The organism is Halobacillus litoralis (assembly GCF_020524025.1).
Lineage (GTDB): Bacteria > Bacillota > Bacilli > Bacillales > Halobacillaceae > Halobacillus > Halobacillus litoralis_D.
In genome coordinates, this window is the sequence record NZ_JAIVKN010000002.1 from 980,415 (window position 1) to 1,038,085 (window position 57,671).

The window sequence follows — 57,671 nt, forward strand, 5'->3', positions numbered from 1 at the left end:
GATACGTGCTCCGAGGCCATTTAATAGTGTCCCGGCAACGCTTCGTTTCTCCTGATCCGTTTCGATCTCGACGGTAATGAGGTTGGTAAACCCTTTGGTACGTGTCGACTTTTGTTCATTAATCGTGATTCCCTTGTCAGAAGCTGTTTTAAATGCGTTGACGTCGTTAACACGGCTGCCAAGGTGACGGCTTAAGATCCCTTTTACAGAAATCCTGGTCAAAGGCATCGTATCCACGTCAAGCAGCTCCCCGCTGTAATAAACATTTACTCGTTCCAATGTCCCTTCCGTTATACGGGAAAGGAAAGTGCCAAGGCGTTCAGAAAGTTTGAAGTATGGAGACAGCTTCTCCATCATTTCAGAAGACACAGACGGCAGATTGACAGGATTCTTCACCGTTCCGCCTCTCAGCATTTCCAACACATCAAAGCTGACATCTGTCGCAACATTCTCCTGTGCTTCAATCGTGCTTGCTCCCAGGTGAGGCGTAGCAATGACTTCTGAAAGAGAAAGCAGCGGGTGCTCTGTAGCCGGTTCTTCTTCAAACACATCTAAAGCCGCTCCAGCTATTTTTCCAGATTGGATCGCTTCGTAAAGCGCATTTTCTTCAACGATTCCTCCGCGGGCACAGTTTAAAATGCGGGCTCCCGTTTTCATCATGGCTATAGCATCTTCATTAATTAAATGCTTCGTTTTTTCTATAAGCGGGGTATGAACCGTTAGAAAGTCTGCCTGCTGAAGCACTTCTTCCAAGGAACCATGGGTCACGCCGGCTTTTTTCGCTTTTTCTTCATTTAAGAAAGGGTCAAAAGCGACTACTTTCATCCGGTGGCCCTGAGCTCGCTGGGCTACTTCACGACCGATCCGGCCAAAGCCGACAATTCCTAAGACTTTATCCTTCAGCTCCACCCCTACAAATTTCTTACGCTCCCACTTTTTCTGCTTCAACTGATGGTAGGCCTGCGGGATGTTCCGGGCAAGGGACATCAGCATCGCCATCGTATGTTCCGCTGTAGAAATGGTATTCCCATCCGGTGCATTGACAACAACAATTCCGTTCTCTGTTGCTGCATCCAGGTCGATATTGTCGACACCCACTCCCGCACGTCCGATGATCTTCAGATGAGGGGCGTGTTCAATGACTTCTCTCGTCACCTGCGTCTGACTCCTTACAATTAAGGCTTCCGCAGAACCAACCGCTTCCAAAAGCTGTTCATGAGAAAGAGACGAATCTTGAATCGTTTCGATATCTTCTGCTTCTAATAACGGTCGAATCCCATCTTCACTTAATGGATCACTAATTAATACACGATGCATCGTTAATCCTCCCTCGTATGTTTCAAGTACGCAGCCTGAGCAGCAGCCACCCCGGCTCCCGGTGTGAACTCATGCCCCAGGCGCTTTAAGACAATTTCAATAATGCTGATGTACTGCAGTACATTCGCCGGTCGACAGTACCCCATGTGACCAATTCTGAAAATCTGACCTTTCATATGTTTCTGTCCACCCGCTAAAATCAGACCGAATTCTTCCTTGGCCACTTTCCTGAACTGCTCCGCTTCAAACGTCTCCGGTTTAATGGATGTAACGGTGGAAGAAGCATCTTCATCAGATACAAGCAGGGGCAGATTGAGTGCGCGTGCTGCCTCTCTCGTCATCTCTTTCATTACCAGGTGGCGGTGATAGACGTTCTCCAGACCTTCCTCTTCGACGAGATGAAGCATCTGCTGTAAGCCAAACAATAAGGACAAAGCAGGTGTGAAAGGGGTCTGGCCTGCCTGCAGCTGTTTTCTATATACGTTCAGATCCAAATAAAAGCGGGGCCTTGGATTTTGTTCAATGACAGGCCATACCTCTTCTCGAACCGCTACGAATGCAAGTCCTGGAGGAAGCATCATCGCTTTTTGAGATCCTGTTACTAAGATATCGATTCCAGAGCCATCCATGTCCAATTCCGCTCCTCCAATGGAGGATACGCCGTCAACGATGACTAAAGCAGAACTCATTTCCTTCACACGCTCCGCTGCCTTTTCTATCGGGTGCATGACCCCTGTAGATGTTTCGCAATGAGTCAAAAAGACGGCCTTCACATTGGAGTTTTCCCGTAAAGCTCGTTCTACCTGATCGACTTCAACAGCTTCTCCCCAAGGGACATCTATACGTGTAACGTTCAATTCGTACGTTTCACATATCTGGGCAAAACGGTCTCCAAAAGCACCGGCTACAACAACGAGAACGTCATCTCCTGGCTGCGTGACGTTAACAACCGCGGACTCCAATGCAGATGTACCGCTTCCTGTAACAACAAGAACGTCTCCGGATGTTCCGAAAACAGGTTTTAACCGTGGAGCAATATCATTCATCAATTCTTTACATTTCTCACCGCGGTGGCCGATCATCGGTTGATTCATACTTCTTTCAACACTTGGTGGTATCGGAGTGGGCCCCGGGGTGTGAAGTAAATCCCATTCACGCTTCATATCGACTAGAACCTCCTCTAAATGGCTATCTTTTCATCTCATCGACGCTTTCATACGTTAGATTAAGAAATGATATTCTATAATCCTATCAAAAGCACATCCAATGTCAATCTAATTAGAATATTCTATTTATCGCCTGCTGTCTCATATATGCCGGGGACTTTGTCCTATTTTATCGAAAAAATTATTTTGATTTTTCTCATATTTATCTGTATAATTCGGAAATGTAATTATTTTTAGAAAATTTGGAATAGGGGGAATCAATTTGAAGAAACAACTAGTATTGCTTCTAACTTTGATGTTTGTTCTCGTTCTTGCTGCCTGCAGCGGAGGAGGAGACAGTGAAACAACAAACACAGAAGGAGAAAGCTCCGATGAAAATACATCAGAAGACAGCGGTGCTTCTGGAGATCAGGAAATTACCGTAACAGCTAAAAGTGAAATTCCAAGTATGGACCCTTCTTTAATCACAGACTCTGTAGGGTTCCAGTGGGCTGGAGAAACACATGAGGGCCTTTACCGACTGGATGAAAACGGACAGTTGGTCGATGGAATGGCTGAAAGCTCTGAGGTAAGTGATGATGGACTTACATGGACATTTAAACTACGTGATGCAGAATGGTCCAATGGCGATCCTGTAACTGCAAACGACTTCGTTTATGCATGGAGAAGAGCGGTTGATCCGGAAGTAGGTTCTGAATACGGACCTTATTTCCTTGGCGGCATCATTAAAAATGCCCAGGCAATCAGTAACGGGGAAGCAGAGCTTGAGGAATTAGGCGCGAAAGCTGAAGACGATAAGACGTTAGTCGTTAACTTGGAAAAACCGGTTCCTTATTTTGAATCCATGACGGTATTCATTACCTTCATGCCTTTGAACCAGGACTTTGTTGAAGAGCATGGCGATAAGCACGCAACAGAAGCTGAGTACACACTGGCGAACGGTCCGTTTAAAATGACGGAATGGAACCACGGCGAAGGCTGGACAATTGAAAAGAATGAATCGTATTGGGATGCCGATACCGTTCAACTTGATAAAGTCAACGCTAAAGTAATCAAAGAAGTATCCACCGGCGTAAACTTGTATGACTCTGGTGAAATTGATCAAACCGAACTAAACGCAGAATTCGTGGATAAATATCGTACGGATAACGCGTTTGAAATTGTTGAAAAACCATACTTATATTTCTTCAAATTCAACCAGGAAGCTAATGACGCCCTGGCTAACGTAAATGTACGTAAAGCTATTTCTTACGGAATCGACCGTCAAGGATTAGTTGATACAATTCTTAATGACGGATCCGTTGCAGCGGAAGGTTATGTACCTTCAAACTTCGTATCTATGCCTGATAGCGGGGAAGGATTCCGGGAAGCTCAAGGCGCATTGGTTGAATCCAATGCAGAAAAAGCACAGGAACACTGGCAGAAAGCTTTGGAAGAACTAGGAACAGATTCCGTTGAGATTGAGCTTTTAGGTGACGATACAGGCACATCTAAAGATGCTCTTGCTTATTACAAGAACCAACTGGAAGAAAACCTTGAAGGTCTAACGATCAAACTTCTTGAAGTTCCTTTCAAAGAACGTGTTCGTCGCGACAGTGCTTCTGAATTTGAAATGGAAGCTGCTACATGGGGACCTGACTATGTGGACCCGAATACTTACTTGAACATGTACGTCACAGATGGACAAAACAATAACATGAACTACTCAAGCGAAGAGTATGATTCTTTAATTGAAAAAGCCAATGGCGAGTACGCTCAGCAGCCGGAGAAACGTTACGAAACGTTCCTGGAAGCTGAAAGACTCCTTCTTGAAGAAGATGCAGCTGTCGCACCTATTTATCAGGATGCGAAAGCCCAGCTTTTCCGCCCATCCATTAAAGGTGTCTATTCAACAGCAACCGGCCCTGAATTTGAATTCAAATGGGCTTCAGTAGAAGAGTAATAAAATAACTCAGGGGACAGAAGAGAAATCTTCTGTCTCTTTTTTTATGTCCGATTTATTCCTTGAAAGGGGAGGGGGTTTCACGATATAGTCTCCTAAGATGTAGAAAAAGGGGCGATCCTATGAAGCTTGTATATCGTAGAGTGTTTTATTATACTCTCGGGATTCTCGTTATGACGCTTGGGATTGCACTTACCATTCAATCCAAGCTGGGAACTTCTCCGTTCGATGCTCTCCTCGTCGGTCTGTACCGGACATTCGGACTGACGATCGGCAGCTGGGAGATTGTTGTAGGTTTTAGTATGATTGTCTTTAATGCAATAGCTGAAAAGAGGCGGCCGGAATTACTGGCTGTAGCCACCTCGTTATTTACCGGAGTAGGAATCGACTTCTGGGTGTTTGCCATCAGAGGTTGGATGCATCCCGATCAATTCCTTCCACAATTCCTCTGTCTAACGGTGGGCATGATGATTGCAGGGATTGGTATTGCCGTAAACTTACAGGCCGATTTTGCCCCCAACCCCTTTGACAGAATGATGCTCGTGGTGAGCAGCCTGACCGGCTGGAACGTTACGGTATCAAGAGCACTTATCAGCATATTCCTCGTTCTGTTAGCCGCATTATTTGGTGGAGCCATTGGACTTGGAACCGTACTGATTACCTTATTCAGTGGAGCTATCATTCATAAATGCATGGGCTGGATAGACAAGCTGGACCGTCATTTTGTACCAGATCCACGGAAGACCGGGCAAACGATCAACGACCGCTATTAATATTCTCTGTTCCATGAAAACAAAAGCGTCACTATAAAAAAAGAAGGAGAGCTATAGGCTCTCCTTCTTTTAATTTTGTAACTTTTCTTTCGGTCCAAAGAACTCATAGTGAATGTATTCCTCTGGCACATTCCAGTCCTGTAAAGCTTTATACACGCTCTCCATAAATCCCTCCGGGCCGCAGATATAAAACTCTGAGTCATGCGGAACAATGGTTTGGAGCCACTGTAAATCAATATGCCCTTCTTTTTGGAACAAGACGCGCCTTCGATCTTCTTCTGTGGGACGGACATAAATGATGTGTGTGAAAGCAGAGGGATCATCCACCATCTCACCCTTGAGGGCATGATGATTTCCATTTCGCGCGGCATGAATAAAATACACACTGCGTTCCTGCTGCTTTTCACGCGCATACTTTTTCATACTCATTAATGGAGTTACGCCACCCCCTCCACTAATCAACACAAGAGGGCGGTCTGTTTTGTCATCAAGATGAAAATCACCCGCAGGGGCACTAACGGGGATGATATCTCCTCGATTCACAGAATCATGAAGCCAATTGGAAACCACCCCGCCTGAATGATCTCCTTCACCTGTTTCACGTTTTACACTAATGCGGTAATGGTTGTTACCTGGAGAATCCGATAGACTGTACTGACGTAAATGGTTGTAGGACTGTTCGGGAATGACCGCTTTAACCGTAATGTATTGTCCGGGTTTGAAAGATAAGAGGGGCTCACCATCTTCAGGTTCTAAATAAAAAGAGGTAATCCCATCCGTTTCTTTTACTTTATCGACTACTCTAAAGTCACGGTATCCTGTCCATCCACCTTTTTTAGTGCGTATGTCTTGATATAATTCTTCTTCGACATCGATAAATACTTGAGCAAGAACCCCATAGGCTTTAGCCCAGGATTTTATAATGTCATCGGTTGCCGCATCTCCAAGCACGTCTTTAATCGCTTTTAACAAATACTCTCCAACAATAGGATAATGCTCAGGCTGTACATTCAAGCTTCTATGTTTTTCAGCGATCTGCCTTACGGTTGGCAGAATTAAACTTAATTGGTCTATATGTTCAGCCGCTGCATAAACCGCATTTGCCAAGGCCTTAGGCTGTTCTCCTGACTGCTGGTGTGTCTGATTAAATAGATGCCTCAACTCCGGGTGGTCCTCAAATAGCTGCTTATAAAAATGACTGGTGATTGCTTCTCCATGTTCAGCCATGACAGGGACGGTCGATTTAATGGTCTGAATGGTATGGTCATCAAGCTGATGCTGCACATGTACGGACATTTTTAAAACCCCTTTACAGATGGATTTAACCTTATAATATTATTATAAAATACTAGAAGGAGGGAACAAGGGTTTATTTATCCTATATTTTTACAGAACTGTGTCTAAAGAGAAGGCTTTGTTAACGTCTGTTTGATTTTTATTTTCTTCCAGGGCCTATCCGTGTGTTAAACGAGGGGGTGAGACGGAAACATTCCTTCGAGCTCAAGTCTTCCGTAAAAAAGACATAAAAAAACCGTGAAGTCTATAGAGACTCCACGGTTTTTAGCGACGCTACTCTTACTCCGTAGTGTAAGGAAGTAGGGCCATTGTACGAGCGCGTTTGATCGCTTTCGTCAATTTACGCTGATATTTTGCAGAAGTTCCAGTTACTCGACGAGGAAGAATTTTTCCACGGTCAGAGACGAAACGTTTTAGCAAATCAACATCTTTAAAGTCGATGTGTGTGATTCCGTTAGCTGTGAAGAAACACACCTTTTTACGTTTTCCGCGTCCACGACGTGCCATGTAGCATTCACTCCTTTCTATTTAGAATGGTAAATCATCATCGGATATATCGATTGGCTCCCCATTATCTGCGAATGGGTCGTCATTTCGTTGGTTGTTATTATTAGAACCGAAGTTGTTTCCTGATGGTTGTTGATTCTGATTTGGCTGGTATCCTGAACCTCCACGGTTTCCTCCACCTTGGGAAGCACCTTTGGATTCTAGGAACTGTACGCTGTCTGCAACAACTTCTGTTACAAACACACGCTTACCTTCCTGGTTATCAAAGCTGCGGGACTGTAAACGTCCATCAACTCCAACTAAGCTTCCTTTACTCATAAAGTTAGCCAGGTTCTCAGCTGCACGTCTCCAGACCACACAATTAATGAAATCGGCATCGCGATCTCCGGAATTGTTGGAAAAAGGACGGTTCACTGCGATTGTAAAGTTGGCAACAGCTACTCCGTTTGGTGTATAGCGTAAATCAGGATCCTTCGTCAATCTGCCGGCTAATACGACACGATTTAACATCAGAACCACTCCTTATTTGTCATCTTCGCGTACAGCGATGTGGCGGATAATATCATCCGTGAACTTCGCTTGACGGTCGAATTCGTTGATTGCTTCACGTGTACCAGTGAAGTCAACCGTTACATAGATTCCATCACGGTAGTCGTTAATTTCGTAAGCAAGACGACGCTTGCCAACTTCTTTAACTTCTTCGATCTCCGCTCCGTTATCAGTTAGGATTTTGCTGAAACGATCTTTGACAGATGTTTTCGCTTCCTCCTCGATGTCTGGGCGGATGATATACATGATTTCGTATTTTCTACTCATCCGTTTTCACCTCCTTATGGACTTGACGGCTCCTTTTCTATCAAAGGAGCAAGGAGTAATTCGTTTAATTACTCACAATAAAGTATTGTACCAAACTTGTCCGTGATTGACAACCTTTCAAAGGAAGGATCCTCGCTTATACGTTGAAACGGAAGTGAATAACATCACCATCGCGCACCAAATACTCTTTTCCTTCTAAACGGACACGGCCGCGGTCACGTGCGACAGCCATCGTACCAGCATCAACTAAATCATCATAAGAAACCGTCTCCGCACGGATAAACCCACGCTCGAAATCGGTATGAATGATGCCGGCTGCCTGTGGAGCGGTCATGCCTTCTTTAAATGTCCACGCACGTACCTCTTGTTCACCGGCAGTGAAATAAGTTGCCAGACCCAATAGGTTGTACGTAGCTTTAATGAGCTGATCAAGTCCTGATTCCTCAATACCAAGATCTTCAAGGAATTCATCTTTCTCTTCGCCGTCAAGCTCAGCAATTTCTGATTCAATCTTCGCACAAACCACAATAACTTCAGCATTTTCCTTCGCTGCAAATTCCCGGATCTGCTTCACTTTATCGTTGTCTGCTTCGCCGATTTCATCCTCACTGACGTTTGCTACATAAAGAATCGGCTTGGAAGTTAATAAATGAAGGCCTTTCACGATCTTCTGCTGATCACTGCTGAATTCAACCGCGCGGGCAGGTGTTTCTGCTTCCAACGCTTCTTTCAGCTTCTCAAGTACAGCGTACTCAGCAACCGCTTCTTTATCTTTCTGACGAGCCATCTTAGCGACACGGTCCATACGCTTCGATACGGTCTCCAAGTCGGCAAGGATAAGCTCAAGGTTAATCGTTTCAATATCGGTAATCGGATCCACTTGTCCAGATACGTGTGTGATGTTTTCATCTTCAAACGCACGGACAACGTGACAGATCGCGTCAACCTGGCGGATGTGGGATAGGAATTGGTTCCCCAGTCCTTCCCCTTTACTTGCGCCCTTAACAATTCCTGCGATATCTGTGAATTCAAAAGCTGTCGGAACGGTTTTTTTCGGGTTTACAAGCTCGGTCAGCTTATCCAGACGACTATCCGGAACTTCCACGATCCCAACGTTCGGATCTATTGTGGCGAACGGGTAGTTCGCAGACAAAGCGCCCGCTTGTGTAATTGCGTTAAATAGCGTAGATTTTCCTACGTTCGGTAAACCTACGATTCCTGCTGTTAGTGCCATATGAGACTTTCACTCCTTAAGGATTTACATACATGCATGTTCGTCCATTTAATTATAGATTCTGTACTTTAAAATAACAACCTATGCAAAATGCAGCAATAGGGTCGAAAACTTTCCTAAAATTCCTTTTTTCACAATAACAAATGAAAAGTCAGCTGCCAAAGGAATACAGTAAAAGAAGTTTCATGGAATATTTCTTCCTCACTCATAACTTTAAGCCCCCAGAAAAAAGGGGAAAAACCAAAAAGAAACCTTCCGAATGATCGGAAGGAGAGTGGTTGTTATTCGCTTGTTTCTAATACCTTCTTCATTTTCGTTTCAAATTTGCGGCGTGGAACGAGAACGCTGTGTCCGCAGCCTTCACATTTAATTCGAATATCGGCCCCCATTCGAATAATCTTCCAGCGGTTTTCTCCACATGGATGGGGTTTTTTCATTTGCACGATATCATTAAGTTCATAAGTTTTTTCAGCCATCGGGCAGGCCCTCCTTATTCATCTGGATTTTGTGGGAGATTGTTTTGATCTTCACGTGAATACAGAACCATTCGTGGGAATGGAATCTCAATTCCTTCCTGGTCTAAACGATTTTTCACTTCTTTCCGGATCATACGGGCAATGACCCAGTGCTCCATAGGATTCACTTCGGACATGATCCTCATAACAACATCAGATGCCCCAAGGCTTTGTACTCCTAATAGTTCCGGTACATTGATCATAGATTCATAACGGCTCGGAAGTTCTTTTAATAGTTCTGAAATAACTTTTTCAGCTTTTTCAATATCCTCTTCATAAGCAATGCTTACATCGACGACAGCGATACTGTTATGCATAGAGAAGTTTGTTACTTGTGTCACATTTCCATTAGGGAGGATATGTACTTCTCCTGTCCAGGCTTTGACTTTACATGTCCTGAGTCCGACTTCTTCCACAAATCCTTCTACACCTGAGGTGCGGATATAATCCCCGACAGAGAACTGGTCTTCAAAAATGATGAAAAATCCAGAAATCACATCCCGAACAAGGTTCTGCGCACCGAAACCGATGGCCAGACCGGCCACCCCGGCACCAGCGAGAAGAGCGGCAATATCCAAGGTGAATGTATCCAGGATCATAATAAACGCAACAAAATAGACGACATACGATAAGGTGTTGATGACGAGCTTGTTCAGTGTCGCTTCACGACGTTGTGAAATTTGAAAAGGACCCCTCCGCTTATTGGCGAAGAAACGGGTGATGACTCCTCTTCCAATCCGAATCACTAAAAACGCAATCAACAAAATTAAAATGATTTTAACTGCACCTATTGTGATATTGAACCATAATTCCGGTCCAGTTACATATTCGACGATCTCATCCCATTTCGTCTTTGCATCATTTACTGTTTTTTCAACATCTTCCACCGCTTTCCCTCCTGCTTTTCTATGAATATGACATTCATTTTAACAGGTTTCTAGCGAATTTTGAATCTGGAAGTAACGGGGTATATAAGTAGGGCAACCAGCACATATAGATTCAGGATTCCATATAGAGGATACAAATATTCAATAAGCGTCGAGAACCCGAAGGATGTAAAGGGAAGCATGACAGCAATCACCGCCATAGCCAGGATCCAAAGGGGCTGCCTGACATATTCTCTAAACCTTGTAACAAGTCCGAGCGTTCCTGAAGCAGCGGTTGTAAAAATAGCAATCCATAAAATAATCGACATAAAAATCATCATTTCATAAGGATAGTGTTTAAGAATAGCGAAAAGGGGGATTTCATAGAGAATAATATCTTCTGAAATTTGAATCAGACTGTTGTTGTAAAGATAGGAAACCGCACCGAGGATGACGCCACTTCCGACACTCGCAATCCAAATTTCTCCTTTATGGCGGACCTGGTTGCCGATCGCGCCGAGCACTGCAATCAGCGGAAGAATGTTCAGCGCTGTAAATGGGAAGGCAGCCATCCAATTACTCATTTCATGCACATGGCCAAAAAGAGACAGCTCCTGATCTTTTATGAAGAGAATGAGGACAAACAAGAGTCCTGAAATCAACAAAGGTAAAACGAAACTATTTACAACCACAATCCCTTTGACATCCCATACAAAAAGCAGAATCAGTGGAATGACAATGGCAAGGACGCCAATGCGGTAGGAAAAATTAAAGGCCTGCCATGTAGCACCGCTTCCTGCGAGCATAACGACGGTTGTTGTAAAGAGGTAGACGATAATCATCCAATCGTACACTCCCGTTAAATGCCTGCCGACAATAGCCCGGAGAACAGGTAAATAATGACCGGTTTGTTTTTTATAGCTGATATCCAAAATAACTTTACAGCAGCAGATAAACATAAGGGCAAATAATAAGATGGCCACACCACTGTTATCTCCAAAGAACTGCCATAATTCCCTCCCGGAAGCATATCCTGCGCCGATGATTGTCCCTATGATTAAAAACATCCACTTGCATCCTGCTTTTAGCATGCCTGTTCCTCCACATCTATGTATTTGTCACGTATAGAAAGACGGACAACCTTATATACTGTTACTACTATGTGTCTGGAGGAGAAGCTATGAATTTCAAGGACAAGTTTTCGAAAGAAGAGCGGCGCGTCAGCACGGATGATCCAGTCATGAGTGACCTGCTGAGCACTTATTTACAAGAATGGCTTCCGCCTTCAAAGGAAATCATCATTGCCTGTATTGGGACGGACCGATCTACGGGGGATTCCTTTGGGCCTCTTGTAGGTTCTATGCTTTATGAACAGTCTATTGAAACCTTTAAAATTTATGGAACCTTAGAAGATCCTCTGCACGCTTTAAATTTAAAGGAACGGCTGATGGACATCCGCAGGAATCATTCCAATCCCTATATCCTGGCCGTTGACGCCTGCTTAGGAAAATCATCATCTGTCGGTTCCGTTATATTAGGAAAAGGTTCACTCAGCCCGGGATCGGCATTAAAAAAAGACCTTCCGCCTGTAGGTCAGATGCACATCAGCGGAATGGTCAATGTTAGTGGTTTTATGGAACATGTGGTATTACAGAATACGAGACTGCACGTCGTGATGCAGATGGCTGCTAAAGTAGCAGCAGCCATTCAGCTGACAGAGGCGAAACGCCGGCAGGTCCGCAGAGACACGGCCGCTTTTCGAACGTTTACCACCTCAAGTTACCCGTTTAAGAAAATCATCCGGTAAAACTAAAACAGCTGCGCTGCGGCTAACACAAATCCGACCACCAAGAGGGAAGGAAGCAGGTTGGCCACTCTGATTTTCGTCAACTTCAACAAGTTCAATCCGATGGCTACAATCAACAGACCACCTGTAGCCGTCATTTCTACGATGAATAAATCAAGCATCTGCTGAGGGATCCAGTGATTAATCTGAGTGGCAAGCAAAGCGATCGACCCTTCATAAAGGACGACTGGAATGATAGAAAAGATCACCCCGATGCCAAGGGTCGTGGTCAGCACAAGCGAAATAAAACCATCAATGATGGCTTTTGTAATTAATACTTCATGGTCATTTCTCAAGCCACTGTCGAGGGCTCCAATGACAGCTAGCGCGCCAATCACAAAGATGAGAGAAGCAGTAATAAACCCCTGGGCGAGACTTGAGGTCTGATCAGGCTTTGTAAATTTGCGCTCCATCCATCTTCCTATGTACTCAAGCTTGCTTTCTAAACGCGCCGCCTCGCCAAGAATAGCCCCGATAAGTAAGCTGAGGAGGACAATGACGATATTTTCTGTTTCAAAGGCCATCTGGAGTCCGATTAATAAAACGGCAAGGCCGACCCCGCTCATCACCGTTTCTTTATACCTTTCAGGGATCTTTGTAAAAAACAGACCTAACAGCGTCCCCACACCTATACATAAGCCGTTTACAAGTGTACCTAATAAAACCATACCATTCTCTCCAGTACCAAGTTATCCCATGACATAGAATAAACCAGAGACTAGGCAGCCTCTGATTTTTTACTTTTCATTATGGAAGAACTGTAAAATTCGTTCTAAATCCTCTTCGTTTGTAAACTCGATTTCTATTTTGCCTTTACGTTTACCTTTATGAATTTTCACACCTGTACCCAGGCTGCTCCGCAGGTTTTCTTCCCGTTCCTTAAGGAAGATATCCTTTGGAGATGATTTATCTTTTTTCTTTTCTTTCTTCTGATTCATTTCATTAATGAGACGTTCAACCTGGCGTACATTCAAGGATTCCTTCTCAATGCGTTCGACAAGCTTCAGCTGTTCTTCGCGGCTTTTCACGCCTAGAAGAGCACGTCCATGTCCCATAGACAGTTTCCCTTCATTAATCTTTCGAGTCACTTCCACAGGCAGGGCGAGCAGCCGGATCAGATTGGCAATATGGGACCGGCTTTTCCCGAGCCGGTGAGATAAGATTTCCTGGGTGATGTTTAATTCCTTCATCAACTGCTCGTAGGAACGTGCTTCTTCAATAGGGGACAGGTCTTCTCTTTGAAGGTTCTCAAGCAGACCGATTTCCATCATCTGTTCATCCGTCAACTCTTTGACAAGAGCAGGGACTTGTTCAAGTTTGGCTTTTTGGGCAGCACGGAAACGTCGTTCTCCTGCGACAATTTCATACCCTTTAATACTTTTACGCACAATTAAAGGCTGAAGAATTCCGTGTTCTTCAATTGATTGCTGCAACCCAAGGAGGGCCTCCTCATCAAATTGCTTCCGAGGCTGGTAGGGATTGGGACGGCAGTCTTTAACTGCGATCTCCTGGAGCTGATCTTCTTCGATGGAACCGGTGAAAAGAGAATCCAGACCTTTACCTAACCTTCTCACCATTCTCAATCACTTCCTTTGCTAATTCTAGATACACCTCAGCACCACGGGACTTGGCATCGTAAAGAATAGCAGGTCTCCCATGACTTGGGGCTTCACTCAAACGCACATTACGGGGAATGATGGATTGATAAACTTTATCTTGAAAATATTTCTTTACTTCTTCGATGACTTGAATTCCTAGATTGGTTCTTGCATCAAGCATAGTTAACAGAACACCTTCCACCATCAAATGTTTATTGAGATGCTTTTGAACGAGGCGGACCGTATTCAAAAGTTGACTGAGGCCCTCAAGCGCATAATACTCGCACTGAACAGGAATCAGAACAGAATCAGACGCTGTCAACGCGTTCAGCGTAAGCAGACCTAAAGAAGGCGGACAGTCAATGATGACATAATCGTAATCCTGCTTGATTTGGTCCATTGATTTTTTCAAACGGACTTCTCTTGATATCGTCGGTACAAGCTCTATTTCCGCTCCCGCCAGCTGTATAGTAGCCGGAAGGGCATCTAAATTGGGAACCAGCGTGGAGGTTTTTACCTGTTCAGCCTTCCTGTCGTCAACAAGGACGTCATAAATACACTGATCCAAGTCTCCTTTTTCAACGCCCACACCACTGGTCGCATTTCCTTGTGGATCAATATCGACTAAAAGCACCTTATAATCCAGATAGGCTAAACAAGCACTTAAATTAACGGCGGTTGTTGTCTTGCCCACCCCGCCTTTTTGATTCGCAATGGAAATTACTTTCCCCATGATGTCACCTGCCCTGTGTTTTTTATCATTTTACCATTTATTTCAAAACCATAGGCGTTATGACTTAAAAAAAGCCCCATCTCCACATAAGTCAAGATGGGTGGTTCGGGCTATGATTTTTTCTTCGGAATTTTAATTGTGATCTGGTAATAGTCATCATGATCTTCTTCGTCTGTTTCTAAATTAATTCCGGTGTCCGTCACCATATTCAAAGACTGGCGGATGGTATTCATCGCAATCCGCATATCTTTATTGACACCTTTGAGTGTCGGCTTCTTTTTCTTTGGCTTAGGATCACTGAGTTTAGCAATGCGTTCTTCCGTCTGCTTTACGTTCAGCTGCTTCTCGATGATCTCTGCTAAAACTTTCTCCTGCAATTCTGCATCTTTCAATCCGATAAGCGCCCGTGCATGCCTTTCGGTAATCTTTTTATCCATAATCGCCTGCTGAACGGTTTCTGGCAGCTTTAACAATCGAATCTTGTTGGCAATGGTAGATTGGCTCTTTCCAAGCCGCTGAGCAAGTGCTTCCTGCGTCAATTGTTGCAGTTCAATCAATTTTGCATAAGCTAACGCCTCTTCTATGACGGTCAATTCTTCCCGCTGCAGGTTTTCAATCAGGGCGACCGAAGCGGTCTGGGAGTCACTCATATCGCGGATAATGGCGGGAACGCTCTCCCACCCCAGAGACTGGACGGCACGCCATCTGCGTTCACCAGCTATCAATTCATAATCTTCTTCATTTAACCGACGGAGAACGATCGGCTGAATCATCCCATGTGTATGTATCGTCTGGGCAAGTTCGCTGATCTTCTCATGATTAAATATCGCTCGAGGTTGGTAACGGTTGGGCTGTACATGGTCAACGGGAACTTGTACAACTTCGTCGGGGCTGTAGCCTTCTTCTTCATTGTTGTCATTATCGGAATCCGGTTTGTCCCCTAGCCCGAATAAACGACCAAAAGGATGTAACACGATCAGACACCACCTTTATACGATCGAGCATACGCTTATTCATATCAATAAGTCTTTTTTGGAACATAAAAAGCGCCGCAGGCTTAGTAGCTGCTGCGCATACGTATGCCGTTTTTTCATTTCTATTTTTATTTTATCATATTTAATCTATGAAAAGTATCTTCATGATTGAAGAAATATAGAGGGCATTTGTCGAAAGTGCGCCTATTTTCCACGATCCTCACCCCTGTTATGCGGTTTATCCCTCATCCATCTATGACTTTTTTGACAAATCCAGTCGATAGATTTTGCTATCGGCTTTCTTTTTTCCTTTTGGCAGAAACTTTTTTCGTACATGTGTAAACAAAACCATCATGTTAATTGGTGTAGTAAGTTCTGTTCTTCTACGGGAAATTGAAGGGCTCTCAAATAGTGAAGAGGAAACGAAGAAATCCCAGGGAGGATTCTTAAGGGGAAGGACGGGTTTTTGAGGCGTGGACACTAAAGGGTCCATTCATGTATCCAGAAGGAGAGGAAGGGAAGGGAGGACGGTCGATAAACAGGAAGCCGGAATGCGAACATTCTCCCCGCTTCCGTCACCACTCTCAAATGTCTCAGCTCCCGTACTCCCATCTATACAAAAAAACTCATATATAAATCCAACCGCTCTGCTTAACGTTTATGTTCCACATGAAACATAGATCCTTAATCTTGTTTCACTAAACCATAGACATCGATATCCTTATATTCTCCCCAATGAAAAACATCGTGTTTCAGTGTTCCTTCATAACTCAGCCCGGCTTTTTGCATGACTTTTGTGGAAGCGGGGTTCGTCGTAATGGCCGCCGACCAGATCCTGTGCAGGTTCATTTCTTCCAGTCCAAAGGCCGTCAGCTTTATCGCCGCTTCAGAAGCGTAGCCTTTATTCCAGTAAGGTCTCCCTATCCAGTAGGCGAGTTCGCCTTTTTGATGCTTTTGGTCAACTCTTAAAGTCATTGTGCCAATCAATTCACCGGTCTCCTTTAAGGTTATAGCGAAAGGAAAGGCGATTTTATTTTCAATCCATTCCCCGTGACTGGAGATCCATTCTTCGGCCATCTCTAACGTGTACGGATGAGGGACAAAAGTTGTTGAAGCTACTGCTTTGTCTCCAGCCAGTTCGGCAACTCTGTCTGCTGATTTCAGTGTGAACGGCTGTAAGGATAAACGATCGGTATGTAAGTTCAGATTCATACAAACTCTCCTTTTTCATTATTCTTTCTCTATTCCCTTCTATACTTGTTTTCCTATCCCTTTTATTGACAGTGATCATTTTAAATAAAAGCTGGATTTTGTGGAAGAATGAGCACAAATGAACAGATTGAGTATGTTTACAGTTAAAACAAAATTCTTGAGAGCAGGTGAACGGATGAATTATGAATCCAATTACAAAGCAGGCGATATTGTTTATGTGGTCTATCGCAATCCCCATACGTATGATGTTGCCAACGTACAAGAAGCTGCTGTAGTAAATAGTCCTGACCGTCCCGGTGAACTGGACCTATTTTTGTATGAAACTTACTTCCCGTTAGACGATTCGATTGCCGTATATGCTTCAGAAGGAGAAGCAGAACGCGCCTATAATGATGCATTCGGCGGTGGGGCAGAGTCGGAGGGAGAGCTGTGGTAAAACCTTTCATCCCTGAACTTGTTTATATTGAACCAAGAGCTCTGGAATACCCCTTAGGCCGGGAATTAAAAGCGAAGTTTGAGGATATGGGAATTGAAATAAGGGAAACGACTTCTCATAACCAGGTCCGGAATCTCCCTGGAGAAAATGATTTCCAAAAGTATCGGATGGCGAAGTCAACGCTTGTTGTCGGTGTAAGAAAAACATTAAAATTTGATACATCCAAACCATCTGCGGAGTACGCCATTCCACTCGCCACAGGCTGTATGGGCCACTGTCATTACTGTTATCTACAAACGACAATGGGAAGTAAACCGTATATCCGGACTTATGTAAATGTAGAAGAAGTATTTGAATCTGCCGAACAGTATATGAAAGAACGTGCACCTGAAATAACAAGATTTGAAGCCTCCTGTACGTCTGATATTGTCGGCGTTGATCATTTAACCCATTCGCTTAAGCGGGCGATTGAATATTTTGGGCAGTCGGAATATGGAAAACTGAGGTTTGTAACCAAGTTTGCCCACGTCGATCATCTGCTGGATGCTAAACACAATGGCCGTACAAGATTCCGGTTTAGTATGAATGCCGACTACGTCATTAAATATCTGGAACCCGGGACATCCCGGTTGAATGAACGGATTGAAGCAGCAGCGAAAGTGGCAAAAGCAGGCTACCCATTAGGATTTATTATTGCGCCGATCTATTTATATGAAGATTGGAAAGAAGGATATAAAGAACTCTTTGAACAGCTGCAGGATAAGCTTCCTGACTATGCGACCAAAGATTTAACGTTTGAACTGATCCAGCACCGCTTCACAAAACCGGCTAAACGCGTCATTCAAAAGAATTACCCCATGACAAAGCTCGAGATGGACGAAGAGAAACGTAAATACAAATGGGGCAAGTACGGTATTGGCAAATACGTCTACCAGAAAGAGGAACAAGAAGAAATGAAGAGTGTCTTAGGGGGATACATCGAACAATACTTCCCTGAAGCCAGTCTTGAATATTTCACATGAAACAAAGAGGCGCAGACTGCGCCTCTTTTAGTTTTGTAATGAAACGATAGCGGGAACACTTTACTCTCAAGAAAAAATGCCGTACTCCGTAATATCCACTTCTATTTTCACATTAATGCTCAGTTCCGAATAATTGTCATGCCACTTGTCTAAATCAAAATCCCTCTTTCTGGTCTTTGCAAAGTTTCCTAAGCCCAATGGATCTACGTCATTTTCTTTAAACATTTTTATCATTTCATCGGCATGGTCTGTAAAGTATTTTACAAACGCCTCTTCCATTTCCCCTGCTAATGCCGGTGTTGCTTTCTCTTCTACCCCCACCATTTCATTGACTTCTGCTTTCACCTTTATCCTGATATTAAATTCAGGATTGTCTACTGTTCCAGTCATCTTATAATCAACCACAGACCCAATGTTGTCCATCATGATGGTCCCCCCTTTAAAAGGAACATCCTGCATGCCTCTTTTGAAGTTTTCTTTTAACATCTTAAACGTAAAGACCTCTGAGTCCGGTATGGTCGCAACGGCTGTGCCTTGTTTAAAAAAAGCAATTCCTGAAAGTTCGACAAATGTTTCCTGCTGGGAGAGGACAGGTAGAAATGGGTCCATCCCGTGACCATAATAGGCATATAAGAACTTGTGGAGACTGGTATCAGGAAAGTTGTGCCGGGTATTGTTTTCAATTAACCCTTGAATATGCTTGGATGTCGTTTCGTCCTGTGAATACCCGCTTTCGATCAGTTTCTTTGCACTGCCATCCACAAGTCCAAGAAACATATTTCGACTAAGCCGTGCATCTCTGCTTAAGACGTCAATAATGTCAGAAATACCTGCTTCGGCAAGCTCCTTGCTGTATAAAGTAACGGCAAGTTTCCCTGTTGATATCGGTTTTGAGGAATGCTTTTGTATTTCTTTTTCTACATCTTTAATGGAATCCGCATTTACCGTTAAATACATTTCTGAAGCCGCTGTTTTCTTTTCACTTTTTCCATACTGAGGAATGGCAACCGTGCCCTGGATTCGTTTTTCCTCTCCCTTATCATATCCTGCAATCTGTACAATGGCATTCTCCTCCACACTCTTACTTGGCAGGCAGCCTGTGAGTAATCCGGCAGCAGCGATTAAAGATAATATCAGCCTACTTTTCATGTCGATTCCTCACTTTATCAGAAATAGTTTTGAGGATAAGTAAAACCGGGATATAAAGAAGCACATAAAAACCCACCTGTCCCGAAAAGGAGTTAATCGAGTTGATAAGCGGTCTGCCCGTCACAAAAGGCGTTGCTAAAAACAGCAGCAGACAAAAAACAATCAATACCGGTTTTTGTTTCATATGAAACACACGCTTCGGAATACGCGTGGCCCCCCATAATCCAAGACATATATTAGGCAGGACAACATACAGCCACATGGCAATCCCTACATACTCAAATCGTTCGATAAAAGGAAATTCGACAATCTTCCAGGTAGCAATCGTTCCCCATACCACCTGCTTTAATTGTTCCTCACTGAAATAAACGAACGTAACCAGCACGCTGATTAAGTAGAGCATCGTCGTATAAAACACCGCAAAATGGGCCCACTTCTTGGATTTTTCTGGATTTTTTATGAATGGGTAATAGATCAAAAGAAATTCCAGTCCAATAAAGCTCAACATACTTTGTTTCGACGCAGCCAGAATATCACCTGCGCTGTGACTGATGACAGGATAGATATTGATCGTATGACCGGCTTCAACTGGAAAGTATTTGAGCAGTATAATGGGCAGGCCGATTACAACACTGATCAGGCAGATCCCGGTAATAACACGGAATCCGCCAGAAACTAGATAGTAGACAAGACATATGAGAACGAAAGCAAACGCCCACAAATTCAAACCTGGGAACACCCATACTTGAATGACTTCTATAAACGTAATAATGACCGTAAAAGCTAACATAAGAAAATAGGCAGAGAACAACAGGCTTAAGAATCCTCCTACGTATTTTCCGAATATCTTTTTATGAATATGAACAATATCACCGCCCCCATTTTGAAGGAGACGGTAAATCGTCCAAAGGATAATGTGAAGAACAACACCGGCAATTAAAATGGAAATCCATGCATCGAATCCTGCCTTCTCTACTAAATACCTTTCAAAGCCCAATATCCCGACACCCACCTGCATACTATGGACAAGGAAAAAAACATAGGTCGGGGTCACTAAATAATTTTCGGGTATGCTGATACCAGAACTATTGTTTAATTTATTCATCAATATCCCTCTTTGCATTAACACGTGATTGATTCATGCGTTTAGGATCTTCTGTACGCATTAAAACAGGACGTTCGGTCTGTTTGTTAAAAGGCATTCGGATAAACGCATCTTTTAAATCATTAATACGCATAGGGTACAAGGGTTCAAAAAATGGACGTCCGATTGACTGCAGCTTAATTAAATGGCCGATGAAATATACCATACACATCGATACTCCAATCAGTCCCCACAGCTGCGCACCAAGAAGAAAAGGAAAACGAATCAGCCTTATTGTGTTACCGATCTGGTAAACAGGCGTCGTAAAGGAAGCCAGCGCACCAAGGGCTACGATGATTAATAACACATTACTCGTAAGCCCGGCATCTACAGCCGCTGTTCCAATGACGATACCACCAACAATACCGATTGTTTGACCGATCTTCGTTGGTAAACGGGCTCCCGCTTCCCGTAAAAGCTCAATAGCAAGCTCCAAAACAATGACTTCTAAAATAGGCGGAAAAGGGATATCTGATCTTGAGGAAACAATCGTCGGCATCAAATCCGCAGGGATCATTTCATGATGATAGGTGAGAACAGCTACATAGAGCGGTGTACTTAAAACAGAGAAGATAACGGCAAATAAACGAATCAAACGAAAGACGCTGGCTAAGTGCCAGGGAAGAAAGTAATCGTCTGAAGCTCCAAAAAACTCAACAACCGTCGTTGGACAGGTTAAGGCATGGGGAGATCCATCAACCAAAATCGCAATCTTTCCTTCAACAAGCGTAGAAACGACCCTGTCCGGTCTCTCTGTATCAAGCAGCTGCGGAAAGGGAGAGTTCGAGTTATCCGCAATCATCTGGGTAACAAATGAGCTGTCAATCATCTGATCATACTCAATATCCTTCAAGCGCTGGGTTACCGTTTCCACGTTGTCCTGGTCGACAATCCCATCGACATAAATAACAGCCACCCGTGTATTTGTTATCTTGCCGACGTTGTATTCTTTCACTGTTAATTGAGGCAGGGGCATCCGCTTACGAATCAGGTTTATATTCGTATTGAGAGTTTCTACAAACGCTTCCTTCGGTCCTACGACGCTGAATTCAACCTCAGGAATACTCACCGCTCTTGATTGTAAAGATACAGCTGGAATAAGAAGGACTTCTTTATCTTTTTCATTCAATTGAATCAGGATGTAACCGAACATGACTTTTTCCTGAATTAAATCCAATTTATCCGTTATTAAAATATGTTCAACGGGAATTTTCTGCTGCATTTCTTCCAATGTGTAAAAAGATATATCATTTAAAACCGGCAGCACATGGCGGGTCAGAGTTTCCAAATCACTGATCGTTTTAATATAGGAAACTGTACAATGGGTCGTTCCACTAAGAGAGTAGTGGACAAAATCTTCAGAATTTCCAAGGGCTTTAATAAAATCAGACAGCGTATCACTCTTTTTCGCTGTTTGTTCCTGCTTTTTGGACGGCTTCTTTTCCTTCCGCTTCCAATTCCACATGACGCACTCCTTACTCTAAGTCTGACTTCTTTTTATTATCATCCTCAGCCCGTAATAATTTATACCTGTCTGGAAAGGATAAAACAGACAAGGAGGCAGCCCATGATCTACGCCTACATTTCTCCCTTATTGATCGTTGTTTTTATCTTTACAGCTACTGTATTTGTTGTTGACTGGTTAGCCAAATTGCTGATTTATGTGTTTATTTTAAATTTATTATTCCTTCCGGGTTTTCTTCTATTTAAAGAAGAATTGAAGGAAAAGCAAGCGGAGCAATCATCCATACAGGAGGGAAAACAGAATGCCCAAAAAGATGCTGACAGCCAGTGAAATTGGAATTCTCTGGACGCAATATGTACAAAACAGTATGGCGTTACCCATACTGGAGTATTTCCAGCAGACAACTGAAGATAAAGATATCAAACCATTAATCACATTAGCCAAGGAAATTGCCGAAAAAGGACTGGAAAACTGCAAACATTTTTTTGAAGAAGCTGACTTACCCGTCCCTCATGGATACAGCTTAGATGATTTAAACCCAAACGCACCTAAACTTTTCACTGATTCTTTTATGCTGGTCTTTCTTGAGCATATGGGGCAGGTCGGTCTGACTTCTGATGGTGTATCCCTCAGTGTTTCAGCACGGGAGGATATTAGAGAATTCTTCACGGCCAAAGTAAAACAGCAGTCTCAGCTCTATAATGGGTGCGTAAATACAGCGTTAAATAAAGGACTGTACACGCGGTCTCCACAGGTTGCAATCCAGCAGCCCTTGGAATATGTACAAGGGAAAAGTTATTTACACCCTTTTAATAAGCGTTCTTTAAACACCATAGAGATTACACATCTGTTCGAGAATGTGAAGAACAATGCATTAGGGGAAATCGTCTGCCAGGCTTTTGGGCAGACAACAAAGAACAAGACCGTTAAAAACTTTATGCAGAAGGGCAAAAAACTGTCGATTAAACACCGAAAGTTATTTGCAAATATCTTAGATCAATCCGGTATTACTGTTCCCATGACCTCTGCGAGTTGGGTGACAACGAAAACAGATCCGGTTTTCTCAGATCGGTTAATGTTGTACATCATCAGTGTCCTAAGCTCATCAGGACAGGGAAATTATGCAGGAGGAGCATCTTCCAGTTTACGATATGATATCGTGTTCACTTACCAACGTTTAGCCATCGAAATTGCCATCTACGCTAAAGACGGAATGGATATCATGATTAATAACGGCTGGTTTGAAGAACCACCTCAAGCACCAGACCTGCAAAAACTCATCCAATAACCTTTAGCGGAAGAGGAATCGATATGAAAGAAAAACGTTTGGAAATTCTATTATGGAGCATTGCCTTCCCAGGGTTCGGGCAGATTCTCAACAATCACCTGATCAAAGGGTTATCCTTTATTCTGTTAGAAGTCATCATCAACTTCTACAGCTCTTTCAACCTGGCTATTATTCACAGCTTCCACGGGGATATTATGAAAGCTATTGAAGTTACGAACTATCAATGGCTCATGTTCTACCCTTGTGTGTACATGTTTGCCGTCTGGGATGCATACTCTCATGCTGATGGGCCGTGCCCGAAGTATGCCTTCTTACCCTTTGCTTTTTCTGCCTACTCCGTAACCATCGGTCTTATCTATTCTTCCCGTATAGAATTATTTGGTTACATCATTGGTCCGGTATGGCTGCCCATCCTGTTTTTAATCCCGGGAATTGCCTGTGGTTTAATCCTCAGGGCCATCCTGCTCCAATTCCAAAAAAATAAGAAATAGACATCCTCCTTTATTCCTTTGTTTAACTTTTCCATAAAAGTGGAAAGAGTTTTTAAACATACATAAAGGAGGAATTTTCATGGAACGAAACTCCATGCAGCAAGACGGTCAGCCCGCACAGGAACAGTCCAGACAACCGGGTGTGGAAGGAGAAATGACTCCAAGACCTCTTCAAGCAGATGAAGACTATAGAAGTGGAAATAAATTATCCGGAAAAGTAGCACTCATTACAGGAGGCGACAGTGGTATTGGAAGATCGGTCGCTATCGGTTATGCCAAAGAAGGCGCCGATGTCGCTATCTCTTACTTAGAAGAACACGAAGATGCCGAGTATACAAAGAAGAAGGTGGAAGCAGAAGGCCGCCGTGCTATTCTTATAGCGGGAGACGTTGGGGATGAATCAGTCTGCAAAGATGCGGTCCAACAAACCATAAATAAGCTTGGACGGTTGGATATCCTCGTAAACAATGCAGCAGAACAGCACCCGACCGATGATTTATTAAACGTTTCTACGGAGCAGTTGGAGCGTACGTTTAAAACGAATGTTTATTCGATGTTCCATCTCACAAAAGCTGCCATACCTCATTTAAGCCACGGAAGTTCCATTATTAATACAGCTTCCATCAATCCTTATACAGGAAACCCTGACCTGGTTGACTATACAGCTACAAAAGGAGCCGTCGTAGCGTTCACCCGTTCCATGGCGAAGCAGTTGATTAATAAGGGAATCCGCGTCAATGGCGTAGCACCAGGACCGATTTGGACGCCGCTGATTCCTTCCACTTTTCCAGAAGAGGACGTAAAAGAATTCGGCACCAATACACCGATGGGACGTCCCGGACAGCCGGTTGAACATGTGGGAAGTTATGTCCTGCTCGCTTCTGAGGATTCAACTTATATAACTGGACAATTTATTCATATTAATGGTGGTCTATACACATCCAGCTGAGGAAGAAGGAGAAGCAATGCCAGAAGGACCGGAAATACGGCGTGCAGCCGATAGTGTAGAAAAAGCTCTCATAGGTCGAACGATCCTTGACCTCTCCTTTGCATTTGAACACCTTGAAGGCTATGAAAACACACTGAAAGGAACAAAAGTCGAGCGCGTAGATACAAAAGGAAAAGCGATGCTGATCCGGCTGGATAACGGGTTTACAATCTATTCCCATAATCAGTTGTATGGAAAATGGTATATCCGTAACGCCTACAATTACCCTAAAACAAATCGACAACTCCGCCTTGCCATTCATAACGAGAAAAAATCTGCCTTATTGTACAGTGCATCTGATATTGAGGTTTTAAGAAACGAAGAGGTGGAGGACCATCCTTTTATTAGAAAAACAGGGCCTGACCTGCTCAGTGAAACCGTCACAGCCCGGGATTTATACCACCGGTTTCAGAACCAGCGGTTTCGAAAGCGCAAGTGGACAACGCTTCTGCTCGACCAATCATTTATCGCCGGTATCGGAAATTATTTAAGAAGCGAAATTTTATTCGTGTCAGGTATTTCACCTTTTTCAAGACCGGCAGACTGTACAGATCAGCAGTTACAAAAAGCCGCAGAAGCATGCATGGAGCTGGTATGGAGATCCTATCACCATAAAGGAATTACCACAGACCTTGAACTAGCCGGGCGGTTAAAGGAGCAGGGTAAAAAACGCTCTGAGTACCGCCACTGGGTTTTCAACAGAGAAGGAAGCCCCTGCCGGATCGATGGCACCGAAATCCTCAAATTCCGCGCCGCCTCCCGAAGATGTTACTACTGTCCAACATGCCAAAAAGATCCAGATGGCCGCTAACCCCCTGGATCTTTTTTGTTTCTTTATGTTGAGAGTACATTCAACGGACAATTGACAATCGGCAGACCATTGTTTTGAGAGCCTTTTTTCGTAATGGGGGCCTGGAAACTGCGAGACTCCTGCGGGAATGGATAGGCTGGCAAGACCCCTGAGAGCGAAGCTCGAAGAGGCTTGCCGCCTTCCCCGCGGAAAGCGAGTAGTTTTCAGGCCCCCATAATACTCGACCAAAATTTCAAAACTAATCGTCCAAAATAAGAAAAATTCTACTTAAAGAAAATATGTTCACTATGGATGCCTTCCTCTTCCAGCGTCAAGATTCCGAACGAGTAGAAAGGCGTCCTTCTTTTATCTGTCGGGGAACCCGGGTTAAACAACAGCGTTTTCTTAAAGTAGCGGAGAACAGGGATATGGGAGTGACCATAAATTAAAATATCTAAAGAGTCATCACCAAACGTCTCGAGCGCCCGTTTTTCTGTCGTTTTCTTATCCCCGTGCCCATGGACAATCCCAATCCGATACCCGTGCCATTCCACAATTTGTTGAGCAGGAAAAACAGCCTGAATCTCCTCTCCATCTACATTGCCATAAACCCCTGTCACCGGTGCATAACCCTCCAGCTCCCGGTAGACCTCAACCGTCTGCCAATCACCGGCATGAATGACAGCATCGGCAGAAGGAAGCTCCTGAAGCAGACGGTCCGGCAGTGTCTTTCCTTTTTTCGGCATATGCGTATCCGCAACAACCAATACCTTCATAAATTAGTCCCCTCTTTTGTGAAATAGTCAAAGCAGAGTCAATGTTCATCTCCTCTATTCCTACCATAAAAGGGATCAAAAAACCTCCCTATCCTTTAAAAGATAGAGAGGTTCTGACCTATTGAATCGGTGTTTTATTTGGAGTTCCCGCTTTTCTCGGGTATTTCTTCGGTGTTTTTCTTCGTTTTTCAATGATTGCTATATTCCGTTCACTTCCCTCTTCAGGAAGTTCAAACGTATAGACATCCAGCACTTCCCCGCCTACCGTTTGAATCGCTGCATTTGCATCTTCCATTTCATCCTTCAAGTTTGGACCTTTCATGGCCATGAAACGGCCGCCTTTGGTTGAAAGAGGAAGACACAGTTCACTCAGGACGGACATTCGCGCCACTGCGCGGGCCATCACGAGATCATAGCTTTCCCGAAAATTCGCATTTTTCCCGAAGTTTTCAGCACGATCATGATAAAAAGCGACATCATCGAGTTCTAATTCATGGGCTAAGTGATTCAAAAATGTGATCCTTTTCTTCAAAGAATCGACAATCGTAACCTTCAGATGAGGAAAAACGATTTTTAAAGGCAGACTTGGAAAACCTGCTCCCGCTCCTACATCACAGATGCGGAGCGGCTGGTTGAAATCATAATAGAAAGCGGCGGTCAGCGAATCATAAAAATGTTTCAAATACACGCCTTCCTGATCCGTAATAGCGGTAAGGTTCATTTTTTCATTCCACTCGACCAGGATTTCAAAATAACGATGAAATTGATTCTGCTGTTTCTCTGTTAATTCAATGCCTTTTTCTTGTAAAGCTTTAAGAAAGGTGTTTGTATCCATAAGTCCATCCTTTCAATTTATTCCCCAGAAACGCGGGCGATTTTGCCTTGTTCAATATAGACGAGAAGGATGGAGACATCGGCTGGGTTCACGCCTGAGACGCGGGAGGCCTGCCCAACAGATAGAGGGCGGACAGATTTCAAACGATCACGCGCTTCTGTTGCAAGACCGTTAATGGCATCATAATCGATGTCCTCTGGAATCTTTTTCGTCTCCATTTTCTTCATACGATCAATTTGTTCGAGTGCTTTCTTAATATATCCATGATATTTCACCTGGATTTCGACTTGTTCCTTCACATCCTCAGGAAGAGCTTGATCACTAGGTGTTACTCTTTCAAGATGGCTGTAGTTCATTTCAGGACGCTTCAATAAGTCTGTTGCACGGATGGCGTCTTTTAATTTCGAACCGCCGGCTTCCTCAATGACAGCCTGTACTTCTTCCGTTTCTTTAAGGATAACTTTATCCAAGCGCTTTTTTTCCTCTTCAATCAGGCGCTTTTTCTCCTGGAAACGATTGTAGCGTTCTTCTGGAATTAACCCTAATTGATATCCGATTTCCGTAAGGCGCAAGTCTGCGTTGTCATGACGGAGCATCAGACGGAATTCAGCACGAGAGGTAAGAAGACGGTAAGGTTCGCCCGTGCCTTTCGTTACAAGGTCATCAATCATAACGCCGATGTAACCTTGCGAGCGATCTAGAATTAACGGCTCTAAATCAAGGGCTTTAGCTGCTGCGTTAATACCAGCCATCAGTCCTTGACCAGCCGCTTCTTCATAGCCGGACGTTCCATTGATCTGACCCGCTGTAAACAGGCCTTCCACCTGCTTCGTTTCAAGTGTTGGCCACAGCTGCGTTGGAACGACAGAATCATATTCGATCGCATAACCTGCTCTCATAATTTCTGCATTTTCAAGACCCGGCACCGTCCGCATCATTTCGTTTTGGACATACTCAGGAAGCGATGTAGAAAGACCTTGGACGTACACTTCTTCTGTGTCTCTTCCCTCCGGCTCTAAGAAAATCTGGTGACGCGGCTTATCGTTGAAACGAACAATTTTGTCTTCAATGGAAGGACAATATCGTGGTCCTGTTCCTTTTATCGCACCGGAATACATTGCTGAAAGACCTAAATTATCGTTAATGATCTGGTGAGTCTGCTCATTGGTATACGTTAACCAACAAGGGATTTGGTCCGTAATGAATTCGGTCGTCTCATAAGAGAAAGAGCGTGGCTCTTCTTCTCCTGGTTGAATTTCTGTTTTTGAATAATCAATTGTATGACTGTTCACACGCATAGGTGTACCCGTTTTAAAGCGGACCATTTCAATACCCATTTCCTCTAGCTGCTCAGATAGAGAAACGGTCGTACGCTGGTTGTTGGGCCCACTCTCATACGACAAATCACCAATAATGACACGTCCACGCATAAATGTACCTGTTGTGACAATGACTGTAGGAGCATAGTACGCGGCTTTCGTCTCCGTAACGACTCCCTTGATCTGATTATCTTCAACAAGGACTTTTTCTACCATGGCCTGACGAAGTGTCAGATTTTCCTGGTTTTCAAGAACCCGTTTCATCTCTTTAATATAGAGCGGTTTATCCGCCTGGGCGCGCAGCGCTCTTACCGCCGGCCCTTTTCTTGTGTTTAAAAGGCGCATTTGGATATGGGTTTTGTCTATAACTTTCCCCATCGCACCGCCTAAAGCATCGACTTCACGTACAACAATCCCTTTGGCAGGACCGCCTATAGACGGATTACATGGCATAAAAGCAACTAAATCCAGATTCAACGTTAACATCAACGTTTTTGCCCCACGTCTGGCAGCTGCTAGTCCAGCTTCTACTCCTGCATGACCGGCACCGATAACAATTACATCATAATGCCCTGCATCATATGTCATTTGGATGACTCTCCTTTATTGTTTTTTCCCTTAAACCATACAATTTTCAATAAAGCGCAGGTGCCACTTGTTACGTACCTCTACGCTTTTACTACTTCCCTAAACAGAACTGTGAAAACAGCTGATCGATTAAGCTTTCATGGACCGTATCGCCTACGATTTCACCAAGGATTTCCCACGTCCGCGTTACATCAATTTGAACCACGTCGAGAGGGACTCCGATTTCCATTCCGCTCATCGCATCTTCAAGGGACTGCTTCGCCTGTTTTAACAACTGAACATGCCGCACATTGGATACATAGGTCATATCCCCTGCATCAATATCCCCTTCAAAGAAAGTGTTGCTGATGGCCTGCTCTAACTGGTCAATCCCCTCTTCACGAATCAGGGCTGTGGAAATCACCGGGTGATCTCCTGCCATCTGCTTGACTCGATCAAGGTCCAGTCGATGTTCCAAGTCCATTTTATTCACAATAACAATGACATTCATGTCATGAATCGCTTCAAAAAGTTTTTCATCTTCTTCTGTTAATTCATCGCCATAGTTTAACACAAACAGTATTAGATCGGCTTCTTTTAAGACTTTTCTCGATCGTTCGACACCGATCCGCTCCACGATATCCTCTGTTTCTCTAATCCCGGCCGTATCGATTAAGCGTAAAGGTACCCCTCTGACATTGACATACTCTTCAATCACATCGCGTGTCGTTCCCGGGATTTCAGTAACGATCGCTTTATTTTCATGAACCAAAGCGTTCATTAAAGAAGATTTTCCGACATTTGGACGGCCAATAATGGCTGTGCCCAGGCCTTCTCTTAAGATTTTGCCCTGTCTGGCTGTTTCTAAAATCTTAGATACTTCCTCATGGACTTCTTTTGTCTTCTCTTCCATCATGTCATGAGACATTTCCTCGACATCATCGTACTCCGGGTAATCAATATTCACCTCTACATGAGCAAGGGTCTCCAAAAGTTTCTGCCTCAAGTTTTGAATGAGGTTTGAGAGCCGTCCGTCCATCTGCTTCAAAGCGACATCCATGGCACGATCTGTCTTCGCACGGATCAAATCCATGACGGCTTCTGCCTGCGACAAATCAATACGGCCATTCATAAAGGCACGCTTCGTAAATTCTCCGGGCTCTGCCAGACGCGCTCCACTGGCCAGTACAATTTCAAGCAGGCGGTTCACAGACACGAGGCCGCCATGACAATTGATTTCGACGATATCTTCTCTCGTAAATGTCTTTGGTGCACGCATAACAGACGCCATGACTTCTTCTGCTATATCCCCTGTTTCGGGGTCTATAATTTTTCCGTAGTGCATCGTGTGGGAATCAACCTGGTTCAAATCTTTCCCTTTAAATAAAGAAGCAGCAATAGAGACAGCTTCCGGTCCACTCAGCCGGACAATCGCAATAGCTCCCTCTCCCATGGGGGTCGATATTGCCGTTATTGTATCTGTTTCCACACGCACTCACCTCCTGAATATATTCTTCCTATATAGTTATCCACAATCGGTAAATTATTGTTGTCACTAACATACTACCTTACCACACAGCCACGTGTTTTGAAAAGATATCAACACAAGAGAGTGGTTTTCCGGGGGCTTTATTGTTATCCACATGTGCATAAGTTCTTTTCCATTCATTTTCTCCACGTTTGAAGGGAACAATACTTCACGATAAAGTCATTAAAAAAACAAAAAAATACTTCTGCCCATATGGACAGAAGCACTAATCAGCGAGAATGGGGACGGATGACGACATGCCGTCGTGGATCTTTGCCGTCTGATGCCGTTTCAACCTGCTTATGGTTCTGCAGGGCACTATGAATAATCTTTCTCTCATAAGATGGCATCGGTTCGAGTTTCACTTCCTGGCCTGTACGAATGGCTTTTTCCGCCAATCGGCCGGCAAGGTTCTCGAGCGTTTCTTTTCTTCGGCCGCGATACCCTTCCGCATCCAGCAGCACGGTGTAATAAACATCTGATTCCCGGTTAATGACTAACTGAGTCAAATATTGCAGGGAATTCAGTGTTTGACCGCGCTTCCCTATTAACATCGCTATTTTTTCGCCTTCAAGTTCTATCATAAGATCTCTTTGGCGTTGTTTTGTTTTGATTTGAACAGGAGCGCCCATTTGTTCTGCTACTTCATAGATGAATGTTTCAGCATCCTGCACGGGATTCTTCTTCACCGATGCTTTTACAATCGCTGGTTTGGAACCAAATCCAAGAAATCCTTTTTTACCTTCATCAATGATCTCCACATCCACTTGATCTCTTGATGTCTGTAATTGCTCTAGTGCTGATTGGACAGCTTCATCAACTGAATTTCCTGTAGCAGTTACTTGTCTCACTCGCCTGCTCCCCCCGTCGCATCTTTCATCATTGGTTTACGAATGAAAATTGTTTGAAGGATCATCACTATGTTACCTACAATCCAGTACAACGCCAGTGCTGATGGGAAGAAGAATGCAAATGTACCGATCATTAACGGCATGATATAAAGCATCATCTGCATTTGCGGATTCTGCGCTGCAGCTCCGCCAGCCATCATCAACTTTTGCTGTAGGAAAGTTGTTCCTGCTGTCAGTATAGCTAGGAACGGGTCCGATGAACCAAGTTCCAGCCACAAGAAGTTATGCGTTTGAACTTCCGGTGTTCTCATAATGGCATGATAGAAACCGATCAAGATTGGCATCTGAACAATAATCGGTAAACACCCGGCAAGTGGATTGACGCCATGTTTTTGGAAAAGCTGCATCGTTTCCTGCTGCAATTTCTGCTGTGTCTGTGCATCTTTAGATGAATGTTTTTCACGAAGTTCCTTCAGCTCAGGTTGAATATCCTGCATGGCTTTTGAACTTTTCAACTGCTTGACGTTCAACGGCAGCAATAACAAGCGGATGATAATGGTGACGATGATAATCGCCAGACCATAACTTCCGCTGAATAGATCAGCGAAGAATAATAACGTTTGAGACAAAGGCCATACTACATACTCGTTCCAAAATCCTGTACTATCCTGGGTGATGTCCTGATTGACCTGCGTACACCCGGATAGGAACGTAAGCACACCTGCCATAGCAAGCAATGCTATCATTTTATTTCGCAACGTTCCTTCCTCCTTACTTAAATCGCCCTAAAGCTTCCACCTGAAATTTTCGATCATGTCTCGACAATCATAAGTTTAGCATTATTGCCCGGCATAATTCTATATTCTTACCACTCAATTTTTTTATTTAATAGCTTGGATCTCATCAATACATGAGTCAAACTCTTCTTTATTTCATGAAATCCCATTTGATTGGATGGTTTTCTAGCGATGACAACCAGATCATAATTGGGATGAATATCGTCTTCAAGTTCATGGAAGGCCTGCCTTAAATACCGTTTGATTTGATTACGCATGACAGCATGACCCAGTTTTTTACTCACAGACAACCCAATACGGAAATGCGTCTGTTCTTCCTTTTTCATATAGTATAAAACCAGCTGTCTATTCGCAAATGACTGTCCATTTTGAAAGACCGTTTGAAATTCTTCATTCTTTTTAATTCGATAAGTCTTCTTCATCGAACACCCTCCAGATATAAATAAAGCACATATGCTCAGAATGCCCGGATGGGACGGAGCATAAAATGAAACCATCTACAATCAGTGAGGGACAAAGATCCTGCACCCACACAAAAAGCGTGTATGTAGTCTATGATCTATCACTCAAAGATCTATATAAAACAAAAGAGGGACGACTCATACGCCCCACTTTTGTCTCCATATACTGAAAAAAAGACCACTGATTGTTTTCAGTGGCCTAGGCTGATAGAACTTTTCTTCCTTTACGACGACGGCGTGCAAGAACTTTACGACCATTAGCAGAGCTCATGCGTGCACGGAAGCCGTGTACTTTTTTGCGCTTACGATTATTTGGTTGAAATGTGCGTTTACTCATTATATATACACCTCCTGGGTAATATTCCAATAATACATCTAAAAGGCAGTCCCGATTATTATAATAAATAACGCAACGAATTGTCAACGTCCATTTCGAATTCCTCTTTTAGAGTAAGCAGGCGTTATATAACAGACCTGTACTACAACACATTTCATCCCCTCTTTTACAAAACGAACAAAAATGCCCCCTGGCGAACATCCACAGCTATTGTGTATACTTTTTACCTGCACTTTCAACTGTCCACAACAAATATCGACAAGAAAATCACAAAATATAGTGTTGTGGATGAAACTTTTCTACAAGTCGTTGATATTGTGGATAAGTTAATCCGAGCCATTGCAACTGGCGGTTTTATCTGGTATTATGTTTGTGCTTAACCGTGAATCACTTTTCGGGAGTTAAAATCTTTTCCACAGTTTGTGGATAACGTGTGGACAGTTATTAACACGACTGTTTATACAGTTATGCACAGATATGTGGACAATGAAAATAACTAACTAGAACTCTAGTAAAATCAATTCTCGGACATCCACATCCGTTTAGAGATTATTAAATCGACAATATTATACAAACCTTGTACAAATACCTTTCGATCCTTTTATCACGTTCGAAAAAGAGAACGAAGGGTGTTTTTGTTTTCCATTGAAACAGAGAGGGGTGAAAAAATTTGGAGAACATTAATGAGTTATGGACGAATACACTCGATCATATAAAAGAAAAAATCAGTAAACCTAGTTTTGAGACCTGGTTGAAAGCGACTAAGGCTGATTCACTCAATGACAATACGCTGACAATCGTCGCTCCAAATGAATTCGCTAGAGATTGGCTTGAGAACCAATATGAAAGCCTGATTACAGAAACCTTATACGAAGTAACAGGAGCCGAATTAGATACGAAATTTATTATTCCTGAGTCAAAAGATGACTCGTTGGAAGATGTGAAATTATCTTCAAAGAAGGTTCCCAACGCGAAGGATAACGGGAATGAAGAAACACCCCAGAGCATGCTGAACTCAAAGTATACATTCGATACGTTTGTCATTGGGTCTGGAAACCGGTTTGCCCACGCAGCTTCACTTGCTGTAGCCGAGGCACCGGCAAAAGCTTACAACCCTTTATTTATTTATGGTGGGGTCGGACTCGGAAAAACCCACCTTATGCACGCAATTGGGCACTACGTTCTTGATCACAATCCGAACGCTAAAGTCGTTTATCTATCATCAGAGAAGTTTACAAATGAATTCATTAATTCTATTCGTGACAATAAAGCCGTCAACTTCCGCAATAAATATCGGAGTGTTGATGTGCTGTTAATTGATGATATCCAGTTCCTTGCAGGAAAAGAACAGACTCAGGAAGAGTTCTTCCATACGTTTAATACGCTGCATGAAGAAAGTAAGCAGATTGTTATCTCCAGTGACCGTCCACCTAAGGAGATTCCTACTTTAGAGGATCGTTTACGTTCACGTTTCGAATGGGGGTTAATTACGGATATCACACCTCCTGATTTAGAAACTAGAATTGCGATTCTTAGAAAGAAAGCCAAAGCAGAAGGACTCGATATCCCAAATGAAGTCATGCTGTATATTGCCAATCAGATCGATACCAATATAAGAGAATTAGAAGGCGCGCTTATTCGAGTAGTCGCCTATTCTTCATTGATCAACAGTGATATTAATGCATCTTTAGCTGCCGAAGCTTTAAAGGACATCATTCCCAGCTCCAAACCAAAAGTGATTACTATTGAGGCCATACAGGAAATGGTCGGGGAGAAGTACAATGTGAGACTCGAAGATTTTCCAGCGAAAAAGCGGACAAAATCTGTCGCCTTCCCTCGTCAGATTGCCATGTATCTATCAAGAGAATTAACGGACTTTTCTCTACCTAAAATTGGGGAGGAATTTGGAGGACGTGATCATACGACCGTTATCCATGCACACGAAAAGATTTCAAAAATGGTAGCAGATGATCAGCAGCTGCAAAGAGAGCTTGATGAAATCAAAGAACAATTAAAATCTCACTAAGTGGATTGTGTGGACAAAAGTTGCATGTTCGTCTACAGACTATCCACATGTGGACAACTCGAGTACCTAAGAGTCAATTGGGTTATCCACAAATCCACAGCCCATACTAGTACTACTACGGACTTTTAAATAAAAATAATTAATATATGCTCAATAGGAGGAGTGTATGAAATGAAATTTGTTATCCAAAGGGACCAGTTAATCGATAGTGTCCAAAATGTTATGAAAGCCATATCCTCAAGAACAACGATTCCTATTCTTACCGGTATGAAAATAGAAGCAACAACAGAAGGAGTTAAACTTACAGGTAGTGATTCTGATATTTCTATTGAATCTTTTATTCCTAGTGAAGAAGACGGAATTGTATATGTAGAAGATATCGAACCAGGAAGTCTTGTTTTACAAGCGAAGTACTTCCCGGATATCGTACGTAAGCTTCCTCAAAATACAGTAGAAATTGAAAGTGACAATTCAAGAAACGTCACCATTCGATCAGGAAATGCTGAGTTCCACTTAAATGGACAGGATCCTGAGGAATATCCACAGCTGCCTCAGCTTCACACTGAGGAAAGCTTTGAACTCCCGATTGACCTGTTGAAAAATTTAATTCGTCAAACCGTCTTTGCCGTTTCTACTTCAGAAACAAGACCTATTCTTACCGGTGTCCATGTAAAAATGGAAGATGGCGAGCTTGAGTTTATTGCGACAGACAGTCACCGGCTCGCTTCTCGTAAGATTCCACTTGAGCAGCCGGAAGGGACATCCCTGCCAGCTGTTGTAATCCCAGGAAAAAGTCTGACTGAATTGAACAAGATTCTAGCTGACTCTGAAGATACGATCGAAGTGAGTGTCACGGACAATCAGGTACTCTTCCGTACGAAGCATCTTTATTTCCTTTCCCGCTTACTTGACGGAAATTATCCTGAAACATCCCGACTTATCCCAGAACAAAGCAAAACGATTGTTAAAATCGATACAAAAGAATTGCTGCAATCGGTTGATCGTGCCTCCCTTCTGGCTAAAGAGAATAGAAATAATGTGGTACGCTTAATGACCAAGGAGAATAATCATTTAGAGATCACAGGGAATTCTCCCGAAGTGGGAAATGTTGTCGAAGAAGTAATGGCGAATGATGTCGAAGGGGAAGATCTCAAAATCTCTTTCAGTGCGAAATATATGATGGATGCCTTGAAAGCTGTTGATTATGATCAAGTAAAAGTAGAATTTACAGGAGCCATGCGTCCGTTCCTGATTCGTCCAGTAGACGATGATCAAATCCTCCAGCTTATCCTTCCTGTCAGAACCTACTAAGGAATACCTTTTAAAATAATAAGAAGGTGCTTTTATGACTTTCATAATGGCGCCTTCTTATTTTATTTGGTGGTCAAAACAGATGAATGACGAGGATGTATGTGTTGGACTTTCTTTACACACGTATCTTTAGTAAAATAAAAGATAGGTGAAATTATGGAATAGGGTGAAATAAATGAGCGAAGCAATTGAAATTAGTACAGAGTACATTCCGTTAGGACAATTTCTAAAATTAGCGAATGTTGTCGAATCAGGAGGAATGGTGAAAATCTTTCTTGCTGAATTTGAAGTTTTGGTAAATGGCGAGCTTGAAAACCGCCGGGGCCGCAAACTGTACGTGGGCGATACAGTAGAGATTGAAGAATTCGGAAGCTTCACTGTAGCCAAAGAAGGCTGAGGGTAAGAAAAACCTATGTATATCAATGAATTGTCATTGCGTTCCTTTCGTAACTATGATGAACTTTCGTTGACTTTCGACCATACGATCAACGTCATCATTGGTGAGAATGCCCAGGGGAAAACCAATTTAATGGAGGCCATCTACGCTTTGGCTTTTACAAAGTCCCACAGAACTCCAAGAGATAAAGAATTGATACAGTGGGACAAGGAATATGGTAAAATAAAAGGGACTATCTATAAACGAAATCGTCGCTTTCCCTTGGAGATCATCATTTCCAATAAAGGGAAAAAAGCGAAGTTGAATCATATTGAACAAAAGCGTCTAAGTGATTACATCGGCGCTTTAAATGTTGTTATGTTTGCACCTGAGGATCTCAATCTCGTTAAGGGGAGTCCTCAGGTGCGTCGTCGGTTTATTGACATGGAAATCGGTCAGATCCAGCCTGCCTACATTTATCATTTAGGTCAGTATCAAAAGATTCTGAGGCAGCGAAACCACCTGCTGAAAGAGCTGCAGCGAAAACCCGGGGCTGACCGGACAATGCTCTCCGTCCTGACGGATCAATTAATGGAGCATGCAGCAACGATTGTAGAACGGCGGTTTAAGTTCCTTCAGCTGCTTCGTTCGTGGGCGACACCGATCCATGAGGGAATAAGCAGACAGCTGGAGGAATTAGAAATTTCGTATGATGCAAGTGTTCGAGTATCAGAGGATATGAATTTGGAAACAATAAAGAAGACGTATGCTGAGAAATTCGAAGAGATTGGATCAAAGGAAGTCGAGCGTGGAACCACTTTGGCAGGACCACATAGAGATGATCTGGTATTTTACGTGAACGGAAAAGATGTCCAGACATATGGTTCACAAGGTCAACAACGAACGACAGCCTTATCTTTAAAACTTGCTGAAATTGAATTGATTCATAGTGAAGTGGGCGAGTACCCGATTTTACTTTTAGACGATGTTCTTAGTGAATTGGATGATTACAGACAGTCACACTTGCTCTATACCATTCAAGGAAAAGTACAGACCTTTGTATCCACGACCAGCATCGATGGAATCGAGCATGAAGTATTGCAGGAAGCGGATATTTTCCGTGTGAAAGAAGGAACGATAGAGAAATGAGGTGGCGAATTGTTCATTCACATTGGTGATGATCATGTCATTCAGTCCAAGGATGTTGTAGCGATTATTGACCATAGCTTAATTTCCTCTTCTTCTATCATTGAGGAAATGATTTTCAATCAAAGGAAGAACAGACGGGTGATGGAGACTCAGGAACATCAGCCAAAAGCGATTGTCGTAACCAGTGATGTTATATATTTCAGTCCCCTTTCTGTTTATACCCTTAAAAAACGAGCCAATATGATGACCACTTTGAACAGGCTGGAAGATTACTCGGAAGAGTCCGATTGATAAATAGAGATAGATTCTTGGCGGAAAAGATCTAACGTAAACCACTTGAGAAATGTAGGTGAGTACCATGAAGGAAGATATTATCGAAGAACAACAAACATATGATGAGAGTCAGATACAGGTACTGGAAGGACTGGAAGCGGTCCGTAAACGTCCTGGTATGTATATTGGCTCAACCAACGAGAAAGGTCTCCACCACTTGGTTTGGGAAATTGTCGATAATAGTATTGATGAGGCAATGGCCGGTTTTTGCGATCATATTCAAGTGAGTATTGAAGAAGACAACAGCATTACCGTTATGGATAACGGCCGCGGAATTCCAGTGGGTATCCAGGAAAAAACAGGCCGTCCGGCTGTAGAGGTCATTCTGACTGTTCTGCATGCTGGTGGTAAGTTTGGCGGGGGCGGATATAAAGTATCCGGAGGTCTCCATGGTGTTGGAGCTTCTGTCGTAAATGCCTTATCTACAAAGCTGGAAGTATTCGTTCATAGAGATGGTCAAATTCACTACCAGGCCTACCATCGCGGTGTGCCGGAAGAAGACTTGAAAGTGATCGGAGAAACTGATCATACCGGAACGCAGATTAAGTTCAAGCCAGATCCTGAGATTTTCTCAGAAACACAGGAATATAAATTTGAAATTCTGGCCAACCGTTTAAGGGAATTGGCGTTCCTTAATAAAGGATTAACGATTACGATCGATGATAAACGTACAGACGATGAAGCTGTCAATTATTACTTCGAAGGTGGAATTCTGTCTTATGTTGAACACATGAACCGCACACGCGAAGCGCTTCATGAAGCCTTTTTCATAGAAGATGAACAGGATGAAATTTCGATTGAAATTGCGATGCAGTATAACGATGGGTTTGCAAGTAACATTTATTCCTACGCCAATAACATCCACACGTACGAAGGTGGTACCCATGAGTCTGGTTTTAAAACCGGTCTGACTCGTGTCATCAATGACTATGCGCGGAAAAACAGCATGTTCAAAGATACAGATCCCAACTTGACGGGGGACGACGTACGTGAAGGTCTTACGGCAATCATTTCTATCAAGCACCCTGATCCTCAGTTCGAAGGTCAGACGAAAACAAAACTTGGTAACAGTGAAGCCCGTACGGTAACCGATGCAATGTTCTCAGAAGGGTTCTCAAAGTTCCTATTTGAAAATCCGAATATGGCTAAGATTATTGTTGAAAAAGGGTTAATGGCTTCAAGAGCCCGTATGGCTGCGAAGAAAGCGCGTGAGTTAACCCGCCGTAAAAATGCTCTGGAAGTCTCCAACCTGCCTGGTAAATTGGCGGACTGCTCTTCCAAAGATGCCAATATCTCTGAACTGTATATTGTTGAGGGTGACTCTGCCGGAGGGTCGGCTAAACAGGGGCGTGACCGCCATTTTCAGGCGATTCTGCCGCTAAGAGGTAAAATTATTAACGTTGAAAAAGCACGGCTTGATAAGATTCTTTCCAATAATGAAGTACGTGCCATCATTACAGCTTTAGGTACGGGAATTGGAGAAGAATTTGATATTTCCAAAGCCCGTTACCACAAGATTGTCATTATGACTGATGCCGATGTGGATGGGGCTCATATCCGTACTTTACTATTAACGTTCTTCTATCGTTATATGCGTCCATTAATCGAGCATGGCTATATTTATATCGCCCAGCCGCCTCTTTACAAGATTCAGCAGGGGAAAGCCATCTATTACACGTATAGTGACAAACAGCTGGATGCGAAGCTTGCAGAGCTGTCGAACTCACCAAAACCAGGTGTCCAGCGTTACAAGGGTCTTGGAGAAATGAATCCTGAGCAGCTGTGGGAAACAACGATGGATCCGGAGTCACGTACAATGCTTCAGGTCAGTCTTGAAGATGCCATTAGTGCGGATGAAACGTTTGATATCCTGATGGGGGACAAAGTTGAACCACGTCGTAACTTCATTCAGGAAAACGCTCAATATGTTCAAAACCTTGATGTTTAATGGAATAGATTACTGTCATCTTAGACGTCATTAGAGTGACGAGAAAGAATGGGGAAAGCAGAAGAAAGCTTTCTCCTCCTTAGAGGCAACTAGGAGGTAAAAAGAATGGTTGATCAACCCGAACGCCCACGCGTGCAGGAAATCAATATCAGCCAGGAAATGCGTACATCATTCCTGGATTATGCGATGAGTGTTATCGTCGCCCGTGCCTTACCTGATGTAAGGGATGGATTGAAGCCTGTACACCGGAGAATTTTATATGCGATGCATGATTTAGGGATGCACGCAGATAAAGCCTATAAGAAATCAGCTCGTATCGTCGGAGAGGTTATTGGTAAGTACCACCCTCACGGCGATTCCGCTGTTTACGATACCATGGTTCGTATGGCGCAGGATTTCAACTACCGCTATATGCTTGTTGATGGACACGGGAACTTCGGTTCTGTGGACGGAGATGCAGCGGCTGCCATGCGTTATACAGAAGCGCGTATGTCCAAAATTTCAATGGAAATACTAAGAGACATCAACAAGGATACGATTGATTATAACGACAACTATGACGGCACAGAGCGGGAGCCTGTCGTACTGCCGGCTAAATTCCCGAACTTACTTGTCAATGGTGGTTCAGGAATTGCCGTTGGAATGGCGACTAATATCCCGCCTCATCAGCTGGGAGAAGTCATTGATGCTGTCCTCGCTTTAAGTAAGGACCCGGAAATTACCATTCAGGAACTAATGGAAAATTATATTTATGGTCCTGACTTCCCGACAGCTGGTAAAATTCTCGGTTTAAGCGGAATTCGTAAAGCTTATGAGACTGGAAAAGGATCCATCACCGTTCGTGCTGATGTTGAGATTGAAGAGCAGGCAAACGGCAAAGCTCGACTTATTGTGACGGAACTCCCTTACCAGGTGAACAAAGCCCGTCTCGTAGAAAAAATTGCCGACCTTGCCCGCGACAAGAAAATTGACGGAATTACGGATTTGAGAGATGAATCCGATCGTAACGGTATGCGGGTGGTCATAGAACTGCGGCGTGATGTGAACCCGAATGTCCTTCTAAACAACCTATACAAAATGACGGCCTTACAATCGACATTTGGTATTAATATGCTCGCACTTGTGAACGGTCATCCAAAAGTGTTGAACTTGAAACAATGTCTGGAACACTATCTTGATCACCAAAAAGTTGTCATTCGCAGGCGTACAGAATATGAGCTGAAAAAAGCAGAAGCACGCGCTCACATTCTGGCTGGTTTAAGAATTGCGCTCGATCACCTGGATGAAGTTATTTCCCTGATCCGTGAATCCCAAACAACAGAGATCGCACGGACCGGACTTATGGATCGTTTCGGCTTGTCCGAAAAGCAGGCTCAGGCCATTCTGGATATGCGCCTGCAGCGTTTGACAGGTCTTGAGCGTGAAAAGATTGAAGATGAGTACCAGGAAATTGTGCAGCTCATTTCTGAACTAAAAGCGATCTTAGCGGATGATGAAAAAGTTCTTGAAATCATCCGTGAAGAACTTCTTGATGTTAAAGAACGCTATAATGATGAGCGCCGCACGGAAATCATTCTTGGCGGTACAGACTTCATTGAAGATGAAGATCTGATTCCAGAAGAAACCGTCATTGTTTCCTTGACCCACCAAGGTTATGTGAAACGTCTCCCTGCAAGTACCTATCGTTCTCAACGAAGAGGAGGACGGGGAGTACAAGGTATGGGTACACATGAAGAGGATTTCGTAGAACACCTGCTATCCACTTCTACTCATAACACGCTTTTATTCTTCTCCAATAAAGGGAAGGTTTATAAAGCAAAAGGGTATGAAGTACCTGAATTCAGCCGTACAGCTAAAGGAATTCCAATTATTAATATGCTGAATGTCGAGCGGGACGAGTGGATCAATGCGGTCATTACAGTCGAAGACTTTGTAGATGACTGGTACCTTGTCTTTACGACACGCAATGGAATTACGAAACGGACCACTCTATCTCAATTTGCGAATATCCGTCGTGGAGGTCTGATTGCCCTTGGACTAAGAGAAGATGATGAATTGATCTCGGTCCGACTGACGGATGGCACAAAAGACATCATGATCGGGACGCAGAATGGATATTTAATCCGTTTCAACGAAGATCAAATCCGGGCGATGGGCCGTACAGCAGCCGGTGTGAAAGGAATCTCTCTACGTGAAGACGACAAAGTTGTTTCCATGGAGATCTTAGATGATTCCCTTCAAGTCCTTACTGTAACAAGTAAAGGCTACGGAAAACGGACACCTGCAGATGAGTACCGGATTACGAACCGTGGCGGTAAAGGAATCATCACTTGTAATTTAACAGATAAAAATGGACAAGTGGTCGCAACCAAGGCCGTTAACGGGGAAGAAGACATCATGATTATTACGGCAAGCGGCGTCTTAATCCGTATGCCGATGGAAAGTATTTCTGAAACAGGACGAAACACTCAAGGTGTTCGTTTAATTCGTCTAGGAGACGGTGAAGAAGTAGCGACCGTCGCCCGGGTGGAATCAGAAAAAGAAGAAGAAGAAATGATTGATGAAGCCTTAGAAAAAGAATCAAGCAATGACGCAGACCCTACACTTGTAGATCATGCGGAAACAACAGAAGAAGACTCAGATGAATCATAATGAACGATAATGAGTCGCCTGTCGATCTAGCGACAGGCGGCTTTTTTATATAGAAAAGAGTGAAAGGTGGAGGAAGCTTATGAAAGTCCTGTCTTCTCAATTGGAACCTGGTTGTCTATTAATGAAAGATGTCATGGGTCGGACCAGCCGTCCCATTATTCCAAAGAATACAATCCTTCAGCCCTTACATATCAACCTTTTGATGAAGTTTGAAATTGAGCATGTGGAAATAGCTAATCGAAAATTAAATGGTTCTCTTATTAATCAATCAAACACGATTCAAGCTGAAGAGACGACCGATCGGGATCAGTCAAAACCCCTCCAGTCCTTTCATCACGAGTATTTAGAAGCCGTTCAAACGTATAAGAAGTGGTTTACATCCTGGCAGGGTGGAGCACCTATTGATATGGCTGAAGTTCGAAAGTGGTTCGTTCCCTTGCTGGAAAAAGTCGTCGATTCCAAAGAGGATGTGTTCTACCTTTATCACTTTTCTTCTGGTGAAGATTATATCTATCACCACAGCGTATCGATGGGCCTCTTGTCCGGCTATCTGGCTTATCTAATGGGGTATGAATATGGAGATTGGGTTCAGATCGGTTTAGCAGGGATTTTGAGCGACTCTGGGATGTCAAAGCTGCCAACCCGTATCCCGTGGAAGCAGGGAGCTCTTACGGAATCTGAATTTGAACAAGTGAAGAACCACCCGACATATGCTTATAGACAGGTCGAAAAAATATCTTCCTTGAGCAGCCACGCAAAATTAGCTATTCTGCAGCATCATGAACGTTTAGATGGGACAGGATATCCACTCGGATTGAAGCAGGAAAAGATACACCCATTCAGTCAAATTATTGCCGTGAGTGATATGTATCATGCCATGACCTCTGAACGAATGTACCGCCGGAAGAAATCACCGTACAAGGTTCTGGAAGAGATCCTTCAGGAACAATTCGGTCGTTATGATCACCGGGTTATTAGTGCCATTGTGAAAGAGATGGCGAATTTTTCTACAGGAACAAATATTCGTTTATCAGATAACCGAAGAGCTGAAGTGCTTTTTGCTGAGAACCATCATCCGACAAGACCAATGATTCGTTTGGAGGACAGCGGAGAGATTATGCACCTGAAAGAACACCTCCACCTTCATATTGAGGAAGTATATGATTGAGTAAATAAAGACCAATTCATGTCTAAGAGAGGGATGTGAATTGGTCTTTTAACCAATCAGAAACTAAATGAGGAATTTGCCTTGTACATGAATCGAGAAAATGAACCACAAAGACATAATCTTCACGGTCTTTCATCTGTTCCATTTCTCCCCACCATTCCCCTTCATATCGAACAAGCATACTCAGGTTATAGAGAACCGCAAGATAACTTAATAGTTCCGGCCATTGTTGTTCTGTTTCTTCTTGTTGATCCCGTCCCTTGAACGAATAAAGAGTTTTCATAGAAGGAAGTGGACGAAGAAGTTCATCCATTGAAATTTTTTCTTTTTGTGACTCAAATTGAAATAAGTGGCGGGCAGCATGAGGAAACAGTCCGTGCGGCTGTATACGGATATCATCCTCCAAAAAACGATAGTGCTGCTTCTTTCTCTTCCTTGTGGAGAGCCCGTGTGCCAGTACTTTCGCTGTGGCTGGATAACCAGGATCTACGGTAAGCAGACAGCTCTTTATATAATGATTCAATCCATAATAAAACAAAAGAGGTTTTACACTAAACGGTGTGTGAAGGGCGGCCGTCCAATAATCTTTCCCGAGAGTTAAGCCGTAGATAAAGCGTTCAGCATTATTGTAGGCATGATGATCACTCTTTGGGTGGTTGATTCTTTCATAACACCCCTGCAGAAATGGTCTCGTATGAGCGGTAACCTGTAGATAAGTAAGGATTGTTTCATTCTCCTGCATCCATCCACCTCCTTTTTTGGTTTCTATTGTTCACTTAGGGAAATTTATATAATCTTCCTTATTGTGAAGACTTAGCTTAGACTATTTTAGTAAGAACGTAGGGCTGTGAAAACGAATCCTTCTCCAGGCAGGCCCCATTTATGCCTATCTATATTTCGAAATAATTTCCCCCATATACTTACATAAATTTTCTGTGAAAACGACACCAATAATCAACAGAGTTAAAACAAATACTCATTCCCGTTTTTTATGGTTGAAAAACCCCAATCATTGTCGTATTGTAAATAACAATAAGAAATGGTGTCAGAACATTTACCACTTATATTCCCCACTTTTACCCAAACTATTAAAAGGAAGAAAAGGAGAGGTCAAGCATGCGTGAAGACAAGTTTACTAAAGAAGGATTAACGTTCGATGATGTATTACTTTTGCCTGCGAAATCTGATGTATTACCCAGGGATGTTTCTCTGAAAACTGAACTTTCCCCAACTCTGCGTCTGAATATGCCAATTATCAGTGCTGGTATGGACACAGTGACAGAAGCTGAAATGGCTATCGGCATGGCGCGCCAGGGTGGACTTGGTGTCATTCATAAAAACATGTCAATTGAAGAACAAGCCGAACATGTGGATCGAGTGAAGCGCTCAGAGAGTGGAGTCATCACTAATCCATTCTTCCTGACCCCGGACCATCAAGTCTTTGATGCTGAACACTTAATGGGTAAATTCCGTATTTCTGGTGTTCCTATTGTGAACAACGAAACAGAGCAGAAACTTGTCGGAATCCTTACAAACCGAGACCTCCGTTTTATTGAAGATTACTCTATGCAGATCCGTGAAGTGATGACCAGTGAGAATCTTGTTACTGCACCTGTAGGTACAACGCTTGATGAAGCTGAAAAAATCCTTCAGCAGTATAAAATTGAAAAACTGCCAATGGTTGATAACCAAGGCATTTTGAAAGGCCTTATTACAATTAAAGATATCGAGAAAGTGATTGAATTTCCTCAGTCTGCCAAAGATGAGCAGGGGCGTCTCCTCTGTGCCGCCGCTGTAGGTGTGACAGCTGATGCTATGACAAGAATTGATAAGCTGGTCGAAGCCGGCGTCGATGCGCTGGTTGTCGATACAGCACATGGACACTCCCAAGGGGTTATTGAACAAGTGAAACGTATCCGTGACCGTCATCCTCATATCAACATCATTGCAGGTAATGTGGGAACGCCGGAAGCTACTCGTGAACTCATTGAAGCTGGTGCGGACGTTGTGAAAGTAGGGATTGGTCCAGGATCAATCTGTACAACACGTGTCGTTGCAGGTGTCGGCGTACCGCAGATTACAGCTGTATATGATTGTGCAAGAGAAGCTGAAAAGCACAATAAACCCGTAATTGCGGACGGAGGAATTAAATACTCCGGCGATATCGTGAAGGCACTGGCTGCTGGTGGACATGCTGTTATGCTTGGTAGTCTGCTTGCTGGTGTATCTGAAAGCCCGGGAGAAACGGAAATTTTCCAAGGCCGCCGTTTCAAAGTGTATCGCGGGATGGGTTCTGTTGGTGCGATGGAATCAGGTTCCAAAGATCGTTATTTCCAAAACGACCAGGAAGCGAAGAAGCTGGTTCCAGAAGGCATCGAAGGACGTATGCCTTATAAAGGACCTCTCGCAGATTCGATCCACCAGCTTCTTGGAGGCATCCGCTCCGGAATGGGCTACTGTGGGACCCCTACCATTGACGCTTTAAGAACAGACTCTCAATTTACAAGAATCACCGGCGCCGGTCTAAGAGAGAGTCACCCGCACGATGTACAAGTTACAAAAGAAGCACCGAACTACTCCATATGACCTAGATAGACAGGGACTATTCCCTGTCTATTCTTTTATATACGCATGTGATAAAATAACGGAGATGTATATTTTAAGGGTGGAGGTTGAGAAAAGTTGACACAAAGATTTAAAACATCTATGGCCTTGTTGATGGCAGTGTTAATCGGGTTTTTTGCTATCGGCACAAATCCTGGACATACATATGCAAGTGTAGATGTTGGAGCAAAGTCGGCAATACTCGTGGACGCAGAAACAGGTAAAATTCTTTTTGAGAAAGAGGCTGATTTAACACTGCCTCCTGCTAGTATGACGAAGATGATGACAGAATATCTCGTTATGGAAGCGGTCGAGCAAGGAAAGATCAGCTGGGATGATACAACACAAATTAGTCAATATGCTTTTGATATATCGGCCAATCCGGACTTCTCGGGTGTAGGCTTGAAATTAAATGAAGAATATACGATACGTGAATTATATGAAGCTATGGCGATCAACTCAGATAATGCTACAACCATTGCACTGGCTGAGAAGATTGCAGGTACAGAAGGCGAATTCGTTAAATTAATGAATGAAAAAGCCGCAGAAATGGGTCTTCCTGACTATAAATTTGTCAATGCTACAGGACTGAATAACTCACATTTGGGAGACAACTACCCTGAAGGCACAGGTCCGGATGAGACGAATATGCTGTCGGCTAAATCCGCAGCACTTCTTGGATATCGTCTGACTAATGATTATCCTGAAGCGTTAGAAGTATCAAGCAAACCGACACTTGAGTTTGCTGGAGAAACAGTTACAAACTGGAACTGGATGCTTCCTGGAATGCCGGGAGAGAATTTAGATCAGTTTGCCTATGAGGGCATGGACGGTTTAAAGACAGGCTATACGGAACTTGCAGGGAACACTTTTACAGGGACAGCTGAACGTGATGGACAACGCTTTATTTCTGTTGTTATGAAATCAGAGTCCAGAACATCCCGGTTTACGCAGACAGAAACGCTTCTTGATTACGGGTTCAATCAATTTACGCGTCAGGAACTTTTTGCTGCCGGTGAAACGACAGAAGACCACTCTTCTCTTTCTGTATCCAAAGGGAAAGAAGATGAAGTAGCCATTCAAACGAGTGAAGCCTTAAGTACACTTGTGAAAAATGGAGAAGAAGACTTATACGATCTTAAAATTACGATTGCAGAAGATCAGCTGGATAAGGATGGCAATCTTGTTGCACCCGTTGAAAAGGGGCAGAAGGTAGGAACAGCCACACTTGTCTATAGTGGGGAAGATCAATACAGCAACATTCTATCTAATGAAGGTCAGACGGTAGATGTAGTGGCGGCAGATTCTGTCGAAAAATCGAATTGGTTTATGCTTACACTAAGTGCTGTCGGTGATTTCTTTGGGGATATTTTCACAGGTGCTGTGGATATGGTAAAAGGCTGGTTCAGCTGATAAAATCCCTATATAATTAGTGGGATTTAGTACGGGAATACGGTACAATAGAGAGTAAGTATCGATGATTCAAAATCAAATGCTTGGACTATATAGCGGTTAGGGAGGAATTAACATGTCACAAACAGGTACGGATCGCGTAAAACGCGGGATGGCAGAAATGCAAAAAGGTGGCGTCATTATGGACGTCGTAAACGCTGAACAGGCGAAAATAGCAGAAGAAGCAGGTGCTGTTGCTGTTATGGCGCTTGAGCGTGTACCAGCAGACATTCGTGCAGCTGGCGGAGTTGCTCGTATGGCTGATCCGACAATTGTCGAAGAAGTGATGAACGCTGTTTCTATTCCGGTTATGGCAAAAGCTAGAATTGGACATATTACAGAGGCACGTGTTCTTGAAGCAATGGGTGTCGATTACATTGATGAGAGTGAAGTTCTTACTCCAGCTGATGAAATCTATCACATTAAAAAAGATGATTATACCGTTCCTTTTGTGTGCGGCTGCCGTAACTTAGGTGAAGCTACCCGCCGTATTCGCGAAGGTGCATCTATGCTTCGTACAAAAGGTGAGCCGGGTACTGGTAACATTGTAGAAGCCGTAAGCCACATGCGTCAGGTTCAATCCCAAATTCGTCACCTTCGTGGTCTTTCTGAAGATGAAGTAATGGTCTATGCGAAAGATAACGGTGCACCATTCGATCTTCTAATGGAAATTCGTGAAGAAGGCCGTCTGCCAGTCGTAAACTTCGCAGCCGGTGGAATTGCTACTCCAGCAGATGCAGCCCTTATGATGCAGCTTGGAGCAGATGGAGTATTTGTCGGATCTGGAATCTTCAAGTCCAATAATCCAGAGAAGTTTGCCCGTGCAATCGTTGAAGCTACGACTCACTATGATGACTACAAGCTGATTGGTGAATTGTCTAAAGGTCTTGGAACGGCAATGAAAGGCATGGAAATGTCCAACCTTACTCCTGAACAGCGTATGCAGGACCGCAGCCAGTAAGAAAGGGAGAATGCAGCATGACAACAATTGGTGTATTAGGCCTTCAAGGAGCCTTCCGTGAGCATGTACGTTCTGTTGAGGCAGCGGGTGTTCATGCTGTCGTTGTGAAAAAGACAGAACAGCTGAAGGAGATCGATGGCCTGATTATCCCTGGCGGCGAAAGCACAACCATGCGCAGACTGATCGATAAGTATGAGTTTTTAGAGCCTATTCGTGAGTTCGGAAAGAGCGGAAAGCCGATTTTCGGTACTTGTGCCGGTCTCATTTTACTCGCTTCAGAAATCGATGGTTCCTATGACGTTCACCTGGGTGTCATGGATATCAAAGTCCGCCGGAATGCTTTTGGACGCCAGCGTGAAAGCTTTGAAGCTGAGCTTGATATTGAAGGTGTAGCGGAAGATTTCAATGCCGTATTTATTCGTGCTCCTTATATTGAAGGAGTGGAAGGGAATACGAAAGTGTTAGCGCGCTATGATGGTCATATTGTTGCTGCACAGCAGGATCAATACCTGGCTTGTTCTTTCCATCCTGAATTGACAGATGATCATCGTTTAACCGAACATTTTGTCGATATGGTAAAAGAAGCTGAAAAAACACTTGCATTATAATTTGAAATCCGCTAATCTTATGTAACACAAACGATAATGAACGCGATGACAGGAACTAGTAGCATGTCCCTTCTTCTCAAAGAGAGTCAGTGGCTGGTGTAAACTGACGGAGAAGCCATGTGAATCCATCCTTGAGTGTCTGACTGAAAAGAGTAGGTCAGACCGGTACTCACCGTTATGAGTGAAGCCGGAAGGTCCATTGTACCTTCAACTTGGGTGGTATCGCGGGAAGCATAAAGCAAAGCTCTCGTCCCTTTATCAGGGACGGGAGCTTTTTTATATTTCATTATTTTAAGGAGGAAAAAACAATGTTGGATATGAAATACTTGCGCCAAAACTTTGACGAAGTAAAAGGGAAGTTAAAAAAACGCGGGGAAGATTTATCTGACCTCGATGCTTTTGGTGATTTAGACGGTAACCGCCGGAAATTAATTCAGGAAACAGAAGAGTTAAAGGCCCGCCGTAATGAGGTATCTAAAGAGATTTCCCAGCTGAAAAAGGCCAAAGAAGACGCAGATGATAAGATTAAGGAAATGAAAGAAGTTGGAGATCGGATTAAGACATTGGATGCGGAATTAAAAGAAGTAGAAGAGAAACTTGAAACCCTGCTTCTATCTATTCCAAATATCCCTCATGAGAGCGTACCGGTCGGAGAAGATGAAGACGACAATATAGAAGCGAGAAAAGTCGGGGAACTTCCTTCCTTTGATTTTGAAGCGAAACCGCACTGGGATGTAGCTGCTGATCTTGGCGTTTTGGACTTTGAAAGAGCCTCTAAAGTCACAGGGAGTCGTTTTGTTTTCTATAAAGGCTTAGGAGCGCGTCTTGAGCGTGCACTGCTTAACTTTATGATGGACCTCCATTCTGATGAACATGGTTATCAGGAAATGCTTACTCCGCAGATGGTCAACCGTTCTGCCATGACAGGGACAGGACAGCTTCCAAAATTCGAAGAGGATGCTTTCAAGATTGAAGGCTGGGATTACTTCCTTGTTCCAACAGCAGAAGTACCCGTGACAAACTACTACCGTGAGGAAATTCTATCTGCTGATGATCTTCCACAGAAGTTCGTAGCGTTCAGCACGAATTTCCGTTCTGAAGCAGGTTCTGCCGGCCGTGACACCAGAGGTTTGATCCGTCAGCACCAATTTAATAAAGTTGAACTTGTACAGCTTGCAAAGCCTGAGGAATCTTATGAAGTCCTTGAACAGCTGACAGGGCATGCCGAGAAAGTCCTTCAGCTGTTGGAGCTTCCATACCGTGTCATGAGCATGTGTACAGGAGACTTAGGTTTTACGGCAGCTAAGAAATACGATATAGAAGTTTGGATTCCGAGTCAGGAGACCTACCGTGAAATAAGCTCCTGCTCTAACTTTGAAGACTTCCAGGCACGTCGTGCAGGCATCCGCTTCCGCAGAGAGGATAAAGGAAAGCCGGAATTTGTCCATACATTGAATGGTTCTGGACTGGCAATCGGCCGTACGGTGGCTGCTATCTTAGAGAATTACCAGCAGGCTGATGGTACAGTTGTCGTTCCTGAAGTTCTTCGTCCATATATGGGTGGTAAAAAAGTGATTCAGTAATATAGAACGAGCCGTGTTTTTTTCGACACGGCTTTTTTATATCTTATTTGACTCCCGAAAGTGAACTTTGTATAATGACAAAGTAGCTGGCATTCCCCAACAAAAAAACTTAAAAAAGTTTTTGTATTTTGTTGACGAATGAAGCCGACCATGATAATATATTATTTGTCGGTCACACGGAGGAGTACCCAAGTCCGGCTGAAGGGAGCGGTCTTGAAAACCGCCAGGGGGTTTACGCCCCGCGGGGGTTCGAATCCCTCCTCCTCCGCCATATTATTAATATCAACAATAGCGCATAAATATTGGAGATTTATAGAACAAAAATCGTTACAGCTTGTAACGGTTTTTTTATTGGATTCATTTTCGTGTCCCCTCATCCTACATAGATGAGAGGACTTTTTTGGCTGAATGTCCATCAGGGAGTCTTTATCCTATGCAATAGTTTGTACCGCATACATATCCCCTGGACCTTTTGTTAAGAGATCGTCTTTTTTCATTGTATAATAAAATAGAAGATCTTAAAGGAGAGGTGAGCGAATGAATATTGTCGTATTTGGTTCGACAGGGGGAACCGGAAAAGCATTTGTCGAACAGGCTTTACAAGCGGGACATCATGTGACAGCTTTTGCACGTACTCCTTCGAAGTGGACAGGAACGAATGAAAATCTTGAAATCCTTCAAGGGGATGCATTAAATGAAGCGGATGTGAAGCGGGCAGTCAAAGGGAAAGAGGCCGTAGTTTCCTGCCTGGGTTCGGAAGGCTTGAAATCTAAAGATACACTGACAAGGATGACGGGGAATATCGTGGATGCAATGAAAGAATATGATGTGAAGCGTTTCTTATATGTGGCTTCCGCCGGTATTTATAAGGAGATTCCAGGCTTTACGGGATGGATGTCCCAAATCATTCTAAAGAACGTTCTTGAGGATCATAGAAAAGCTGTGAATCTGATTATGGCCGCTGATCTGGATTATACAATCGCTCGTCCGATGCGGCTGGATCATGGGGATACAACAGGTACTTACCGTTTATCGGAGGCTGTACCTGAAGGAGGAAAGAGAATCAACAGAAGTGATGTTGCTCACTTTCTTTTACAGTCCTTAGAAAAAGATCAATATGTAAAACAAACGGCAGGAATGGCTTACTAGGTTAGATAGAGGAGTTTTTTATGGGATATGTTGAAGAATTAAGGGCCATTGTCGGCCATCGTCCCCTCCTTTTTGTCGGGGCTGTTGTCATAATCATAGACGAAAAGGAACGGATCCTACTGCAGCAGCGTACATCGCCACATGGGGTATGGGGTCTCCCTGGAGGCTTAATGGAACTGGGAGAAAGTACAGAACAGGTAGCGAAGAGGGAAGTACATGAGGAAACTGGTTTAATCGTGGATCATCTAAAACTTCTGAACATCTATTCGGGGGAAGATCAGTTTGTCCGAGCAGAGAATGGAGACGAATTTTATGTGGTCACCACTGCTTATTATACCAACGATTTCTACGGAGAATATCATATCGATGAGGAGGAGTCGATTCAGGTTGAGTTTATTCACCCTGGAGACCTTCCTGAACGTATGATCGGCAGCCACCGGAAAATCATTGAGGATTTCATGTCAGAGAAGGACAAATAAAAACCACCTGCAGCTCTTGCTGCAGGTGGTTTTTTAATTACGTCAATAAATGACTGGAGCGCCATTTGCGGGACTGCTGAATGAAATGTCCGATTTTTTCAAGCACAGGTTCAATGCTCGTTTTATCATTCAATACATCATAATCTGCAATGTTTAAGCGTAAAACAGGGCAGGAGTTGAAATTATCAATCCAATTGTCATAACGCTTGAACATTTCTTCCCAATATTCAACAGGTGTTTCCTGCTCCATTGGGCGTCCGCGTTCCTTAATCCGGGAAAGGACATCGTCAAAGGACCCTTCCAGATAAATGAGAAGATCAGGATGCGGGAAGTAAGGTGTCATGACCATGGCATCGAAAAGGTTACGGTACGTTTCGTAATCAATGCCGGACATGGTTCCTTTTTCATAATGCATACGGGCAAAGATGCCTGTATCTTCATAAATGGATCGGTCTTGGATAAAACCGCCGCCATACTCGAATATTTTTTTCTGTTCTTTAAACCGTTCTGCCAGGAAATAAATTTGCAAGTGGAAACTCCAGCGTTCGAAATCCTGATAAAATTTATCCAGATACGGATTCGTATCCACTTTTTCAAAGGATGTGCGGAAGTTAAGAGCGTCAGCAATAGCATTCGTCATTGTGGACTTTCCAACGCCGACTGTACCTGCAATCGTTATGACGCTGTCATGTGGTATACCATAGCGTTCACGTGCATTCATTTAATAACTTCTCCTTTATTTAAATGTTGCTCAATTTGATCAACAATATAGTTAAGATCGTCTTGATGTTTTACGAAGTCCAAGTTGTCTCCATTCAGGCGGATAACCGGAATGTCCGGATGCGTGGCTTCAAAGTGCTTCATAAAGTCATCATAGTCCTGAGAGAGTTGCTCAAGATAAGATGGTTGTATATTAGCCTCGACATCACGATTGCGCATGCGTATACGCTCAAGCAGCGTATCTAAACTCGCATGTAGATAAACAACCATGTTTGGTTTAGGCATATCGTTTGTTAATATATCAAAAATTTGCGCGTACTTGTCAAATTGGTCTTCCCTCAGTGTTCTACGGGCAAAGATCATATTCTTTGAAATGTGGTAATCCGCAACCACCGGCTTCCCTGACTGCAAATACTTGCGATCAATGTCTTCAAGCTGCTTAAAACGATTGCACAAAAAGAACATTTCCGTCTGGAAGCTCCATTCTTCAATATTATCGTAAAACTTGCCTAAAAATGGGTTCTCCTCGACGATTTCCTTCAGCAAATGAAAATCAAACTGGGAGGCGAGCTTTTTAGACAGAGACGTTTTCCCAACCCCAATGGGCCCTTCAACGGATATGAAAGGTAGATCTCCCATCTCTTTTCCTCCTTCAAACTCAATTCAAAAAATCCCGAACAATCATTAGAATCATTGTTTATATTACATAAAACGATACTTTTTGACAGACAAATACCATTTTATCATATACCTCCGCCGGAAGTAACATGCGAGACATATTTTTAAAACGGGAAAGCTTTTCATTCTTTGGATTCTTTTGTATAATAATATTCGTACGTTCATAAGCCCCCGTAGCTCAGGGGATAGAGCATCGGTTTCCTAAACCGTGTGCCGCAGGTTCGAATCCTGCCGGGGGCGCTGGCTGAAGCTTTTATAAGCTTCAGCTTTTTTTATGGGCTCATTCAGGACAGATTTTTAATCATATTGATCTTTCTTCTGCTCCATGTGTTCAGCCAGAGTACCGCACTAAAACCGAGGGATAAAATAATCATCACCCACATCAAAGCTTCCTCCATCCTGTTGGCTTCCACTGCGAAGTAAATGGCTAACGGAATGGTATCGGTTTTTCCTGGAATATAACCGGCGATCATTAATGTCGCCCCGAATTCACCCAGGGAGCGGGCAAAAGTCATTACCAAACCAGCCAAAAGACCGGGCCAGGCGAGTGGAAAAGAGATACTGAAGAATACTTTCCGTTTCGAGGCGCCCATCGTAAAGGCGGCATCCTCTAAATCTACGTTATAATTTTGGAAAGCAGCAGCAGCACTTTGATACATTAAGGGGAAGGAGACAACAGCTGAAGCGATGACAGCTCCTGTCCAGGAGAACACGATCTGGACTCCGAACCACTCCATCAGCAATTGTCCAATCCAGCCGTTTCTTCCAAACAAATAAAGAAGACCAAAGCCAATGACTGTAGGTGGAAGGACGAGTGGCAGCAGGAGCAGGGATTCCAGAATACTTTTCCCGGGAAATAATTTTCTTGTAATCCACCGTGCAGCAAGTGTTCCAGTAATAAATACAATGGTTGTAGCTATACATGCGACCTTTAATGAGAGGAATAATGGGCTCAAATCCATCGGACTACATTCCTCCCGCAGTATTGGTGAAACCGAAATCTTTAAGGGTTTCTCTTACTTTCGGTTCTTCTCTTAGAAACGAGAAAAACTGCCGGGCTTCATCCTCAGTCCGGCTCTCCGAAATAGTTACACCTGAATATAGAATCGGTTTATGTAGATTCGTGTCGAATTCAGCTTTAACTTCTGCCTTTTCTGATATGACAGCATCACTGTTATAAACCATTCCATAATCCACTTCACCTGTCTCGACATACGTAAGCACATGCCGGACATCACTCCCAAAAACCATGCTGCCTTTTAATTGTTCCCATATTTGAATCGTTTCCAGTGCTTCTTTCGTATAGGTACCTGCAGGAACACTTTCTGGATTTCCGACAGCAATCTCTATATCGGACGGTAATTGTTTCAGATCATCTATATGACTGATCGCTTTATGGTCAGGCCTGCCTACCACCACAATTTGATTGGAAGCAAACTCGTAATAGCTGCTGTCATTAATCAATCCGCGTTCTTTTAGGTAGGTCGTCCACTTCGTATCTGCAGATAGAAAGACATCAACCGGCGCACCCTGCTCAATTTGTCTTGCCAGTTTCCCCGAGCTTGCCAGAGTCAGGTCTACTTCTATATTGTATTCTTTTTCAAATAGGGGAATGATTTCATCCATGACGTCCGTAAGACTTGCCGCCGCAGCTATGGTGATATGCTTTTCATTGGCAGCTTGGGCGCAGCTGGTTAACAGAAATGTGGTCATTCCAATCACTATAATCGTCACCAGTCGTTTTTTCATATGTATCTTCCTTCCTCAATCGCCTATTGTTCTTTATGAAGGCAGATTGAAAATGATTTTAATATAAGAAAGGATTTTCTAATTCTTTCAGCCTCTCTAATTAAGAAAGAGAATGATATCTGCTTTCCTTAATACTAACAATATCGTGCAGGAGTGCCTACTTATAAGGAATAAATTATACACTCAGAAAGGACGTCATTTATGAAAATGCAGATCACAGTGGCCTTGATCCTGGCCCTTCTCCTTACTCAGATGCCGATCGTAGGTAAGTATTTTGCTATCTTAAATACAATGATCCATGAAACGGGTCATTCTTTAACAGCTTTACTAACTGGGGGTGAAGTCAGAAGGATTTCCTTATTCCCAAATACATCCGGGACCACTCTTACCGGCCACTCTTCCTGGATCAGCCACTTCTTTACAAGCATCGCCGGCTATGTGTTTGCCTCGTTTTTTGCCTTTTTGTTCTTTGTACTTATAAGTCAGGGCCGGAGCAGGTGGATTATCTATATTCTATTAGGTTTCTTGGCCGTCCATTTATTATTCTGGGTGCGCAACGTCTATGGCGTTTTCTGGATTATCACCTTTGGGGCAGGATTTTTATGGATGCTTCGGAGCGGTCCTGAGTCCTTCATTCAGTTTGTTCTCCTCTTTTTGGCTTCTATTGTTCTTGTTGAATCTGTAACCAGCGCTTTTGAAATTATGTGGATTAGTTTTGTATCTCCAGGAGAGGCAGGAGACGCGGCGAATTTGGTGCGAGCGGTAAAAATTGTCCCTGCACCTGTTTGGGGAGTTCTCTTTTTTGTACAGTCGATCTATTTTACCCTTCTGGCTCTCAAGCGTGTCTATTCCTTTTGAGTAGGTGCAGAAGAGAACAAAAAAAGATAAAAATCCGCACTTGCCCTTCCTTACATACCTGATCTGAATATGGTAGTAAAGTAAGGAAGAGAGGAGGGAATTAAATGAGCGGAGGATATGGTGGCGGATTTGCGCTATTGGTTGTTTTGTTCATCCTTTTGATTATCATTGGTGCATCTTTTGTAGGTGGCCGTGGATATGGATACGGATACTAATAAATAACAGCGGGGAAATCCCCGCTTCTACATAATAAGAAACGTTTTTCATGAATCATTTCAGGGTATAAGGAAGTAGAAAAAAGCGGACGGAGGAATATCTTATGGACTTAACAGAAAATCTAATCGCCCAGGGCTATGATCACATCGACATTCTTTTGGTGGATGAAAATAGAGAGCAGACAACAGTGGCTGATATCAGCTTAAACAAAGTAACGGACTTGGAGTACAAGCTTTACTTAGACCCGGAAACCATTACTTATCATTTTGATGAGGAGAACCCTTATTTTCAGGCGACTCAAAAGGATGAATCAGGCCAGGATAAAATGGTCAAAGGCTTTATATTGGAATGGTAAAAAAAGTCCTCTCTGCAGGACTTTTTTTAATTTCACAAGATAAAAACGATAGAATATGCGTTTTTACTGATAGGTCATTCTTTTAACCAGCATATTGTTTTGTTTAAAGAAAGAAAGATGATGGGAATTGAAGTGTAAACAAGCTTAGGAGGTAATGAGTTTTGCAAAAACACCAATTATATATCAATGGAGAGTATACAAATTCAGACGGATCTGAATGGATTGATGTCTTAAATCCAGCTACAGAAGAAGTAATT

At 43.3% G+C, this 57,671-nt stretch carries 61 protein-coding genes, 2 tRNA genes and 1 other annotated feature (2 of these 64 cut by a window edge); of the genes, 32 read left to right on the forward strand and 31 right to left on the reverse strand.

The annotated features are described in order from the left end of the window. Together serA and LC036_RS11240 are read right to left on the reverse strand one after the other, a co-directional pair. Positions 1–1,317, reverse strand: the 5' portion of a protein-coding gene (gene serA / locus LC036_RS11235; protein WP_226582264.1) for a phosphoglycerate dehydrogenase. Its footprint begins 267 nt before the window's first position; the window shows 1,317 of its 1,584 coding nt (coding positions 1–1,317); its start codon is at positions 1,315–1,317; the stop codon falls past the left edge of the window. Between the two features lie 2 nt (positions 1,318–1,319). Further along, the gene (locus tag LC036_RS11240; RefSeq protein WP_226582267.1) at positions 1,320–2,480 is read right to left on the reverse strand and encodes a pyridoxal-phosphate-dependent aminotransferase family protein; all 1,161 of its coding nucleotides are present in this window, start codon (positions 2,478–2,480) and stop codon (positions 1,320–1,322) included. A 298-nt stretch (positions 2,481–2,778) separates the two neighbouring features. Between LC036_RS11240 and LC036_RS11245 the strand changes: the two genes are divergently transcribed. After that, positions 2,779–4,425, forward strand: coding sequence for a peptide ABC transporter substrate-binding protein (locus LC036_RS11245; protein WP_413229884.1), 1,647 nt, complete (start codon positions 2,779–2,781; stop codon positions 4,423–4,425). Between the two features lie 122 nt (positions 4,426–4,547). Then, positions 4,548–5,198 carry a YczE/YyaS/YitT family protein gene (locus LC036_RS11250; protein ID WP_226582273.1) on the forward strand — a complete coding sequence of 217 codons (651 nt, stop codon included), beginning with the start codon at positions 4,548–4,550 and terminating at the stop codon, positions 5,196–5,198. Between the two features lie 69 nt (positions 5,199–5,267). Here LC036_RS11250 and hmpA read toward each other — a convergent pair whose 3' ends face one another. From hmpA to LC036_RS11290, 8 genes are all read right to left on the reverse strand, one after another. Next, the gene (gene hmpA / locus LC036_RS11255; RefSeq protein WP_226582275.1) at positions 5,268–6,494 is read right to left on the reverse strand and encodes an NO-inducible flavohemoprotein; all 1,227 of its coding nucleotides are present in this window, start codon (positions 6,492–6,494) and stop codon (positions 5,268–5,270) included. A 279-nt stretch (positions 6,495–6,773) separates the two neighbouring features. Continuing rightward, the gene (rpsR, locus tag LC036_RS11260; protein WP_115822996.1) at positions 6,774–7,001 is read right to left on the reverse strand and encodes a 30S ribosomal protein S18; all 228 of its coding nucleotides are present in this window, start codon (positions 6,999–7,001) and stop codon (positions 6,774–6,776) included. A 21-nt stretch (positions 7,002–7,022) separates the two neighbouring features. After that, positions 7,023–7,511, reverse strand: a complete 489-nt coding sequence (ssb, locus tag LC036_RS11265) for a single-stranded DNA-binding protein (protein WP_226582278.1) — start codon at positions 7,509–7,511, stop codon at positions 7,023–7,025. A gap of 12 nt (positions 7,512–7,523) precedes the next feature. Continuing rightward, positions 7,524–7,817 carry a 30S ribosomal protein S6 gene (gene rpsF / locus LC036_RS11270; RefSeq protein WP_226582281.1) on the reverse strand — a complete coding sequence of 98 codons (294 nt, stop codon included), beginning with the start codon at positions 7,815–7,817 and terminating at the stop codon, positions 7,524–7,526. A gap of 136 nt (positions 7,818–7,953) precedes the next feature. Continuing rightward, a complete protein-coding gene (ychF, locus tag LC036_RS11275) occupies positions 7,954–9,051 on the reverse strand; it encodes a redox-regulated ATPase YchF (RefSeq protein ID WP_226582284.1) in 1,098 nt (365 codons plus the stop codon). 281 nt (positions 9,052–9,332) lie between these two features. Then, positions 9,333–9,527 carry a DUF951 domain-containing protein gene (locus LC036_RS11280; RefSeq protein ID WP_226582286.1) on the reverse strand — a complete coding sequence of 65 codons (195 nt, stop codon included), beginning with the start codon at positions 9,525–9,527 and terminating at the stop codon, positions 9,333–9,335. 14 nt (positions 9,528–9,541) lie between these two features. After that, positions 9,542–10,453, reverse strand: a complete 912-nt coding sequence (locus tag LC036_RS11285) for a mechanosensitive ion channel family protein (RefSeq protein ID WP_413229874.1) — start codon at positions 10,451–10,453, stop codon at positions 9,542–9,544. Between the two features lie 50 nt (positions 10,454–10,503). Further along, positions 10,504–11,523: a hypothetical protein gene (locus LC036_RS11290; protein ID WP_226582289.1), complete on the reverse strand. Its 1,020-nt coding sequence runs from the start codon at positions 11,521–11,523 to the stop codon at positions 10,504–10,506. A gap of 89 nt (positions 11,524–11,612) precedes the next feature. Between LC036_RS11290 and yyaC the strand changes: the two genes are divergently transcribed. Then, on the forward strand, positions 11,613–12,239 hold the full coding sequence (gene yyaC / locus LC036_RS11295; RefSeq protein WP_226582292.1) for a spore protease YyaC: 627 nt from the start codon (positions 11,613–11,615) through the stop codon (positions 12,237–12,239). 2 nt (positions 12,240–12,241) lie between these two features. Here the strand turns inward: yyaC and LC036_RS11300 are convergent, their stop codons facing one another. The 5 genes from LC036_RS11300 to LC036_RS11320 form a co-directional block, all read right to left on the reverse strand. Next, on the reverse strand, positions 12,242–12,946 hold the full coding sequence (locus LC036_RS11300) for a DUF554 domain-containing protein (RefSeq protein WP_226582295.1): 705 nt from the start codon (positions 12,944–12,946) through the stop codon (positions 12,242–12,244). A gap of 69 nt (positions 12,947–13,015) precedes the next feature. After that, complete coding sequence (locus LC036_RS11305; protein WP_226582297.1) at positions 13,016–13,855, reverse strand: ParB/RepB/Spo0J family partition protein; 840 nt, start codon at positions 13,853–13,855, stop codon at positions 13,016–13,018. Continuing rightward, positions 13,836–14,609 carry a ParA family protein gene (locus tag LC036_RS11310; protein ID WP_226582299.1) on the reverse strand — a complete coding sequence of 258 codons (774 nt, stop codon included), beginning with the start codon at positions 14,607–14,609 and terminating at the stop codon, positions 13,836–13,838. The genes LC036_RS11305 and LC036_RS11310 overlap by 20 nt, the downstream gene beginning before the upstream one ends. A gap of 110 nt (positions 14,610–14,719) precedes the next feature. After that, complete coding sequence (gene noc / locus LC036_RS11315; RefSeq protein ID WP_226582301.1) at positions 14,720–15,583, reverse strand: nucleoid occlusion protein; 864 nt, start codon at positions 15,581–15,583, stop codon at positions 14,720–14,722. A gap of 684 nt (positions 15,584–16,267) precedes the next feature. Then, complete coding sequence (locus LC036_RS11320) at positions 16,268–16,795, reverse strand: GNAT family N-acetyltransferase (protein WP_226582303.1); 528 nt, start codon at positions 16,793–16,795, stop codon at positions 16,268–16,270. Between the two features lie 133 nt (positions 16,796–16,928). Between LC036_RS11320 and LC036_RS11325 the strand changes: the two genes are divergently transcribed. Both LC036_RS11325 and splB read left to right on the forward strand, forming a co-directional pair. Next, positions 16,929–17,231, forward strand: coding sequence for a transcriptional regulator SplA domain-containing protein (locus LC036_RS11325; protein WP_319004462.1), 303 nt, complete (start codon positions 16,929–16,931; stop codon positions 17,229–17,231). Then, positions 17,225–18,253, forward strand: coding sequence for a spore photoproduct lyase (gene splB, locus LC036_RS11330; RefSeq protein WP_226582305.1), 1,029 nt, complete (start codon positions 17,225–17,227; stop codon positions 18,251–18,253). The genes LC036_RS11325 and splB overlap by 7 nt, the downstream gene beginning before the upstream one ends. A gap of 66 nt (positions 18,254–18,319) precedes the next feature. Here splB and LC036_RS11335 read toward each other — a convergent pair whose 3' ends face one another. The 3 genes from LC036_RS11335 to LC036_RS11345 are packed head-to-tail and all read right to left on the reverse strand — an operon-like array spanning position 18,320 to position 22,011. Then, positions 18,320–19,402, reverse strand: coding sequence for a Ger(x)C family spore germination protein (locus LC036_RS11335; protein ID WP_226582306.1), 1,083 nt, complete (start codon positions 19,400–19,402; stop codon positions 18,320–18,322). Next, positions 19,392–20,507, reverse strand: a complete 1,116-nt coding sequence (locus LC036_RS11340; RefSeq protein WP_226582308.1) for a GerAB/ArcD/ProY family transporter — start codon at positions 20,505–20,507, stop codon at positions 19,392–19,394. The genes LC036_RS11335 and LC036_RS11340 overlap by 11 nt, the downstream gene beginning before the upstream one ends. Then, positions 20,500–22,011 (reverse strand): spore germination protein, encoded by a 1,512-nt coding sequence (locus LC036_RS11345; protein ID WP_226582310.1) that lies wholly within the window; start codon positions 22,009–22,011, stop codon positions 20,500–20,502. Before LC036_RS11345 ends, LC036_RS11340 begins: the two co-directional genes overlap by 8 nt. A 102-nt stretch (positions 22,012–22,113) precedes the next feature. Between LC036_RS11345 and LC036_RS11350 the strand changes: the two genes are divergently transcribed. From LC036_RS11350 to nei, 5 genes are all read left to right on the forward strand, one after another. Then, the gene (locus tag LC036_RS11350) at positions 22,114–22,341 is read left to right on the forward strand and encodes a hypothetical protein (RefSeq protein WP_226582313.1); all 228 of its coding nucleotides are present in this window, start codon (positions 22,114–22,116) and stop codon (positions 22,339–22,341) included. After that, positions 22,313–23,299, forward strand: a complete 987-nt coding sequence (locus LC036_RS11355; RefSeq protein ID WP_226582315.1) for a DUF3231 family protein — start codon at positions 22,313–22,315, stop codon at positions 23,297–23,299. The genes LC036_RS11350 and LC036_RS11355 overlap by 29 nt, the downstream gene beginning before the upstream one ends. A gap of 23 nt (positions 23,300–23,322) precedes the next feature. Then, positions 23,323–23,790 carry a hypothetical protein gene (locus LC036_RS11360; RefSeq protein ID WP_226582318.1) on the forward strand — a complete coding sequence of 156 codons (468 nt, stop codon included), beginning with the start codon at positions 23,323–23,325 and terminating at the stop codon, positions 23,788–23,790. A gap of 79 nt (positions 23,791–23,869) precedes the next feature. After that, positions 23,870–24,739: an SDR family oxidoreductase gene (locus LC036_RS11365; protein WP_226582321.1), complete on the forward strand. Its 870-nt coding sequence runs from the start codon at positions 23,870–23,872 to the stop codon at positions 24,737–24,739. A gap of 16 nt (positions 24,740–24,755) precedes the next feature. After that, positions 24,756–25,589, forward strand: coding sequence for an endonuclease VIII (gene nei / locus LC036_RS11370; protein WP_226582324.1), 834 nt, complete (start codon positions 24,756–24,758; stop codon positions 25,587–25,589). A 263-nt stretch (positions 25,590–25,852) separates the two neighbouring features. Here nei and LC036_RS11375 read toward each other — a convergent pair whose 3' ends face one another. From LC036_RS11375 to rpmH, 8 genes are all read right to left on the reverse strand, one after another. Continuing rightward, positions 25,853–26,344, reverse strand: a complete 492-nt coding sequence (locus tag LC036_RS11375; RefSeq protein WP_226582326.1) for a metallophosphoesterase family protein — start codon at positions 26,342–26,344, stop codon at positions 25,853–25,855. 118 nt (positions 26,345–26,462) lie between these two features. Continuing rightward, the gene (gene rsmG, locus LC036_RS11380; protein WP_226582329.1) at positions 26,463–27,179 is read right to left on the reverse strand and encodes a 16S rRNA (guanine(527)-N(7))-methyltransferase RsmG; all 717 of its coding nucleotides are present in this window, start codon (positions 27,177–27,179) and stop codon (positions 26,463–26,465) included. 17 nt (positions 27,180–27,196) lie between these two features. After that, on the reverse strand, positions 27,197–29,086 hold the full coding sequence (gene mnmG / locus LC036_RS11385; protein ID WP_226582332.1) for a tRNA uridine-5-carboxymethylaminomethyl(34) synthesis enzyme MnmG: 1,890 nt from the start codon (positions 29,084–29,086) through the stop codon (positions 27,197–27,199). A 91-nt stretch (positions 29,087–29,177) separates the two neighbouring features. Then, positions 29,178–30,554 (reverse strand): tRNA uridine-5-carboxymethylaminomethyl(34) synthesis GTPase MnmE, encoded by a 1,377-nt coding sequence (gene mnmE / locus LC036_RS11390; RefSeq protein ID WP_226582334.1) that lies wholly within the window; start codon positions 30,552–30,554, stop codon positions 29,178–29,180. Positions 30,555–30,823: 269 nt separating this feature from the next. Beyond that, positions 30,824–31,444, reverse strand: a complete 621-nt coding sequence (gene jag, locus LC036_RS11395; RefSeq protein WP_226582337.1) for an RNA-binding cell elongation regulator Jag/EloR — start codon at positions 31,442–31,444, stop codon at positions 30,824–30,826. Further along, positions 31,441–32,202 (reverse strand): YidC family membrane integrase SpoIIIJ, encoded by a 762-nt coding sequence (gene spoIIIJ, locus LC036_RS11400; RefSeq protein WP_226582340.1) that lies wholly within the window; start codon positions 32,200–32,202, stop codon positions 31,441–31,443. Before spoIIIJ ends, jag begins: the two co-directional genes overlap by 4 nt. Positions 32,203–32,309: 107 nt before the next feature. After that, positions 32,310–32,663, reverse strand: a complete 354-nt coding sequence (gene rnpA / locus LC036_RS11405) for a ribonuclease P protein component (protein ID WP_226582342.1) — start codon at positions 32,661–32,663, stop codon at positions 32,310–32,312. A 238-nt stretch (positions 32,664–32,901) separates the two neighbouring features. Next, complete coding sequence (gene rpmH, locus LC036_RS11410; RefSeq protein WP_226582345.1) at positions 32,902–33,039, reverse strand: 50S ribosomal protein L34; 138 nt, start codon at positions 33,037–33,039, stop codon at positions 32,902–32,904. Between the two features lie 80 nt (positions 33,040–33,119). Between rpmH and LC036_RS11415 the strand changes: the two genes are divergently transcribed. From LC036_RS11415 to LC036_RS11455, 9 genes are all read left to right on the forward strand, one after another. Further along, on the forward strand, positions 33,120–33,419 hold the full coding sequence (locus LC036_RS11415; RefSeq protein WP_226582348.1) for a hypothetical protein: 300 nt from the start codon (positions 33,120–33,122) through the stop codon (positions 33,417–33,419). A 290-nt stretch (positions 33,420–33,709) separates the two neighbouring features. After that, complete coding sequence (gene dnaA / locus LC036_RS11420) at positions 33,710–35,065, forward strand: chromosomal replication initiator protein DnaA (RefSeq protein WP_226582350.1); 1,356 nt, start codon at positions 33,710–33,712, stop codon at positions 35,063–35,065. 171 nt (positions 35,066–35,236) lie between these two features. Further along, on the forward strand, positions 35,237–36,376 hold the full coding sequence (dnaN, locus tag LC036_RS11425; RefSeq protein ID WP_226582353.1) for a DNA polymerase III subunit beta: 1,140 nt from the start codon (positions 35,237–35,239) through the stop codon (positions 36,374–36,376). A 175-nt stretch (positions 36,377–36,551) separates the two neighbouring features. Then, complete coding sequence (gene yaaA, locus LC036_RS11430) at positions 36,552–36,773, forward strand: S4 domain-containing protein YaaA (protein ID WP_226582356.1); 222 nt, start codon at positions 36,552–36,554, stop codon at positions 36,771–36,773. 15 nt (positions 36,774–36,788) lie between these two features. Then, complete coding sequence (recF, locus tag LC036_RS11435) at positions 36,789–37,901, forward strand: DNA replication/repair protein RecF (RefSeq protein ID WP_226582358.1); 1,113 nt, start codon at positions 36,789–36,791, stop codon at positions 37,899–37,901. A 9-nt stretch (positions 37,902–37,910) separates the two neighbouring features. Then, on the forward strand, positions 37,911–38,192 hold the full coding sequence (gene remB, locus LC036_RS11440; RefSeq protein WP_226582360.1) for an extracellular matrix regulator RemB: 282 nt from the start codon (positions 37,911–37,913) through the stop codon (positions 38,190–38,192). A gap of 67 nt (positions 38,193–38,259) precedes the next feature. Next, positions 38,260–40,182 (forward strand): DNA topoisomerase (ATP-hydrolyzing) subunit B, encoded by a 1,923-nt coding sequence (gyrB, locus tag LC036_RS11445; RefSeq protein ID WP_264188287.1) that lies wholly within the window; start codon positions 38,260–38,262, stop codon positions 40,180–40,182. Positions 40,183–40,287: 105 nt separating this feature from the next. Further along, the gene (gyrA, locus tag LC036_RS11450) at positions 40,288–42,834 is read left to right on the forward strand and encodes a DNA gyrase subunit A (protein ID WP_226582362.1); all 2,547 of its coding nucleotides are present in this window, start codon (positions 40,288–40,290) and stop codon (positions 42,832–42,834) included. A gap of 79 nt (positions 42,835–42,913) precedes the next feature. Continuing rightward, positions 42,914–44,002: an HD-GYP domain-containing protein gene (locus LC036_RS11455; protein WP_226582363.1), complete on the forward strand. Its 1,089-nt coding sequence runs from the start codon at positions 42,914–42,916 to the stop codon at positions 44,000–44,002. Between the two features lie 22 nt (positions 44,003–44,024). Here the strand turns inward: LC036_RS11455 and LC036_RS11460 are convergent, their stop codons facing one another. Continuing rightward, entirely contained in the window at positions 44,025–44,744 is a 720-nt protein-coding gene (locus tag LC036_RS11460) for a YaaC family protein (protein WP_226582365.1), read from the reverse strand. Positions 44,745–45,118: 374 nt separating this feature from the next. Here LC036_RS11460 and guaB point away from each other — a divergent pair, with 374 nt between their 5' ends. From guaB to LC036_RS11500, 8 genes are all read left to right on the forward strand, one after another. Next, positions 45,119–46,588 carry an IMP dehydrogenase gene (gene guaB / locus LC036_RS11465; RefSeq protein ID WP_226582367.1) on the forward strand — a complete coding sequence of 490 codons (1,470 nt, stop codon included), beginning with the start codon at positions 45,119–45,121 and terminating at the stop codon, positions 46,586–46,588. 96 nt (positions 46,589–46,684) lie between these two features. Next, positions 46,685–48,019: a serine hydrolase gene (locus LC036_RS11470; protein WP_226582369.1), complete on the forward strand. Its 1,335-nt coding sequence runs from the start codon at positions 46,685–46,687 to the stop codon at positions 48,017–48,019. A gap of 115 nt (positions 48,020–48,134) precedes the next feature. Beyond that, the gene (gene pdxS, locus LC036_RS11475) at positions 48,135–49,019 is read left to right on the forward strand and encodes a pyridoxal 5'-phosphate synthase lyase subunit PdxS (RefSeq protein ID WP_226582371.1); all 885 of its coding nucleotides are present in this window, start codon (positions 48,135–48,137) and stop codon (positions 49,017–49,019) included. A 17-nt stretch (positions 49,020–49,036) separates the two neighbouring features. After that, on the forward strand, positions 49,037–49,627 hold the full coding sequence (gene pdxT / locus LC036_RS11480) for a pyridoxal 5'-phosphate synthase glutaminase subunit PdxT (RefSeq protein ID WP_226582373.1): 591 nt from the start codon (positions 49,037–49,039) through the stop codon (positions 49,625–49,627). 36 nt (positions 49,628–49,663) lie between these two features. Continuing rightward, positions 49,664–49,885 (forward strand) — a binding site (T-box leader). A 50-nt stretch (positions 49,886–49,935) separates the two neighbouring features. Continuing rightward, the gene (gene serS, locus LC036_RS11485) at positions 49,936–51,210 is read left to right on the forward strand and encodes a serine--tRNA ligase (protein WP_226582376.1); all 1,275 of its coding nucleotides are present in this window, start codon (positions 49,936–49,938) and stop codon (positions 51,208–51,210) included. Between the two features lie 178 nt (positions 51,211–51,388). Next, positions 51,389–51,481, forward strand: a tRNA-Ser gene (locus tag LC036_RS11490). Between the two features lie 266 nt (positions 51,482–51,747). Further along, positions 51,748–52,359, forward strand: coding sequence for an NAD(P)-dependent oxidoreductase (locus LC036_RS11495; RefSeq protein WP_226582378.1), 612 nt, complete (start codon positions 51,748–51,750; stop codon positions 52,357–52,359). Between the two features lie 20 nt (positions 52,360–52,379). Further along, positions 52,380–52,838 carry an NUDIX hydrolase gene (locus LC036_RS11500; protein ID WP_226582379.1) on the forward strand — a complete coding sequence of 153 codons (459 nt, stop codon included), beginning with the start codon at positions 52,380–52,382 and terminating at the stop codon, positions 52,836–52,838. Positions 52,839–52,875: 37 nt separating this feature from the next. Here the strand turns inward: LC036_RS11500 and LC036_RS11505 are convergent, their stop codons facing one another. Both LC036_RS11505 and LC036_RS11510 read right to left on the reverse strand, forming a co-directional pair. Continuing rightward, entirely contained in the window at positions 52,876–53,559 is a 684-nt protein-coding gene (locus LC036_RS11505; RefSeq protein ID WP_226582381.1) for a deoxynucleoside kinase, read from the reverse strand. Further along, positions 53,556–54,197 carry a deoxynucleoside kinase gene (locus LC036_RS11510; protein WP_226582383.1) on the reverse strand — a complete coding sequence of 214 codons (642 nt, stop codon included), beginning with the start codon at positions 54,195–54,197 and terminating at the stop codon, positions 53,556–53,558. The genes LC036_RS11505 and LC036_RS11510 overlap by 4 nt, the downstream gene beginning before the upstream one ends. Before the next feature lie 206 nt (positions 54,198–54,403). Between LC036_RS11510 and LC036_RS11515 the strand changes: the two genes are divergently transcribed. Then, positions 54,404–54,476, forward strand: a tRNA-Arg gene (locus tag LC036_RS11515). Between the two features lie 44 nt (positions 54,477–54,520). Here the strand turns inward: LC036_RS11515 and modB are convergent. Continuing rightward, complete coding sequence (gene modB / locus LC036_RS11520; RefSeq protein ID WP_226582385.1) at positions 54,521–55,198, reverse strand: molybdate ABC transporter permease subunit; 678 nt, start codon at positions 55,196–55,198, stop codon at positions 54,521–54,523. A gap of 4 nt (positions 55,199–55,202) precedes the next feature. Then, entirely contained in the window at positions 55,203–55,985 is a 783-nt protein-coding gene (gene modA / locus LC036_RS11525) for a molybdate ABC transporter substrate-binding protein (protein ID WP_226582386.1), read from the reverse strand. A 201-nt stretch (positions 55,986–56,186) separates the two neighbouring features. On the opposite strand from modA, the gene LC036_RS11530 reads away from it, so the two are divergent. The 4 genes from LC036_RS11530 to aldA all read left to right on the forward strand — a co-directional run. Next, entirely contained in the window at positions 56,187–56,843 is a 657-nt protein-coding gene (locus LC036_RS11530; protein WP_226582388.1) for a M50 family metallopeptidase, read from the forward strand. Between the two features lie 104 nt (positions 56,844–56,947). Next, complete coding sequence (locus LC036_RS11535) at positions 56,948–57,058, forward strand: YjcZ family sporulation protein (protein WP_226582390.1); 111 nt, start codon at positions 56,948–56,950, stop codon at positions 57,056–57,058. 104 nt (positions 57,059–57,162) lie between these two features. Beyond that, positions 57,163–57,414 carry a hypothetical protein gene (locus tag LC036_RS11540; protein WP_226582392.1) on the forward strand — a complete coding sequence of 84 codons (252 nt, stop codon included), beginning with the start codon at positions 57,163–57,165 and terminating at the stop codon, positions 57,412–57,414. A 161-nt stretch (positions 57,415–57,575) separates the two neighbouring features. Further along, on the forward strand, positions 57,576–57,671 hold the beginning of the coding sequence (gene aldA / locus LC036_RS11545; protein WP_226582394.1) for an aldehyde dehydrogenase. 1,356 nt of this gene lie beyond the right edge of the window; only the first 96 of its 1,452 coding nucleotides appear in the window; the start codon lies at positions 57,576–57,578; its stop codon lies off the right edge, out of view.

Bases quoted from the DNA above. Each gene is read 5' to 3' on its own strand.
- LC036_RS11240 (WP_226582267.1), bottom strand. From the start codon at position 2,480: ATGAAGCGTGAATGGGATTTACTTCACACCCCGGGGCCCACTCCGATA.
- LC036_RS11245 (WP_413229884.1), top strand. From the start codon at position 2,779: ATGTTTGTTCTCGTTCTTGCTGCCTGCAGCGGAGGAGGAGACAGTGAA.
- LC036_RS11250 (WP_226582273.1), top strand. From the start codon at position 4,548: ATGAAGCTTGTATATCGTAGAGTGTTTTATTATACTCTCGGGATTCTC.
- hmpA (WP_226582275.1), bottom strand. From the start codon at position 6,494: ATGTCCGTACATGTGCAGCATCAGCTTGATGACCATACCATTCAGACC.
- rpsR (WP_115822996.1), bottom strand. From the start codon at position 7,001: ATGGCACGTCGTGGACGCGGAAAACGTAAAAAGGTGTGTTTCTTCACA.
- ssb (WP_226582278.1), bottom strand. From the start codon at position 7,511: ATGTTAAATCGTGTCGTATTAGCCGGCAGATTGACGAAGGATCCTGAT.
- rpsF (WP_226582281.1), bottom strand. From the start codon at position 7,817: ATGAGTAGAAAATACGAAATCATGTATATCATCCGCCCAGACATCGAG.
- ychF (WP_226582284.1), bottom strand. From the start codon at position 9,051: ATGGCACTAACAGCAGGAATCGTAGGTTTACCGAACGTAGGAAAATCT.
- LC036_RS11280 (WP_226582286.1), bottom strand. From the start codon at position 9,527: ATGGCTGAAAAAACTTATGAACTTAATGATATCGTGCAAATGAAAAAA.
- LC036_RS11290 (WP_226582289.1), bottom strand. From the start codon at position 11,523: ATGCTAAAAGCAGGATGCAAGTGGATGTTTTTAATCATAGGGACAATC.
- yyaC (WP_226582292.1), top strand. From the start codon at position 11,613: ATGAATTTCAAGGACAAGTTTTCGAAAGAAGAGCGGCGCGTCAGCACG.
- LC036_RS11300 (WP_226582295.1), bottom strand. From the start codon at position 12,946: ATGGTTTTATTAGGTACACTTGTAAACGGCTTATGTATAGGTGTGGGG.
- LC036_RS11305 (WP_226582297.1), bottom strand. From the start codon at position 13,855: ATGGTGAGAAGGTTAGGTAAAGGTCTGGATTCTCTTTTCACCGGTTCC.
- LC036_RS11310 (WP_226582299.1), bottom strand. From the start codon at position 14,609: ATGGGGAAAGTAATTTCCATTGCGAATCAAAAAGGCGGGGTGGGCAAG.
- LC036_RS11320 (WP_226582303.1), bottom strand. From the start codon at position 16,795: ATGAATCTGAACTTACATACCGATCGTTTATCCTTACAGCCGTTCACA.
- LC036_RS11325 (WP_319004462.1), top strand. From the start codon at position 16,929: ATGTTTACAGTTAAAACAAAATTCTTGAGAGCAGGTGAACGGATGAAT.
- LC036_RS11335 (WP_226582306.1), bottom strand. From the start codon at position 19,402: ATGAAAAGTAGGCTGATATTATCTTTAATCGCTGCTGCCGGATTACTC.
- LC036_RS11340 (WP_226582308.1), bottom strand. From the start codon at position 20,507: ATGAATAAATTAAACAATAGTTCTGGTATCAGCATACCCGAAAATTAT.
- LC036_RS11345 (WP_226582310.1), bottom strand. From the start codon at position 22,011: ATGTGGAATTGGAAGCGGAAGGAAAAGAAGCCGTCCAAAAAGCAGGAA.
- LC036_RS11350 (WP_226582313.1), top strand. From the start codon at position 22,114: ATGATCTACGCCTACATTTCTCCCTTATTGATCGTTGTTTTTATCTTT.
- LC036_RS11355 (WP_226582315.1), top strand. From the start codon at position 22,313: ATGCCCAAAAAGATGCTGACAGCCAGTGAAATTGGAATTCTCTGGACG.
- LC036_RS11360 (WP_226582318.1), top strand. From the start codon at position 23,323: ATGAAAGAAAAACGTTTGGAAATTCTATTATGGAGCATTGCCTTCCCA.
- LC036_RS11365 (WP_226582321.1), top strand. From the start codon at position 23,870: ATGGAACGAAACTCCATGCAGCAAGACGGTCAGCCCGCACAGGAACAG.
- nei (WP_226582324.1), top strand. From the start codon at position 24,756: ATGCCAGAAGGACCGGAAATACGGCGTGCAGCCGATAGTGTAGAAAAA.
- LC036_RS11375 (WP_226582326.1), bottom strand. From the start codon at position 26,344: ATGAAGGTATTGGTTGTTGCGGATACGCATATGCCGAAAAAAGGAAAG.
- rsmG (WP_226582329.1), bottom strand. From the start codon at position 27,179: ATGGATACAAACACCTTTCTTAAAGCTTTACAAGAAAAAGGCATTGAA.
- mnmG (WP_226582332.1), bottom strand. From the start codon at position 29,086: ATGACATATGATGCAGGGCATTATGATGTAATTGTTATCGGTGCCGGT.
- rnpA (WP_226582342.1), bottom strand. From the start codon at position 32,663: ATGAAGAAGACTTATCGAATTAAAAAGAATGAAGAATTTCAAACGGTC.
- rpmH (WP_226582345.1), bottom strand. From the start codon at position 33,039: ATGAGTAAACGCACATTTCAACCAAATAATCGTAAGCGCAAAAAAGTA.
- dnaN (WP_226582353.1), top strand. From the start codon at position 35,237: ATGAAATTTGTTATCCAAAGGGACCAGTTAATCGATAGTGTCCAAAAT.
- yaaA (WP_226582356.1), top strand. From the start codon at position 36,552: ATGAGCGAAGCAATTGAAATTAGTACAGAGTACATTCCGTTAGGACAA.
- recF (WP_226582358.1), top strand. From the start codon at position 36,789: ATGTATATCAATGAATTGTCATTGCGTTCCTTTCGTAACTATGATGAA.
- gyrB (WP_264188287.1), top strand. From the start codon at position 38,260: ATGAAGGAAGATATTATCGAAGAACAACAAACATATGATGAGAGTCAG.
- gyrA (WP_226582362.1), top strand. From the start codon at position 40,288: ATGGTTGATCAACCCGAACGCCCACGCGTGCAGGAAATCAATATCAGC.
- LC036_RS11455 (WP_226582363.1), top strand. From the start codon at position 42,914: ATGAAAGTCCTGTCTTCTCAATTGGAACCTGGTTGTCTATTAATGAAA.
- LC036_RS11460 (WP_226582365.1), bottom strand. From the start codon at position 44,744: ATGCAGGAGAATGAAACAATCCTTACTTATCTACAGGTTACCGCTCAT.
- guaB (WP_226582367.1), top strand. From the start codon at position 45,119: ATGCGTGAAGACAAGTTTACTAAAGAAGGATTAACGTTCGATGATGTA.
- pdxS (WP_226582371.1), top strand. From the start codon at position 48,135: ATGTCACAAACAGGTACGGATCGCGTAAAACGCGGGATGGCAGAAATG.
- pdxT (WP_226582373.1), top strand. From the start codon at position 49,037: ATGACAACAATTGGTGTATTAGGCCTTCAAGGAGCCTTCCGTGAGCAT.
- serS (WP_226582376.1), top strand. From the start codon at position 49,936: ATGTTGGATATGAAATACTTGCGCCAAAACTTTGACGAAGTAAAAGGG.
- LC036_RS11495 (WP_226582378.1), top strand. From the start codon at position 51,748: ATGAATATTGTCGTATTTGGTTCGACAGGGGGAACCGGAAAAGCATTT.
- LC036_RS11500 (WP_226582379.1), top strand. From the start codon at position 52,380: ATGGGATATGTTGAAGAATTAAGGGCCATTGTCGGCCATCGTCCCCTC.
- LC036_RS11505 (WP_226582381.1), bottom strand. From the start codon at position 53,559: ATGAATGCACGTGAACGCTATGGTATACCACATGACAGCGTCATAACG.
- LC036_RS11510 (WP_226582383.1), bottom strand. From the start codon at position 54,197: ATGGGAGATCTACCTTTCATATCCGTTGAAGGGCCCATTGGGGTTGGG.
- modB (WP_226582385.1), bottom strand. From the start codon at position 55,198: ATGGATTTGAGCCCATTATTCCTCTCATTAAAGGTCGCATGTATAGCT.
- modA (WP_226582386.1), bottom strand. From the start codon at position 55,985: ATGAAAAAACGACTGGTGACGATTATAGTGATTGGAATGACCACATTT.
- LC036_RS11530 (WP_226582388.1), top strand. From the start codon at position 56,187: ATGAAAATGCAGATCACAGTGGCCTTGATCCTGGCCCTTCTCCTTACT.
- LC036_RS11535 (WP_226582390.1), top strand. From the start codon at position 56,948: ATGAGCGGAGGATATGGTGGCGGATTTGCGCTATTGGTTGTTTTGTTC.
- LC036_RS11540 (WP_226582392.1), top strand. From the start codon at position 57,163: ATGGACTTAACAGAAAATCTAATCGCCCAGGGCTATGATCACATCGAC.